The sequence below is a fragment of the Arthrobacter koreensis genome, from assembly GCF_035792275.1.
Taxonomy (GTDB): domain Bacteria; phylum Actinomycetota; class Actinomycetes; order Actinomycetales; family Micrococcaceae; genus Arthrobacter_B; species Arthrobacter_B koreensis_A.
The window spans coordinates 1-53,742 of record NZ_JAMWKK010000014.1 but is presented as its reverse complement, the minus strand read 5'-3'; the positions used below and the strand labels follow the sequence as shown (position 1 = coordinate 53,742).

62 protein-coding genes, 1 tRNA gene and 1 riboswitch (1 of these 64 only partly in view) are annotated in these 53,742 nt (G+C 66.2%); of the genes, 29 read left to right on the top strand and 34 right to left on the bottom strand.

Features of this window, described 5'->3' with window-relative positions; translation table 11 throughout:
• Nucleotides 1-238, top strand: the final stretch of a protein-coding gene (locus NGB94_RS13720) for an NADPH-dependent F420 reductase (protein ID WP_325791234.1). Its footprint begins 476 nt before the window's first position; the window shows 238 of its 714 coding nt (coding positions 477-714); the start codon falls outside the window, past its left edge; its stop codon occupies nucleotides 236-238.
• On the opposite strand, the gene NGB94_RS13715 is transcribed toward NGB94_RS13720, so the two are convergent.
• Nucleotides 235-453: a hypothetical protein gene (locus NGB94_RS13715; protein WP_325791300.1), complete on the bottom strand. Its 219-nt coding sequence runs from the start codon at nucleotides 451-453 to the stop codon at nucleotides 235-237. The genes NGB94_RS13720 and NGB94_RS13715 overlap by 4 nt on opposite strands.
• Nucleotides 454-482: 29 nt before the next feature.
• Here NGB94_RS13715 and NGB94_RS13710 point away from each other — a divergent pair, with 29 nt between their 5' ends.
• Complete coding sequence (locus NGB94_RS13710; RefSeq protein WP_325791233.1) at nucleotides 483-908, top strand: hypothetical protein; 426 nt, start codon at nucleotides 483-485, stop codon at nucleotides 906-908.
• 28 nt (nucleotides 909-936) lie between these two features.
• Nucleotides 937-2,013 (top strand): alkene reductase, encoded by a 1,077-nt coding sequence (locus tag NGB94_RS13705; protein WP_325791232.1) that lies wholly within the window; start codon nucleotides 937-939, stop codon nucleotides 2,011-2,013.
• A 78-nt stretch (nucleotides 2,014-2,091) separates the two neighbouring features.
• Here NGB94_RS13705 and NGB94_RS13700 read toward each other — a convergent pair whose 3' ends face one another.
• Complete coding sequence (locus NGB94_RS13700; RefSeq protein ID WP_325791231.1) at nucleotides 2,092-2,442, bottom strand: nuclear transport factor 2 family protein; 351 nt, start codon at nucleotides 2,440-2,442, stop codon at nucleotides 2,092-2,094.
• 58 nt (nucleotides 2,443-2,500) lie between these two features.
• On the bottom strand, nucleotides 2,501-3,790 hold the full coding sequence (locus tag NGB94_RS13695; protein WP_325791230.1) for an MFS transporter: 1,290 nt from the start codon (nucleotides 3,788-3,790) through the stop codon (nucleotides 2,501-2,503).
• Nucleotides 3,791-3,847: 57 nt separating this feature from the next.
• Between NGB94_RS13695 and soxR the strand changes: the two genes are divergently transcribed.
• On the top strand, nucleotides 3,848-4,399 hold the full coding sequence (soxR, locus tag NGB94_RS13690) for a redox-sensitive transcriptional activator SoxR (protein WP_325791229.1): 552 nt from the start codon (nucleotides 3,848-3,850) through the stop codon (nucleotides 4,397-4,399).
• Here the strand turns inward: soxR and NGB94_RS13685 are convergent.
• The 11 genes from NGB94_RS13685 to NGB94_RS13635 form a co-directional block, all read right to left on the bottom strand.
• A complete protein-coding gene (locus tag NGB94_RS13685) occupies nucleotides 4,306-4,863 on the bottom strand; it encodes a TOPRIM nucleotidyl transferase/hydrolase domain-containing protein (protein ID WP_325791228.1) in 558 nt (185 codons plus the stop codon). The genes soxR and NGB94_RS13685 overlap by 94 nt on opposite strands.
• A 21-nt stretch (nucleotides 4,864-4,884) precedes the next feature.
• A complete protein-coding gene (locus NGB94_RS13680) occupies nucleotides 4,885-5,274 on the bottom strand; it encodes a hypothetical protein (protein WP_325791227.1) in 390 nt (129 codons plus the stop codon).
• Between the two features lie 157 nt (nucleotides 5,275-5,431).
• Entirely contained in the window at nucleotides 5,432-8,341 is a 2,910-nt protein-coding gene (locus NGB94_RS13675) for an aminotransferase (RefSeq protein ID WP_325791226.1), read from the bottom strand.
• Nucleotides 8,342-8,422: 81 nt separating this feature from the next.
• Complete coding sequence (locus NGB94_RS13670) at nucleotides 8,423-8,863, bottom strand: hypothetical protein (protein WP_325791225.1); 441 nt, start codon at nucleotides 8,861-8,863, stop codon at nucleotides 8,423-8,425.
• A gap of 5 nt (nucleotides 8,864-8,868) precedes the next feature.
• Nucleotides 8,869-9,321, bottom strand: coding sequence for a universal stress protein (locus tag NGB94_RS13665; RefSeq protein ID WP_325791224.1), 453 nt, complete (start codon nucleotides 9,319-9,321; stop codon nucleotides 8,869-8,871).
• Between the two features lie 95 nt (nucleotides 9,322-9,416).
• Entirely contained in the window at nucleotides 9,417-11,381 is a 1,965-nt protein-coding gene (locus tag NGB94_RS13660) for a heavy metal translocating P-type ATPase (protein WP_325791223.1), read from the bottom strand.
• A 94-nt stretch (nucleotides 11,382-11,475) separates the two neighbouring features.
• A complete protein-coding gene (locus tag NGB94_RS13655) occupies nucleotides 11,476-12,189 on the bottom strand; it encodes an IclR family transcriptional regulator (RefSeq protein WP_325791222.1) in 714 nt (237 codons plus the stop codon).
• Between the two features lie 15 nt (nucleotides 12,190-12,204).
• Nucleotides 12,205-13,029, bottom strand: a complete 825-nt coding sequence (locus tag NGB94_RS13650) for a metal ABC transporter permease (protein ID WP_325791299.1) — start codon at nucleotides 13,027-13,029, stop codon at nucleotides 12,205-12,207.
• Between the two features lie 35 nt (nucleotides 13,030-13,064).
• Complete coding sequence (locus tag NGB94_RS13645; RefSeq protein WP_325791221.1) at nucleotides 13,065-13,838, bottom strand: metal ABC transporter ATP-binding protein; 774 nt, start codon at nucleotides 13,836-13,838, stop codon at nucleotides 13,065-13,067.
• The gene (locus NGB94_RS13640; RefSeq protein ID WP_325791220.1) at nucleotides 13,835-14,767 is read right to left on the bottom strand and encodes a metal ABC transporter substrate-binding protein; all 933 of its coding nucleotides are present in this window, start codon (nucleotides 14,765-14,767) and stop codon (nucleotides 13,835-13,837) included. The genes NGB94_RS13645 and NGB94_RS13640 overlap by 4 nt, the downstream gene beginning before the upstream one ends.
• Before the next feature lie 103 nt (nucleotides 14,768-14,870).
• Nucleotides 14,871-15,095: a hypothetical protein gene (locus tag NGB94_RS13635; RefSeq protein WP_325791219.1), complete on the bottom strand. Its 225-nt coding sequence runs from the start codon at nucleotides 15,093-15,095 to the stop codon at nucleotides 14,871-14,873.
• A gap of 168 nt (nucleotides 15,096-15,263) precedes the next feature.
• On the opposite strand from NGB94_RS13635, the gene NGB94_RS13630 reads away from it, so the two are divergent.
• The gene (locus NGB94_RS13630) at nucleotides 15,264-15,782 is read left to right on the top strand and encodes a mycothiol transferase (RefSeq protein ID WP_325791218.1); all 519 of its coding nucleotides are present in this window, start codon (nucleotides 15,264-15,266) and stop codon (nucleotides 15,780-15,782) included.
• A gap of 5 nt (nucleotides 15,783-15,787) precedes the next feature.
• Entirely contained in the window at nucleotides 15,788-16,084 is a 297-nt protein-coding gene (locus NGB94_RS13625) for a hypothetical protein (RefSeq protein WP_325791217.1), read from the top strand.
• A gap of 178 nt (nucleotides 16,085-16,262) precedes the next feature.
• Here the strand turns inward: NGB94_RS13625 and NGB94_RS13620 are convergent, their stop codons facing one another.
• The gene (locus NGB94_RS13620) at nucleotides 16,263-16,670 is read right to left on the bottom strand and encodes a four-helix bundle copper-binding protein (RefSeq protein ID WP_325791216.1); all 408 of its coding nucleotides are present in this window, start codon (nucleotides 16,668-16,670) and stop codon (nucleotides 16,263-16,265) included.
• A 142-nt stretch (nucleotides 16,671-16,812) separates the two neighbouring features.
• Between NGB94_RS13620 and NGB94_RS13615 the strand changes: the two genes are divergently transcribed.
• From NGB94_RS13615 to NGB94_RS13605, 3 genes are all read left to right on the top strand, one after another.
• Nucleotides 16,813-16,885 (top strand) — tRNA-Ala (locus tag NGB94_RS13615).
• 167 nt (nucleotides 16,886-17,052) lie between these two features.
• Entirely contained in the window at nucleotides 17,053-17,427 is a 375-nt protein-coding gene (locus NGB94_RS13610) for a nuclear transport factor 2 family protein (protein ID WP_325791215.1), read from the top strand.
• A gap of 31 nt (nucleotides 17,428-17,458) precedes the next feature.
• A complete protein-coding gene (locus tag NGB94_RS13605; RefSeq protein ID WP_325791214.1) occupies nucleotides 17,459-17,965 on the top strand; it encodes a GNAT family N-acetyltransferase in 507 nt (168 codons plus the stop codon).
• Here NGB94_RS13605 and NGB94_RS13600 read toward each other — a convergent pair.
• Nucleotides 17,962-18,546 carry a hypothetical protein gene (locus NGB94_RS13600; protein WP_325791213.1) on the bottom strand — a complete coding sequence of 195 codons (585 nt, stop codon included), beginning with the start codon at nucleotides 18,544-18,546 and terminating at the stop codon, nucleotides 17,962-17,964. The two genes, NGB94_RS13605 and NGB94_RS13600, sit on opposite strands and share 4 nt — an antisense overlap.
• Complete coding sequence (locus NGB94_RS13595; protein ID WP_325791212.1) at nucleotides 18,543-19,142, bottom strand: hypothetical protein; 600 nt, start codon at nucleotides 19,140-19,142, stop codon at nucleotides 18,543-18,545. Before NGB94_RS13595 ends, NGB94_RS13600 begins: the two co-directional genes overlap by 4 nt.
• Before the next feature lie 292 nt (nucleotides 19,143-19,434).
• Between NGB94_RS13595 and NGB94_RS13590 the strand changes: the two genes are divergently transcribed.
• From NGB94_RS13590 to NGB94_RS13565, 6 genes are all read left to right on the top strand, one after another.
• Nucleotides 19,435-21,792, top strand: a complete 2,358-nt coding sequence (locus NGB94_RS13590; protein ID WP_325791211.1) for a transglycosylase domain-containing protein — start codon at nucleotides 19,435-19,437, stop codon at nucleotides 21,790-21,792.
• A gap of 132 nt (nucleotides 21,793-21,924) precedes the next feature.
• The gene (locus NGB94_RS13585; protein ID WP_325791209.1) at nucleotides 21,925-22,881 is read left to right on the top strand and encodes an ABC transporter ATP-binding protein; all 957 of its coding nucleotides are present in this window, start codon (nucleotides 21,925-21,927) and stop codon (nucleotides 22,879-22,881) included.
• Nucleotides 22,878-23,759 carry an ABC transporter permease gene (locus NGB94_RS13580; protein ID WP_325791208.1) on the top strand — a complete coding sequence of 294 codons (882 nt, stop codon included), beginning with the start codon at nucleotides 22,878-22,880 and terminating at the stop codon, nucleotides 23,757-23,759. Before NGB94_RS13585 ends, NGB94_RS13580 begins: the two co-directional genes overlap by 4 nt.
• Before the next feature lie 77 nt (nucleotides 23,760-23,836).
• Entirely contained in the window at nucleotides 23,837-24,814 is a 978-nt protein-coding gene (trxB, locus tag NGB94_RS13575) for a thioredoxin-disulfide reductase (RefSeq protein WP_325791207.1), read from the top strand.
• A 173-nt stretch (nucleotides 24,815-24,987) separates the two neighbouring features.
• The gene (locus NGB94_RS13570; RefSeq protein WP_325791206.1) at nucleotides 24,988-25,584 is read left to right on the top strand and encodes a helix-turn-helix domain-containing protein; all 597 of its coding nucleotides are present in this window, start codon (nucleotides 24,988-24,990) and stop codon (nucleotides 25,582-25,584) included.
• On the top strand, nucleotides 25,581-25,811 hold the full coding sequence (locus NGB94_RS13565; protein WP_325791205.1) for a hypothetical protein: 231 nt from the start codon (nucleotides 25,581-25,583) through the stop codon (nucleotides 25,809-25,811). Before NGB94_RS13570 ends, NGB94_RS13565 begins: the two co-directional genes overlap by 4 nt.
• Nucleotides 25,812-25,824: 13 nt before the next feature.
• Here the strand turns inward: NGB94_RS13565 and NGB94_RS13560 are convergent, their stop codons facing one another.
• Nucleotides 25,825-27,093 carry an Nramp family divalent metal transporter gene (locus NGB94_RS13560; protein WP_325791204.1) on the bottom strand — a complete coding sequence of 423 codons (1,269 nt, stop codon included), beginning with the start codon at nucleotides 27,091-27,093 and terminating at the stop codon, nucleotides 25,825-25,827.
• Between the two features lie 100 nt (nucleotides 27,094-27,193).
• Nucleotides 27,194-27,439 (bottom strand): PLDc N-terminal domain-containing protein, encoded by a 246-nt coding sequence (locus NGB94_RS13555; RefSeq protein ID WP_325791203.1) that lies wholly within the window; start codon nucleotides 27,437-27,439, stop codon nucleotides 27,194-27,196.
• A gap of 204 nt (nucleotides 27,440-27,643) precedes the next feature.
• On the opposite strand from NGB94_RS13555, the gene NGB94_RS13550 reads away from it, so the two are divergent.
• Entirely contained in the window at nucleotides 27,644-28,138 is a 495-nt protein-coding gene (locus tag NGB94_RS13550) for a hypothetical protein (RefSeq protein ID WP_325791202.1), read from the top strand.
• On the opposite strand, the gene NGB94_RS13545 is transcribed toward NGB94_RS13550, so the two are convergent.
• The 3 genes from NGB94_RS13545 to NGB94_RS13535 form a co-directional block, all read right to left on the bottom strand.
• Complete coding sequence (locus NGB94_RS13545) at nucleotides 28,133-28,501, bottom strand: DUF1622 domain-containing protein (protein WP_325791201.1); 369 nt, start codon at nucleotides 28,499-28,501, stop codon at nucleotides 28,133-28,135. The two genes, NGB94_RS13550 and NGB94_RS13545, sit on opposite strands and share 6 nt — an antisense overlap.
• Before the next feature lie 80 nt (nucleotides 28,502-28,581).
• Complete coding sequence (locus tag NGB94_RS13540) at nucleotides 28,582-28,899, bottom strand: hypothetical protein (protein WP_325791200.1); 318 nt, start codon at nucleotides 28,897-28,899, stop codon at nucleotides 28,582-28,584.
• Nucleotides 28,900-28,971: 72 nt separating this feature from the next.
• Nucleotides 28,972-29,391 (bottom strand): hypothetical protein, encoded by a 420-nt coding sequence (locus NGB94_RS13535; protein WP_325791199.1) that lies wholly within the window; start codon nucleotides 29,389-29,391, stop codon nucleotides 28,972-28,974.
• A 127-nt stretch (nucleotides 29,392-29,518) separates the two neighbouring features.
• Here NGB94_RS13535 and NGB94_RS13530 point away from each other — a divergent pair, with 127 nt between their 5' ends.
• Nucleotides 29,519-30,754, top strand: a complete 1,236-nt coding sequence (locus tag NGB94_RS13530) for an MFS transporter (RefSeq protein WP_325791198.1) — start codon at nucleotides 29,519-29,521, stop codon at nucleotides 30,752-30,754.
• Here NGB94_RS13530 and NGB94_RS13525 read toward each other — a convergent pair.
• Both NGB94_RS13525 and NGB94_RS13520 read right to left on the bottom strand, forming a co-directional pair.
• Nucleotides 30,751-32,256 (bottom strand): amino acid permease, encoded by a 1,506-nt coding sequence (locus NGB94_RS13525; protein WP_325791196.1) that lies wholly within the window; start codon nucleotides 32,254-32,256, stop codon nucleotides 30,751-30,753. The two genes, NGB94_RS13530 and NGB94_RS13525, sit on opposite strands and share 4 nt — an antisense overlap.
• Before the next feature lie 175 nt (nucleotides 32,257-32,431).
• Nucleotides 32,432-33,463, bottom strand: a complete 1,032-nt coding sequence (locus tag NGB94_RS13520; RefSeq protein WP_325791195.1) for a M14 family zinc carboxypeptidase — start codon at nucleotides 33,461-33,463, stop codon at nucleotides 32,432-32,434.
• A 229-nt stretch (nucleotides 33,464-33,692) separates the two neighbouring features.
• Between NGB94_RS13520 and NGB94_RS13515 the strand changes: the two genes are divergently transcribed.
• The gene (locus tag NGB94_RS13515; RefSeq protein WP_325791194.1) at nucleotides 33,693-35,219 is read left to right on the top strand and encodes an acetyl-CoA hydrolase/transferase family protein; all 1,527 of its coding nucleotides are present in this window, start codon (nucleotides 33,693-33,695) and stop codon (nucleotides 35,217-35,219) included.
• Between the two features lie 447 nt (nucleotides 35,220-35,666).
• Nucleotides 35,667-35,951 carry a hypothetical protein gene (locus NGB94_RS13510; RefSeq protein WP_325791193.1) on the top strand — a complete coding sequence of 95 codons (285 nt, stop codon included), beginning with the start codon at nucleotides 35,667-35,669 and terminating at the stop codon, nucleotides 35,949-35,951.
• Here the strand turns inward: NGB94_RS13510 and NGB94_RS13505 are convergent.
• Nucleotides 35,937-36,311, bottom strand: a complete 375-nt coding sequence (locus NGB94_RS13505) for a multidrug efflux SMR transporter (RefSeq protein WP_325791191.1) — start codon at nucleotides 36,309-36,311, stop codon at nucleotides 35,937-35,939. The genes NGB94_RS13510 and NGB94_RS13505 overlap by 15 nt on opposite strands.
• 2 nt (nucleotides 36,312-36,313) lie before the next feature.
• Nucleotides 36,314-36,628 (bottom strand): multidrug efflux SMR transporter, encoded by a 315-nt coding sequence (locus NGB94_RS13500; protein ID WP_325791189.1) that lies wholly within the window; start codon nucleotides 36,626-36,628, stop codon nucleotides 36,314-36,316.
• A gap of 10 nt (nucleotides 36,629-36,638) precedes the next feature.
• Nucleotides 36,639-36,706: riboswitch (guanidine-III (ykkC-III) riboswitch) on the bottom strand.
• Nucleotides 36,707-37,066: 360 nt separating this feature from the next.
• On the opposite strand from NGB94_RS13500, the gene NGB94_RS13495 reads away from it, so the two are divergent.
• From NGB94_RS13495 to NGB94_RS13485, 3 genes are read left to right on the top strand one after another with little or no spacing between them, the layout of a single operon-like run.
• Nucleotides 37,067-38,014 carry a nucleoside hydrolase gene (locus NGB94_RS13495; protein ID WP_325791188.1) on the top strand — a complete coding sequence of 316 codons (948 nt, stop codon included), beginning with the start codon at nucleotides 37,067-37,069 and terminating at the stop codon, nucleotides 38,012-38,014.
• Between the two features lie 38 nt (nucleotides 38,015-38,052).
• Nucleotides 38,053-39,438 carry an MFS transporter gene (locus NGB94_RS13490; RefSeq protein WP_325791298.1) on the top strand — a complete coding sequence of 462 codons (1,386 nt, stop codon included), beginning with the start codon at nucleotides 38,053-38,055 and terminating at the stop codon, nucleotides 39,436-39,438.
• Nucleotides 39,439-39,465: 27 nt separating this feature from the next.
• Nucleotides 39,466-40,395, top strand: a complete 930-nt coding sequence (locus NGB94_RS13485; RefSeq protein WP_325791187.1) for a ribokinase — start codon at nucleotides 39,466-39,468, stop codon at nucleotides 40,393-40,395.
• Nucleotides 40,396-40,462: 67 nt separating this feature from the next.
• On the opposite strand, the gene NGB94_RS13480 is transcribed toward NGB94_RS13485, so the two are convergent.
• Nucleotides 40,463-42,244 carry a BCCT family transporter gene (locus NGB94_RS13480; RefSeq protein WP_325791186.1) on the bottom strand — a complete coding sequence of 594 codons (1,782 nt, stop codon included), beginning with the start codon at nucleotides 42,242-42,244 and terminating at the stop codon, nucleotides 40,463-40,465.
• Nucleotides 42,245-42,457: 213 nt separating this feature from the next.
• On the bottom strand, nucleotides 42,458-43,078 hold the full coding sequence (locus NGB94_RS13475) for a flavin reductase family protein (protein WP_325791185.1): 621 nt from the start codon (nucleotides 43,076-43,078) through the stop codon (nucleotides 42,458-42,460).
• Between the two features lie 54 nt (nucleotides 43,079-43,132).
• Here NGB94_RS13475 and NGB94_RS13470 point away from each other — a divergent pair, with 54 nt between their 5' ends.
• On the top strand, nucleotides 43,133-43,462 hold the full coding sequence (locus NGB94_RS13470) for an antibiotic biosynthesis monooxygenase family protein (RefSeq protein ID WP_325791183.1): 330 nt from the start codon (nucleotides 43,133-43,135) through the stop codon (nucleotides 43,460-43,462).
• A 100-nt stretch (nucleotides 43,463-43,562) separates the two neighbouring features.
• Nucleotides 43,563-43,790 carry a hexameric tyrosine-coordinated heme protein gene (locus tag NGB94_RS13465; RefSeq protein WP_152225634.1) on the top strand — a complete coding sequence of 76 codons (228 nt, stop codon included), beginning with the start codon at nucleotides 43,563-43,565 and terminating at the stop codon, nucleotides 43,788-43,790.
• Nucleotides 43,791-43,810: 20 nt separating this feature from the next.
• On the opposite strand, the gene NGB94_RS13460 is transcribed toward NGB94_RS13465, so the two are convergent.
• Together NGB94_RS13460 and NGB94_RS13455 are read right to left on the bottom strand one after the other, a co-directional pair.
• Nucleotides 43,811-45,244 (bottom strand): FAD-binding oxidoreductase, encoded by a 1,434-nt coding sequence (locus NGB94_RS13460; RefSeq protein ID WP_325791181.1) that lies wholly within the window; start codon nucleotides 45,242-45,244, stop codon nucleotides 43,811-43,813.
• Nucleotides 45,245-45,378: 134 nt separating this feature from the next.
• Nucleotides 45,379-47,163 (bottom strand): NAD(P)/FAD-dependent oxidoreductase, encoded by a 1,785-nt coding sequence (locus NGB94_RS13455; RefSeq protein WP_325791180.1) that lies wholly within the window; start codon nucleotides 47,161-47,163, stop codon nucleotides 45,379-45,381.
• Nucleotides 47,164-47,354: 191 nt separating this feature from the next.
• On the opposite strand from NGB94_RS13455, the gene NGB94_RS13450 reads away from it, so the two are divergent.
• Together NGB94_RS13450 and NGB94_RS13445 are read left to right on the top strand one after the other, a co-directional pair.
• Nucleotides 47,355-47,654 carry a hypothetical protein gene (locus NGB94_RS13450; protein WP_325791178.1) on the top strand — a complete coding sequence of 100 codons (300 nt, stop codon included), beginning with the start codon at nucleotides 47,355-47,357 and terminating at the stop codon, nucleotides 47,652-47,654.
• A gap of 161 nt (nucleotides 47,655-47,815) precedes the next feature.
• Nucleotides 47,816-48,292, top strand: a complete 477-nt coding sequence (locus NGB94_RS13445; RefSeq protein WP_325791176.1) for a hypothetical protein — start codon at nucleotides 47,816-47,818, stop codon at nucleotides 48,290-48,292.
• 9 nt (nucleotides 48,293-48,301) lie between these two features.
• Here the strand turns inward: NGB94_RS13445 and NGB94_RS13440 are convergent, their stop codons facing one another.
• Nucleotides 48,302-49,321, bottom strand: a complete 1,020-nt coding sequence (locus NGB94_RS13440; protein WP_325791174.1) for an LLM class flavin-dependent oxidoreductase — start codon at nucleotides 49,319-49,321, stop codon at nucleotides 48,302-48,304.
• 94 nt (nucleotides 49,322-49,415) lie between these two features.
• Here NGB94_RS13440 and NGB94_RS13435 point away from each other — a divergent pair, with 94 nt between their 5' ends.
• Complete coding sequence (locus NGB94_RS13435; RefSeq protein ID WP_325791173.1) at nucleotides 49,416-49,787, top strand: nuclear transport factor 2 family protein; 372 nt, start codon at nucleotides 49,416-49,418, stop codon at nucleotides 49,785-49,787.
• 108 nt (nucleotides 49,788-49,895) lie between these two features.
• A complete protein-coding gene (locus NGB94_RS13430) occupies nucleotides 49,896-50,456 on the top strand; it encodes an HNH endonuclease signature motif containing protein (RefSeq protein WP_325791172.1) in 561 nt (186 codons plus the stop codon).
• Here the strand turns inward: NGB94_RS13430 and NGB94_RS13425 are convergent.
• The 3 genes from NGB94_RS13425 to NGB94_RS13415 form a co-directional block, all read right to left on the bottom strand.
• Nucleotides 50,453-51,148, bottom strand: coding sequence for an HAD family phosphatase (locus NGB94_RS13425; RefSeq protein WP_325791170.1), 696 nt, complete (start codon nucleotides 51,146-51,148; stop codon nucleotides 50,453-50,455). The genes NGB94_RS13430 and NGB94_RS13425 overlap by 4 nt on opposite strands.
• A gap of 433 nt (nucleotides 51,149-51,581) precedes the next feature.
• Nucleotides 51,582-52,250, bottom strand: a complete 669-nt coding sequence (locus NGB94_RS13420; RefSeq protein WP_325791168.1) for an alpha/beta family hydrolase — start codon at nucleotides 52,248-52,250, stop codon at nucleotides 51,582-51,584.
• A gap of 37 nt (nucleotides 52,251-52,287) precedes the next feature.
• Complete coding sequence (locus tag NGB94_RS13415; protein WP_325791166.1) at nucleotides 52,288-52,737, bottom strand: Lrp/AsnC family transcriptional regulator; 450 nt, start codon at nucleotides 52,735-52,737, stop codon at nucleotides 52,288-52,290.
• Between the two features lie 80 nt (nucleotides 52,738-52,817).
• Between NGB94_RS13415 and NGB94_RS13410 the strand changes: the two genes are divergently transcribed.
• Nucleotides 52,818-53,546, top strand: a complete 729-nt coding sequence (locus NGB94_RS13410) for a LysE family translocator (protein ID WP_325791165.1) — start codon at nucleotides 52,818-52,820, stop codon at nucleotides 53,544-53,546.
• Nucleotides 53,547-53,742 lie beyond the last annotated feature (196 nt).

Below are 53,742 nucleotides of genomic sequence, written 5' to 3'. Positions count from 1 at the left end.
CCGCAAGGCCCTGAGCGTCTCCAGCGACTACCCCGAAGCCGTCGAGCTGGTGACCCGCCTCTACGACGACCTTGGTTTCGACACCGTGGACAACAGTCCCCTCCGCGAATCCTGGCGCACCGCTCCCGGGACCATGGCATGGAACCGCTCCGTGGACGGCCAAAGCCGCGATGAGCTGATCCGCAACCTGCAGCGGGCACTGGCACCGGGCAGCCGAGGCCGCGTGGTTCAGGGCTAAGCGCGGTTGGCCGCGAGCCGGCGCAGCGCGTCCTCCACCAGTTCCAGCTGCCCCGGCTCGAGTTCCTTGGCCCAGCGCTCCCGCAGGGCATCAAATGTCTGCCGCCCGATGGCTACCATTTCGTAACCGCGTTCGGTTACACGCAGGTGCTTGCGGCGGGCGTCGGCGGGATCGGATCCGGACTCCACGTAGCCAAGCTGCTCAAGGGCGGCGATGGTCTTGGCTGCGCCCTGACGGGGGAGCGGTGGGCAGCTATCCGGCCGACTCGACGGCGTTCGGCTGGCGGGACGCGAACTTCCTGGTCTCCCTGCTGGGTAGCCGGTCCGATGACGTGCAGCAGCGCTGGCACGAGATGATCCCCTTGATGGAAGGCATGTACCTCAGCTTCGAGACGGATACCGGGCCCGACGTTGTCGCCCGGGCTTTCCCGCCCGGTCACCTGCAGTGGCTGCGGACGCTGAAGGCGCTTTGGGATCCATCCGGGCTGTTCCGGGACAACTTCTTTATTGCTTCGGGTCCAATGAAGGCGGACCCGCGCACCGTGCCCGCGCGGGGGCCCCGGAGCAGGACCGGTCAGCGGCGGTGTGATCTTGGCGGGCCGCCGGAATATCCGCGGCCGGACTGCGGGTTGTCGCTGGGTGTACGAACGTCGGGACAACCCCTGCCCTGATGCGATCGAGAGAAAGCACCCCGTCCTAGTGAACCTGTTTACACCGCTGACCGTCGGCACCATGGAACTGCCCAACCGCCTTGTCATGGCCCCGCTGACCCGCATGCGCGCCCGCCTCGACGGCGTCCCCACCGACATCATGGTGGACTACTACCGCCAGCGCGCCTCCCTCGGACTCATCGTGAGTGAAGGCATCTACCCGTCCTTCACCGGCCAGGGCAACACCCGGATGCCCGGTCTGGTCACTGAGGAACACATCGCCGGCTGGAAGCGCGTCACCGACGCCGTGCACGAAGCCGGCGGACGCATCGTCGCTCAGCTGATGCACTCCGGCCGCGTCGGCCACGAAAACGTCAGCGGCCGCCAGCCGGTGGCCCCCAGCGCCATCGCGCTCTCCGGTGAGGCGCACACGTACGACGGCAAGAAGCCCTACCCGGTGCCGCACGCGCTGACCGAAGCCGAGCTTCCCGGCGTCACCGAGGAGTTCGTCTCAGCCGCGAAGGCCGCTATGAAGGCAGGGTTCGACGGCGTTGAGCTGCACGGTGCCAACGGTTACCTGCTGCAGGAATTCCTCTCGCCCGTCTCCAACACCCGTACTGACTCCTACGGCGGATCGCCGGAGAACCGTGCCCGCTTCGTCCTCGAGACGTTCAAGGCCGTGGCCGAAGCCATCGGCGCAGAGCACACCGGCATCCGCATTTCCCCGGAGCACAACATCCAGGACGTCCTGGAAACCGACCGCGACGACGTGCTCGCGACCTACACCGCCCTCGTGGACGGCATCGCGCCGCTGAAGCCGGCTTACCTCAGCATCCTGCACAAGGACGCGGCCGATGAGCTGGTCCAGGAACTGCGCCGCCGTTTCAACGGCCCGGTGCTCCTGAACACCGGCTTCGGCGTGGAGACCACCCGCGAGTCCGCCCTCTCCCTGCTTGATGAGGACCTCGCTGACGCCGTCGTCGTCGGCCGTCCCGCCCTCGCGAACCCGGACCTGGCCCGCCGCTGGCAGGAAGGCTCGGACCTCAACGCCCCCGATTACGCCACCTTCTACACCGACGGCGCTGCCGGCTACACGGACTACCCGGAGCTCGCTCCGGTTTCCTAGCCCTTCTTTGGTGCACGACGGCGGTCCCCATCGTTTGGGGGCCGCCGTCCGTTTGTTGTGCCCCGGGGCCGGCCCGGCTCAGGTGACCGGGACGACGTATGAATCCACCTGGCTGATCAGGCCGTCGCGGAATGTGATGACGTCGCAGTAGTTGAAGAAGATGGACCCGACGGTGCGGTGCTGGCCGTGGCCGCTGCCCGCGATGACCGTGGTGTCCCCCTCGGTCACCATCCGGTCCACGCACAGGTCCGGGCTGCCTTCGAAGCCCGGATCGCCGATCTCGTCATCGAATTCATTCTTGCCCCGCGCCGTGCACGCGCCATGGATGTGCCATACGACGTCGTCAGTCAGGCAGTCGAGGATCGCCGGGTGGTCGCTCCGGCGAAAGCCGTCCAGGTACTTCTCGACCATTTCCTGCTGGGTGCTCATGCCAGGCCCTTTCCGTGCAGGTGCACTGTTCCGCACCAAATACCGAATGCAGGAAACGCTAGCCAGTTTTGGTCTCCGCCGGAACACTCCGGCGGTTCCTGCGTCCCGGACGACCGCCGGTGTCCGGCCACAGCTCGTTCCGCAGGACGGCCAGCGCGGCGACGGCCAGGGCCAGGGAAACGGCGGCTGACAGGAGCAGCGACTGCCAGGCCTGGAACGCGGTGACAAGAGGGCCGGCGACGGCGAGGCCCAGGGGGAGGGCTGCCGTCAGGCCCGCAGTCCAGAGCGTGAAGACGGGCTGCTGTTCATGCTCTGCCAGCTGGCTCTGCAGAACCACGAACACCAGGGGATTGAACGGGGCGTACACGAATCCTGCGGCGGCAAAAGCGACGAAAGCCGCCGTTCCGGTGCCGGCCAGCCCAAGTGCTGCCACGCACAGGGCCCAGCCGGCAATGACGCCCACCAGCACCGGGGCCGGCGGGAACCGGCGAAGGTAGTTCACCGCGACCGCCCCCGCGAGCGCGCCGAAACCGTAGCAGGCCCAGATTGTTCCCAGCGCCGTCGACGGCTGGTCCAGGTCGTCGAGCATGAGCAGGGGCAGGGCAATCTCCACCGGGGCGTAGAAAAGGTCGTACAGGAAGAGGACGGCGAACAGCCGCAGGATCCTGGGCTTGCTCCGGAGGATGGACCAGCCAGAGACGGCAGCTGACTGGTCCGCCGGGCGGGACTGTGTCTCCGCCCCGGAACGCCGGACAGCCAGTAAGGCCGCGAGCAGCACAGCGTAGGTGCCTGCATTGGCAAGCAGTGCCGGCGCCGCCGGACCCCAGAGAAGGAGCAGGCCGCCGCAGGCAGGACCAAGGACGAACATTCCGGCGCCCAGGGAGAGGCCGATCATCCCGTTGACCGCGTAGGAGCCCTCCGGTCCGGCCAGCCCCAGGGCGAAGAGGCGCCGGGCACCTGATCCCAGCGAGCGAAGCACGGATCCGGCGCTGAGTAACGCCACCAGCCAGCCGAATGAGAGGGTGCCGGCCAGCGCCAGCGCGGCAGCCAGACCGTAGAAGCTGATCCGCAGGACGAAGTCGGCAGCGGTTGTGACTGCCGGATCGAATCGTCTCCTTCCCAGTCCAAAGAACAGACTGACCAGCAGCGGCGCGGCAAGCGGTACCGCGTACACCAGGGACAGCTTCAGCGCCGCCGGCAACTCGGACGGCAACCCAAGGACAATGACCGGCAGAGCCACAAGCGTCATGCCGTCACCGATCCGGGACACGAGGTCTCCTGCGAGAAAGGCAGCCAGCCGGGGCTTTCTGAGCGCCTGCAGGTAGGAGAGGGAATGTGTGCCGGTCATGACGGCGACGGTATGCGCTCAAGTTAACTTGAGCGCAACTCGCGTACCCTGCTTCCTATGACGCCGTCCGCTCCTGAGTCCCTGCTGCCCATTTCAGTCGTGGCGAAGCGGTCCGGACTTACCGTTTCAGCGGTGCGTTTCTATGAGGAGCGCGGGCTGATCGCGAGCCGGGAGCGTGTGGCCGGACGCCGCGTGTACCACCGCACGGTCCTTCGGCGCCTGGCCTATATCGCCGCTGCGCAGAAGATCGGTCTCACGATCGCCGAGATCCAGTCCACTATGGCGCAGCTGCCAACCGAACGGGCGCCGTCTCCCAGGGAATGGGCCCGGCTGAGTGAGCCGTGGAAAGACCGTATCGATCAACGCATCGCAGAACTGCAGAGCCTGCGGATGTCCCTGGAGGATTGCATCGGATGCGGCTGCCTCTCGATGTCCGCCTGCGGCATCCTCAATCCGCGGGACCAGGCGGCGGAGGAGGGTTCGGGCGCCCGCTGGTCGGCGAATCGCCCGCCGGGTCAGCCTTCGGGGTCCGAGAGCGAACCCACCAACCGTGACAGCGGTTCCGGAACGTCTCCCGCCGGGAGGGCATGGACCAGCAGCGGGGCGTAGCGGATCTTGTTGCCCGCACGGCCGGACAGGAACCGGTGCAGCTGCTCCTCGACGCCCAGCTCCCGCAGCGAGGGCTGGCGCTGCAGCAGCCGGAAGGACCCCAGTTCACCTTCGGCTGCGATGATTCCCAGCACGACGCCGGTGCCGAGTGCCCGGATCAGCTCGTCTTCCAGGTCGGCCCGGCATACCTGGAAACCACGGTCAGGCAGATCCCCGGCGCCGATTCCTGCTCGGTCCAGTGCCCGCCGGACGTACCAGGCCTCCGCCTCGTCGCACAGTCCGAGCAGCCGGTTACCGGCGCCGCCGGGCCCGTATCTGGCGAGGAACCGCGCGATGTTGGTGACCCCGCCCATCGGAACTACATCCACGTGCTCGGCGGGCAGGTCATGGCCGGCCCGCAGTGCAAGGGCAACCACCGCCAGCCGGTCGCTTTCGCCCTCGACCAGGACCGTCGTCGCGCGCATGCACCCAGTATGGCGCCGCGGCTAGGACATGGCGTCCGTGAACACCAGCTCAACCACCACGGGCTCATCTACCGGTTCAATAGTGGAGCTGAGCTTGGCTCCGGCGGTGAGTCCTTCGAAGACGGTGCGCGTGGGTTCTTCCCAGGTGCCGCAGATGACCGTGACGGGTTTCAAGTCGAGGACACCGATGCGCAGCTCGCCTTCGGACGCGCAGCTCAGATATGCGGCCACCACCTCCCCGTGTGCCCCAAAACCGGCCTCCGTGCCGGAGTTTACGGACCCGGAGAAGGAACCCAGATTCCTCTCGTTAGCTGGAGGGCGAGGCTCGGCCTTAGGTGCGGGTTCGGCCGGCGAACACCCGCTGAGCATCAGTCCCGCGATTCCTGCAGCGGCCAGAGCTTTCGTACGCATAACGCCTCCCCGGGAGATGTAGTCCAGCTGCTCGGCGTCCTGGGGGTGACAGCGGCTGGTCAACGTTGACCTTGTAAGTCGTTAGGGTACAACACGGCATTTCGCGGCCCGGCGGCCCTGGCTCGGGCCCGCGACCGGGGCCCACCCTAGCCTCCGCTTACCAGCCCTCGGTCAGCACCCGGTCCAGTGCAGCCAGGAAGAACCGGGCACTGTCCTCGGTGAAGCACAGCGGCGGTTTGATCTTGAGGATGTTCTGCCGGTCTCCGGTGGGCAGCACGATCACGCCAAGCTCGCGCATTCGGTCACAGATCCCCCGGGTCTCCTCGGTGGCCGGCTCGAGCGTCTCCCGGTCCCGGACGAACTCCACCCCCTGGTACAGCCCCATCCCATGCACGGCGCTGATCAGCGGATGCCGGACCATCAGCTCCCGGAACCCGTCGGACAGGACCTTCCCAACGGCGTCGGCATTTTCCTGCAGCTGCTCCTTCTCGAGCACGTCGAGCACCGTGACCCCGATCCGGCTGCTGAGCGTGCTGCCGCCGCCGGAGGAAAAGAACGATCCCTCGGATGCCAGCGCCGCGGCGATCTCCTTCCGGGTGATCACGGCCCCGAGCGGATGCCCGTTGCCCATCGCCTTGGCCATGGTGATGATGTCCGGCACCACACCGTGTTCCTCGAAGCCCCAGAAGTGCCTGCCCAACCGGCCGTAGCCCATCTGCACCTCATCGCAGATGGTCAGCCCGCCCTGCTCGCGTACCGCGGCGTATACCTGCTCCAGGTAACCGGGCGGCGTGCCGATCGCTCCGGCGTTGCCGTTGCGCGGCTCGGCGATGAACGTGCCCACCGGGGTGCCGGCGTCGTGCAGCTGCTGCAGCTGGCGTACGACGCCGGCGGCGTAGGCAGCACCCGCACCCTCGCCCCGGTGCCGGCCGCGGTACGCGTTCGGCGCGTCCGCCACATGTACCCAGTCCGGCCGGGTTTCCAGCGCCCGCGGGTTGTCCGAGACGGAGGTGGACACGGCGTCGGCGCCCAGGGACCAGCCGTGGTAGGACTCGTGCACACACAGCACGTCCTGGCGCCCGGTGAACGCCTTCGCCAGCCGCAGCGCCAGCTCCACGGCTTCAGAGCCGCTGTTGACCAGCAGCACGGTGTCGAAGGAATCCGGCACCTTGGCCAGCAGCCGCTCGGACAGCTCTGCCACGGACGCGTAGTGGAACCGGGAATTCGTGTTCAGCCGCCGCCACTGCCGGGCGGCGGTTTCTGCGACCACCGGATGGCCGTGTCCGAGTGCGGTGACGTTGTTGACCATGTCCAGGTAGTGCCGGCCGGAGACATCAATCAGGTGCTCTTTCCACCCGCGTTCGATCCGCGGCGGCGCGTCATAGTAGTGCGACTGCAGCGCGTCGTAGACACTGGTCCGCCGCTCCAGCAGGTCTTCGCCGGCGGTTTCCTCCGCCGTAATGCCGAAGAGCGGTGCGGGGTCCAGGAGCAATGCCGCGTAGCCGGGGAACTCGCTGGCCTTCACAAAGTGCGGCGGCAGCCCGGCCGCCGGATAGGCGCCGGGTACCTGGAGCCAGACCGTCAGCGCTTCCGGCCCGGTCTGCCCGATCCGCGAACCGGCGTCCACCGGTCCAGTTCCGGTTCCCAGCTCCAGGCCTGAGAGCACGACGGCGGCGTCCCCGCCTTCCAGCCGGATCGTCCCGTCCCCGCACGAGGACAGTGTCCCGGCGAACGGCGCGTGGACGGCCATAGGGCTGGCCGAGTGGACCTCGACGGCGAGGGACACATTCGCCGGCTCGTCGGTGCTCAGTGCAGCGGCGCGGGTCAGGCGGGCTTCGCCGAACCGGGTGAGCGCAGGCCCGGTGGCGGAGGCTTCGGCAAGGATCCGGTGCTCCTCCGCTTCTCCGTCCAGCCAGGAACCGTCGCGGAAGTGCTCGCTGTTCCAGCCGAAGTCCACACGGCCGGGTTCGGCCAGCTCCGGCAGCAGGGGCAGCCAGGCGGAGGTGTCCGGCCGCGCCGGAAGCGGCAGGCCCAGTGCCGTGCGGATCGCGGCTTCGGCGGCGTTCCAGTCGTAGCGGGCCGGAACTTCGAACATGGTCCACTCGCGGTCCAGGGCGTCGGACGCGTAGTCGTTGCCGGCGTCGACCGTCACCTGGTGCTCACCGCTGACAGCCAGCACCGCCCCGCGCAGGACGATCAGCGGCCACAGCGCCCGTACCTCGGCGTCGGACAATGGTGCCTGGGCGTGGAACGCCTGGATCATGGGCAGCACGGTGAGCGGGTTCGCCGGATCGTGGTGGAACAGGGCGGAGCAGCCGACAGCCAGCTCCGCCACCCGCCAGCTGTACATCGCGTCGCTGAAGTCGATGATCCCGGTGAGCTCGACGGCCCCGCCAACGCCGGGTTCGCAGACCACATTGTCGTCGGTCATGTCGCCGTGCACGGCCTGCACCGGCAGCAGGTCTTTCAAAGGTTCCAGCGCTGCGCTGACGCGTTCCAGCGTCTGCAGGAGCAGGGCCTGCTTCCAGTCCTCGCGGACGAACGGCAGCAGCGAGGCGACCACGTCTTCGCCGGACCGCAGGTCCCACTGCAGGGAGCGTTCCAGGCCCGGATGCTCGAGGCCGGCGAATGCTGTGCTGGTCCGCCCGAGCCAGTTCCCAAGCGCAGCGCGCAGGGGAGCGCCCAGGTGCGGGCGGTCTATGACCGGGGTGCCGTCCACGAAGGTCAGCAGCCGCAGGCAGTGCTCCCGGCCGTCCAGTTCCGGGGTCTCGACAAGGTTCCCGTTTACGGAGGGCAGCGGCAGCGGGGAGGCGAAGCCGGCTGTAGTGAGCCGCTCCATGGCGGCGTTCTGTGCATCGATCTCTGTGCGGGCAAAGGCCGGATTACTGATCTTCAGCAGCCGCCGGGTCCCGTCCGCGGCGGTGAGCAGGAAGTTCCGGTCCTGCTGGCTGCCCAGTTCCCGGACCCGGGATACTTCCAGGGCGTAGAACTCCCCGGCCAGCCGGACGGCGTCGGTCTCGGATACAGCGGGGCGGGGCAGGCCCTCGGGCGCGATCAGTGCAGACATGTTCCATCCCGGATCAACGGCGGTTCAAACAGTGCACCGATCGTATTAGCCGCCTGAACGGGCCTTCAATGAACTCCGGGATTATGACGCCGGCGAGCCCGCTGCCGCCAACTTATCTGCCGCAGGAACAGCCGCGGGGCGCCGGGGGAGGCAGGCGCGGCGAACCGCCTCGAATGCTGCCGCCAGCCCCACATTCACAACCCAGTACGGCCAGGCGATGCACGGGATGAGGCCCAGGACGAACAGCTGCGCCAGCCGCAGCGCCGTCTGGACACCCTTGCCGGTCAGCAGCATGAAGGCAATGACGGCCTGGAACGCCGCGGTTCCCAGGACCACGGCAGGGGCAGCGGGAACCAGCCGCTTCAAGACACTCCGGAACGGCGGCAGCCAGGCCCCGTCCCGCAGCCACTCCAGGAAACCTGTTGCGATCCGCAAGGTGCCAAAGGCGTTTCCTATTGCCGTCGCGGTGAAGAAGAGTCCTGCCACCCGTGCCGCCGCAGTGCCTGCCGCTTTCCTGTTCACGGCTTTCAATCCCCGCCGTCGGGTTCCGGGCGGTGAACTACCAGTACCGGACATGCAGAACGGGCGACGAGCGAGGAGCTGACGGAACCGAACAGCTGCCCGGCCAGGGCTCCATGGCCCCGCCGTCCCAGAATCAGCAGATCTGCGTGCCTGCTGGCGTCAGCCAGCTCGGACTTGGGATTGCCCTGTGCCAGGCGGGCCAACAGGTTCCGGGGAATCTCGCTGCCGAAGGCACGGGAAAGGGTGTCTTCCTGAACCTTTCCGGCGCTGTCCCGAAAGTCCTCGGCCTGCATGGTCACGTACCCGTCGTACAGCTGGGGGAACTCCCAGCAGGTAACCGCTTCGAGCTGGGCACCAAGCGGTTCGGCCAGCGTCTGGGCCTGCCGGAGTGCTTCCACGGATTCCTCGGAACCATCCACGCCCACAACAATTTTCTTGAACTCTCGTGACCCAGCCATGACCGCCTCCGGAGTTTTGTTTGCGGGCAAATGTACTCCCGCGGCAAGGGCGGCACCAGAGAGATTCGTCAACCCGCCTGCCGCAGAAGGCCCGCTTAAACCGATCCCGGTACCGGCGCTGAGGCCACTGCAGCGGGTTTGCCTGCGCGCCGGAACAGGGTCTTGCCGTGCAGGGTCCGCAGGGCATTGAGGATGGTGGCCAGGTCCACGAGCTCCTGGGTGAGCGCGCCTGCCACGGCCGGGATGTACCCGAAAGCGGCCACCAGCATTAGCACCACGCTCAGGATGATGCCCAGCCAGATGCTGCCCAGCGCCACGCGCATGGTCCGCTTGCTGATGTCCATGGCGGTGGCGACCTTGGAGATGTCGTCCGCGACGATCACCGCGTCAGCTGACTCGCTGGCCGCCGTCGAACCGCGGGCCCCCATGGCGATTCCGACGTCTGCTGCCGCAAGCACCGGGGCGTCGTTGACGCCGTCGCCCACCATGATCACCGGCCGCACCGGCAGCGCGGCCACGGCCTTCACCTTGTCCTCTGGCAGCAGCTCGGCGCGCACATCGGTGATGCCCACGGCGCGGGCCATGCTCTCGGCGGTGGCCGCACCGTCACCGGTGAGCATCACCGTCTCGCGGATGCCCAGTGCACGCAGGCGTTCCAGGGTGGCGGCGGCGTTTTCACGGGCCGTGTCGCTGAGGATCAGGGTGCCGGCGAACCGCCCGTCCACGCTGAGGTAGACCACCATCTGGCCCGGGGCCAGGTCCGCGGCCCGCGTTGCCGGGTCCACTTCCTCAATGAAGCGGCGCTTGCCCACGCGCACGGTCCGTCCGCCAATGTGGGCCTCGACGCCGTTGGTCGCCACTTCCTGGGCAGTCTCCGCCGGCTGCACCGGCAGGCCGCGTTCCTCGGCCGAAGCCAGCACCGACGCGGCCAGCACGTGGGAGGAGTACTGCTCCGCGGAGGCTGCCAGGCCCAGCAGCTCATCGGACGTGAAACCGTTGACCGGGTTCACCGAGACCAGCTCGGGACGGCCGTAGGTGAGGGTGCCGGTCTTGTCGAACGCGGCGCTGCGGGCTTCGGCGAGCTGTTCCAGGGTGGCCCCGCCCTTGACGATGATGCCGTGCCGGGCGGAGCGGCTCATGCCGCCCATAAACGCCACCGGAGCGGCGATCAGCAGCGGGCACGGGGTGGCCAGCACCAGCACTTCGGCGAACCGCACCGGGTCCCCGGACACCGCCCACGCAATGCCGGCGATCAGCAGGGAAACGATGGTGAAGGGAACGGCGAAGCGGTCCGCGAGCCGCACCACCGGAGCCTTGGACTCGCTGGCCTCCTGCACCAGGGCGACGATGCGCTGGTACTGGCTGTTCGCCGTCGTCGCCGTGGCCTGGATGCGCACCGCGTGCGTGCCGTTGACCGAACCGCTCATCACCGTGTCTCCGGCGGAGCGGGAGACCGGAATGGATTCACCGGTCAGTGAGGATTCGTCGAAGGCCGCGGCGGGGGAAAGCAGCACACCGTCCACGGGCACCACTTCGGAGGGCTTGATCAGCAGGATGTCGCCCACGGCCACCTCGGTGGCGGGAATGTCTTCGGCGAGTTCGGCCGCGGGTTTGCCCGACGCCGGGTTTCCGCCGGTGTCCGCGCCGGAGGGCAGCCGGTGCGCGATCTGCGGGGCACGGTCCAGGAGCGCATCGAGTTCGCCCTTGGCCCGGCCGGCCGCGTAGTCCTCAAGTGCCTCACCGCCGGAGAGCATCAGCACGATAATCAGCGACGCAATGTACTCGCCCACGGCAACGGTGGCGAGCATGGCAATGACCGCCAGGATGTCCAGGCCGTAGTGCCCGCGCCGAATGTCCTGCACCATGCCGTACCCGGTGATGCCTACGATTCCCAGTGTGTACAGGCTGGCGATCCACTGCGCGGGAGTGTCCGCGCCGGTTCCCCACAGGATCAGCACGACGGCGAGCACCACCACGGTGGCCGCGACTACCGGATAGTTCCGGACTGCCGATTTCAGGCGGGTGCCTGGCGTCTTCGCGGAGACTTCTTTAAGGGCCATGCTTACGTTTTAGGCCCCTTCCGACCCAGTTTCCAGCAAGAGAATGCTTGCCTAACTGCTTTCCGGCTGAACGGGCACGCGCTGGGAACCGCGCCTAATGCAGCTGCGCCTCGATCTGCTGGACGCTTTCGATGAGGCGCGCGCCGATGCCGGCGTCGTCCTTGCCGGTGCCGAAATACACCACGGACAGGGATGCCGGCAGCTGCCCGGGCACCTGCACCGGAACGGCAACGGAACCGACGCCGTCGATCACTTCGCTGTGGCTGGTTGCATAACCGCGGCGCCGGGCCAGCCGCGCTTCCTCGCGGTACGGCTGCCCGGGTGCCAGCCGGTCCCAGTGTTCCTCGGACACTGCTGACTGGATGGCGATGCCCGGAGCGCCGGCGGTAAAGGAGTGCCGGGTGCCCGGCCGCTGGATCAGGGCGGTGCGGCTGTGCCGGGGTTCAACGGTGACCAGGGTGACGCAGTCATGCTGGTCCCACACGGCGATGAACGCGGTCATGGACAGTTCGTTGGCCAGCACGGTCAGCTCCGGGAGCGCAGCCGACTGCAGGTCGCGGGAGACCCCGCGGGCCAGCGCGGCCAGTCCGGGCGCCGCCGAAACCCGGCCGGCGTCGTCGCGCATCACCAGCGAATGCGCTTCCAGGGTGCGCAGGATCCGGTAGGCGATGGACCGGTGGACGCCCAGGCCTGCGGAGAGCTCCGCGATCGTCAGGGGCGTCTCGGATTCGGCCAGAAGTTCCAGTGCCTGGATCCCGCGGGACAGGGTCTGGGACTGGGAGCCGGAACCGGTGGACGCAGAAGTCATGCGCCCATCATAGGCTCAGGCGGCCACCGCACGGCGCCGCCTCCGGGCACCCACGGCGCGGCCAATCACTCCCTGACGTGGGCTGAAAAGATACGCGAGGGCAAAAACGCTGCCCTGGGCCAGCACCACCATGGGTCCGGTGGCTGTGTCCAGGTAATAGCTGGCGTAGATGCCGGCGACCGCGCAGCCCGCCGCAAGTGCCGGTGCGATCAGCAGCATGCGGCTGAACCGGTCGGTCAGCAGGTAGGCAGTGGAACCGGGGATGATCAGCATCGCAACCACCAGGATCACCCCGACTGCCTGCAGGGCAACGACGGCGGTAAGGGCCAGCAGCCCCAGCAGCGCCGCGCCCAGCAGGCGCGGATTAAGCCCGACGGCGTGGGCCTGGGTGGGATCGAAGGCGTACAGCGTGAAGTCGCGGCGCTTGAACAGCAGCACGGCCAGGGTCAGTGCGGCCAGGACGGCAACCTGCGCCAGGTCCGCCGAGCTCACGCCCAGCAGGTTGCCGAAGATGATGTGGTTCAGGTCGGTCTGGCTCGGTGTCACGGAGATCAGCACCAGTCCGGCAGCGAAGAGCGTGGTGAAGACGATGCCGATCGCTGCGTCCTCCTTGATCCGGCTGGTATCGCGCACCAGCCCGATCAGGCCCACGGCGAGGAATCCGAAGACCACGGCACCCAGTGCGAACGGTGCACCCGCCACGTAGGCGAGCACGACGCCGGGCAGCACGGCATGGGACACGGCGTCGCCCATCAGTGACCAGCCGATCAGCACCAGCCAGCAGGACAGCACGCCGCACACCACGGACGCAATGACGGCGGTGGCCAGGGCGCGGACCATGAAGTCGTAGGCCAGGGGTTCGGTGAGCAGCTCGATCACTGGTTTCCTGCTTTCAGAGTCTCGGCAGAAACGGGGGTGCCGTCGTCCAGCACGTTGAGGCCGAAAGCGCGGGCCAGCTGCTCCGGACGCAGCACCTCCTGCGGGGCGCCGTGGGCCAGGACGCGGCGCATCAGCAGCACCGCTTCGTCGGCGAGCTGGGGAAGGGCATGCAGGTCATGGGTGGAGACGAGGATGGTCCGGCCGTCTGCGGCCAGTTCCCGCAGCAGTGCGGTAATGGTTGCCTCCGACCGCTTGTCGACGCCGGCGAACGGCTCATCGAGCAGCAGTACCGACGCGCCCTGGGCGATGCCGCGGGCCACGAAGGCGCGCTTTTTCTGGCCGCCGGAGAGCCTGCCGATCTGCCGGTCTGCCAGCTCGGTAAGCTCCACGCGTTCCAGGGCCTCGGCTACCGCGGCCCGGTCCGCAGTGCGCGGCCGGCGGGTGGGACCCATCTGGCCGTAGCGTCCCATCATCACCACGTCCTGCACGCTGAGCGGGAAGGTCCAGTCCACGTCCTCGCTCTGCGGAACGTAGGCAACCAGTCCGGACCTGCGGGCCTTCGCCGGAGCCAGGCCGCTGAGACGGACTGTTCCGGCAGCCGGCTTCACCAGGCCCATCAGGGACTTGAACAGGGTGGACTTGCCGGAACCGTTCATCCCCACCAGCCCGCAGACCCGTCCCGGCTGCACGGCGAGGCTGACGCTCTCAAGTGCCGTGACGTCGTCGTACTTCACCGTCACGGAGTCCAGTTCCAGTGCGGGAACGCTCATTGGGCGGCGGTTCCCGTCAGGGCGGCGATGATGGTTCCGGTGTCGTGGCGGATCAGATCGAGGTAGGTGGGCACCGGACCGCCCTCTTCGGAGAGGGAATCGACGTACAGGACACCGCCGAACTTCGCGCCGGTGGCCTCGACCACCTGCAGCATCGGGGCGTCGGAAACTGTCGACTCGCAGAAGACCGCGGGGACCCGGTTGTCCTTGACGAACTCGATGGCGGAAGCGATCTGCTGCGGGGTGGCCTGCTGCTCCGCGTTCACGGCCCAGATGTAGCGTTCCGTGAGTCCGGCGTCGCGGGCCAGGTAGGAGAACGCCCCTTCGCAGGTGACCAGGGCGCGCTGGTTCTCCGGCAGGGCTCCGAGCTCAGCGGCCAGCTCGTCCTGGACCTCCTGCAGTTCCTGTTTATAGGCCTCCGCATTGGACCGGAAGGCCTCCGCGTTTTCCGGATCGAGGCCTGCGAAGGCCTCCGCCATGTTGTCCACGTAGATCCGGGCGTTCAGCGGCGACATCCAGGCGTGCGGATTGGGCATCCCTTCATACGCGTCCTCGGCAATGCTGATCGGGTCGACGCCTTCGCTGACCGTTACCCGGGGGACATCGAGGTCTGCGGTGAACTGTTCGAACCAGGCTTCCAGGTTCATGCCGTTGTCCAGGATCAGGTCTGCCTGCGAGGCGCGGCGGACGTCGCCGGGGGTGGGCTCGTAGCCATGGATCTCGGCCCCGGTCTTGGTAATCGATTCGACCTGCAGATGTTCACCGGCGACGTTTTCGGCCATGTCCGCCAGGACGGTGAAGGTGGTCAGGACAACGGGTTTTTCGCTGTCGGGCGCGGAAGCGGCGGTCCCCGAACAAGCGGACAGGGCGAGCAGAAGGGCTGCGGCCGGCAGCGCTGCCAGGCGGCGGGAGCGGAGCTGGATGTTCATGCGGAACACCATAAGTTCGGCGTGCTGATTAAACAAGTTCGGTGCACCGAACTTTGTCACATCACGCAGATGGTGAGGGTTAGATCCGAAGGAATCGGGGATGTCAGGGAAGGCGTCGTCGGCTCAGCAGGCCGGATCCCAGCAGGAGCAGGCCACCGGCCAGCGGCCACCACAGGTACATGGAGACCGTCCCGCCTACGAAGGCAGTGACCATCACCGCGATCATTACGGTGCTGACCAGCAGGACACCCGCAACGATCCGGGCCCGGCCGCGGTGCGGGGGCGGGATGGGCGGCAGCCAAGTGGGACGTTCGTCGATCCACTCCATCCGGTCAGTCTAGAAGCGGCGGCAGCCGCTGCAACCCCGGTTTCCGGAAAACTTTCTCCTCACCGGCAAACCGGGCTCGCCGGCGTCGAACATCCCTTTTGCCTCCGGCGCGGAACTGGCACAGTGGCGTGGAGGACAGTTGCCACCCACCCGGCCAAGGAGGCCCCCATGGAATCAAGTGACCTGTTAGTTGATGCGTTCGGACGGCTTCCTTCCACCGTGCGGCGGGTGGTGCACGGGCTGAGCGCCGAGGAGCTGAACCACCGGCCGTATCCGGACGGCAACTCGATCTCCTGGCTGATCTGGCACCTGGCCCGGGTGGAGGATGCACAGGTGGCCGACGTCGCCGGCCACCAGCAGGTATGGACCGCCGAAGGCTGGGTGGACCGGGTGGGACTGCCGCTCGACGCCGAGGACACCGGCTACGGCCACACCTCGGAGCAGGTGGCCAAGGTGCAGGTGCAGTCCGGGGGCGTGCTGCAGGGCTACTACGACGCAGTGAGTGCACGGACGATCGCCTTCGTGTCCGGACTGTCCGCGGCGGACCTGGACCAGGTTGTGGACACGGCCTGGGATCCGCCCGTCACACTGGGGGTGCGGCTGGTCAGCTCCCTGGCCGACTGCCTGGAACACGCAGGCCAGGCAGCCTACGTACGCGGGATGCTGGCTGCCGGGGGTCCGTCGTGAACATCGTGACGAGCCTGTCGGAGTCCTTCAAGACGATGGCCGTGGCGCGGGTTTACGGCGAACCCGTGCAGGTCGGCTCCGAAACCCTCATGCCCGTGGCGCTGGTCCAGGCCGGTTTCGGCGGCGGGGGAGATGCCGACGGCGAAGGCGGAGGCGGGGGCGGCGGAATGGTGCTGCCGCTTGGCGTCTACGCCGCGAAGGACGGTGCCCCGGCGGTTTTCCGCCCGAATCCGGTGGCGCTGATCGCGGTCATGACGCCGCTGGCCTGGATCCTCATGCGGGGAATGCGCTCGCGGAGGTAGGGTTGCGGGCCGCGGAGCGCCTCCATGCTTTGGAAGCCGCTTCTCCTCCGGTTTGGGACGTCCCTGCCATTTCGGGACTTTCCTGCCGCGGCGCCGCGCGGGAACGTCCCGAACCGTACGGATTGTCCCTAACCGGAGGGAACCGCTGCGCAGGAAAGTCCCGAGGCCCCCGGTGAGCTCAGGAACCGATCGTCAGCAGCAGCGCATCACAGGCTGCGGCGCAGCGGTGGCAGGCCTCGGCGCAGATGCGGCAGTGGTCGTGAGCGGACGCGTGCTGCTCACATTCCTCCGCACAGCGGCGGCAGGCGGCAGCGCAGGCCCGAACCAGGTCGGCGGCCGTGGCGTAGTCCTTTCCTGCACGGGCCAGTACCTTTCCGGTAGCTGCGCAGATTTCCGCGCAGTCGAGATCGGTGCGGATGCAGCTGACCATGTCGCCGAGCATGTCCTCTCCAAGGCAGGCATCCGCACAGGCTGTACACGTCTGGACGCAGTCGAAGCAGGCCTCGATGGCCGCAGCCACTGCGTCCATGTCCACGGTTGAATTTCCCGCGGGGTGGGAGGTCAGCATGTCTTTGATCAGGCTCATGGCGTACTCCTTGGGTTGGCTTGCCGCGAGCCTAGCCAAGAGCACTCGGACCCCTCAAGCAGCCGGCGGCATTTTGCCCCCGGACTAGGCGGGTGCATAGAATCGGCGTAGCCTGACAAGGCCGGTTATCCGGAACAGGCACGGGGCTTTAGCTCAGTTGGTAGAGCGTTTCGTTCGCAATGAAAAGGTCAGGGGTTCGATTCCCCTAAGCTCCACGGATTCGAGGTCCCGTCTTCCCGCCCAGCGGTGAGGACGGGACCTTTTTGCTGTCCGAATGTGAAGTCCCGGTTACCGCGTATGAAATACGGGTTTTCGGGGCAGCCGGACCACCCCGATATATTTGCCGCACCCATGTAACGCACATCACACACGCAGGGGAAGTATGAACAACAAGGAACTGGTCCTCGATTTTTACGAGAAGTACAACAACCGCGACGTCGAGGGCGTCATGGCTTACCTGGGTGAGACCTACATCCAGCACAACCCCTGGGTGGCGGACGGTCCTGCCGCCTTCCGCCGGTTCGTGACCTACCTGCGGGAGAACTACCCGGACGGGCGCAACGAGGTGAAGCGCGTCATTGCCGACGGCGACCTGGTGGCGCTGCACGTGCACTCCCGCCGGGTGCCGGGTGAAGAAGGCCGCGCGATCGTGGACATCTTCCGGGTTGAGGACGGCAAGGTGGTGGAGCACTGGGACGTTATCCAGCCGATCCCCAAGGAGATTTATCCGCCGATCAATGACAACGGGTACTTCTAGCCGCCGGAACACCCGCCGATAAACTGGCCCAATGCTTCCCCAGGACACTGAACGGCTCCGCTTCCGCGAAATGACGCCGGCGGATCTTGATCCCATGGCCGAACTGCTCGGCGACCCGGAGGTCATGGCTTACTACCCGGCACCCAAAAACCGGGACGGCGCCGCGAAGTGGATCGCCTGGAACCAGGCGAACTACGCCCAGCACGGTTACGGTCTCTGGATCATCGAAACGCACGACGGCGCGTTCCTGGGGGACTGCGGCCTGACCTGGCAGAAGATCAACGAGGACAGCATCGAACTCGAAGTCGGCTATCACGTCCGGCCGGAGCTGCAGGGGCGCGGCTACGCGACGGAAGCCGCTGCTGCCTGCCGGGACTACGCGAGGGAAGTGCTTCAGGCGCCCAGGCTGGTGGCCCTCATCCACCCGGAGAACACGGCTTCACGCCGGGTGGCCGAGAAGATCGGAATGCAGCCCGTGGACGAAAACCATGGCGGGCCCATCCCCGTCCGCACGGTGATGGGCATGGACCTGCGCTAGGCCGATTCCCGCCCGTGCCGGTAGCCGCGGCGGACCTCGGCAATAGCGCGGGCAATGTTGGGATCCCGGCCCGACGCCGTCATGATCGTGTCAAAGTCGGCCAGTCCCACGTCGCCGTGGCGCCGGGTCACTTCGATCTCCGCGCGCTTGGCGTTGTGCGGACGGCACGGCTGGCCGGCTATGGCCGCGTTCCCGGCCAGCGCGGCCCGGCCCGTGCGGACCATGCGCATCTCGCCGCCGACGTCGTCCCGGAACCGGAAGGTTTTGCCCTTCCGTCCGGTCATCAGCTCCCGCCACTGCTCACGCTGCACCTTCGGGGCGCCCGGGAAGAACTGCGCGACGGCGTCGTTCAGTGCCGCGGTCTCCGCCTCTTCCCGCCGCGGGCGCAGGACGAGCCGCTCCCTGGCGATGAGCAGCGGGTAAACCACCAGCAGGATCGCAAGCGCCACCGCTATGACGTTGAACCCGCCGAAAATGATGAACGCGGCTGCCGTGAAGACCAGCCGGCTCACTGCCTTCTCCGAATACGAACGCGGCGGCGTATACGGAACTCCCACACGCACGCTGGATTCTTCACTCATGCCCATCCGCCTTTCAGCTCTGCCAGGGCTTCTGCTTCCCGCGCCAGCCGGGTGGCCTCGCGCAGCTCTGTATCGAACGGATTGCCGGGACCGGCGGGAGCGTCCGCGGGCAGTCCGCCCAGCCCGTCCAGCCGCATCCGGCTCTGTTCCACGGTGACGGCCAGCCGCAGCTCTGCCTGTGCCTTGACCAGGTCTGCCAGCAGCTGCTGGACCTTCTCCCGGCGTGAACGGATCTCCGTAAGGTGCGCTGCGGCCATCTCCTCGCGCTCCGTGGCCAGGGAGTGCATGCGCCGGGCGGTTCCGGCGAGGGTGAGGACGGCCGGCGACGGGCTGGCCGGTACAACAGTCTCAACGGCCTCACGCCGCAGCCTGTAGGCCTCGGCAACCGAAGCAAAATGGGCCGCCGTTTCTCCCGCTACCCGTTCCTGTTCGTCCAGGGTGCGTCCCGCGGCACGGGCAGAGGCCATGGCGCTCTCCAGCCGGGCATGGATTTCTTCGTGGTTGGCCCGCGGCGGCGGAAGTGTTCCCCGCCGGGCATCAATATTCGCCCGCAGGCTGCCGCCCAGGCGGCGCATTTCGTGGAGTAATCGGGCCATGATTCTCCTTGGCCGGGAATGGTTCCGGACTCCTGATACCCCGCAGGTCCCTGCCCGGCAGCTGCCGCGTATCAGAAGGAAGTGTGCAGGAGTCTAGCAGTGGCGGAGTGCCGCCGGGATGGGGTTGCACAGATTAGTTCCGCAGGCGGCCGGAGTTGTTCCGGGCGTGAGTCCTGCCACGTCGTGTCAGGGCGGATTATCCTGATCTGCCGCCCGGATGCAACGGTGCCGCCCGGTATCGGGCGCTCAACAGAACAAGAAATCACATGTTCCTGCGTTATGCTCCCATATCATGGCTGCGCGTAAATCTCCCGTGTTCACCACGGCAACCACATTCGGACGCCTACTCTCCTTCCTAGGGGTCAGTGTGCTCTGCGGAGTGCTCACTGCCGGGCTGTTCGTCCCCATGGCAGCCGGAGCCGGATCAGCGGCGTCGGCCTCCATCTCGTTCTTCGACGGCCTTCCGGCGGATCTGGAACGTGCCACCCTGGCCACGCCCACCCGGATCGTTGCTGCGGACGACTCGCTGATCGCCACCCTCTACGAGGAGAACCGCCAGCCGGTCACCTTCGACCAGATTTCCCCGCACATGGTGGATGCCCTGCTCTCGGTGGAGGACTACCGCTATTACGAGCACGGCGGCGTCGATGTCCAGGGCATCTTCGGTGCCATCGCCAGCAACGTCTCCAGCGGAACCAACCGCGGTGCCTCGACCATCACCCAGCAGTTCGTCACGAACGTGCTCATCAACTCGGCCAACGAACGCGGCGAAGAAGCAACCTACAGCGGCAGCAAGGGCGTTTCCGACAAGGTCCGGGAAATCCGGCTGGCCATCGCCGTTGAAAACGAGATGACCAAGGACGAGATCCTTGAGGGCTACTTCAACATCGTTCCCTTCACCGGCAACACCTACGGAGTGCAGGCGGCGTCGAAGTACTTCTTCAACGTCGATGTCAAGGACCTGAACATCCAGCAGAGCGCATTGCTGGCCGGCCTGGTCAACGGTCCCGGATACTACGATCCGCAGACCTACCCGGAGCGGGCGCTGGAGCGCCGCAACCTGGTGCTGGGCACCATGCTTGAACACGGCAAGATCGACCAGGCCCAGTACGACGCCGCTGTGGCCACCGGCCTGGACCTCACCATTACGCCCACCCGGCAGGGCTGCGTGGCTGCCGAGCAGGCACCGTACTTCTGCTCCTACGTGGAACGCCTGATCCTGAACAGCGAAGAATTCGGTGCTACCGAGGCCGAGCGCAGGTCGGTGCTCTACCGTTCCGGCCTCACCATCAAGACCACCCTGGACCCGGCCGTCCAGGCTGCTGCGCAGGACGCGGTCAACGAGACTGCCAACCCGGACACCACTGCCGGCCAGGTGGGCCACTCCATGATCAGCCTCCAGCCGGGTACGGGAAACATCCTGTCCATGGCGCAGAACACCCGCTACATTCCCGGGGATAATCCCGGCGATTCAGTGCTCAACTTCAACGTGGACCAGTACCAGGACGGCGATCCGGACAAGCGGCTGGACGGTGTGGGCGGATTCCAGCCCGGCTCCACGTTCAAGCCCTTCACCGTGGCCGCCTGGGTAGATGCAGGCAAGTCCCTGGGCACGCAGCTGGACGGCAGGAAGAAGACCTATCCCCAGGGTGACCGCTGGACAGCAAGCTGTCTTGATGGGGGCGCCTACGTTGAAGGGGCGGCCAACGGCTGGACTCCGCAGAACTACGGCGACACCAACTATGGCGATGCCACAGTGCTGCGCGGACTGGCCCAGTCCCTGAACACCATCACCTTCTCCACTGCCAAGCAGCTGGACCTGTGCCGCATCATGGAAATCGCCGAATCAATGGGTATCCATGACGGCAAGAGCTCCTCCGGCCAGGAAGAGCCGCTGATGATCAACCCTTCCGCCCTCATCGGTGGTGTGCAGGACGTCTCCCCGATGGCCATGGCGCAGGCCTTCGCCGGTTTCGCCGCTGAGGGCAACGTGTGCGAACCCCGCGCCCTGCTGGAGGTCACCGCGGCCAACGGCAAGACCTACGAGGTGCCGGAACCCGAATGTGAGCAGGTGATCTCGAAGGAGACCGCCCGCGGCGTGAATTACGCGACCCAGGAAGTCATGAAGTCCGGCTCCGGTTCGCTGCTGAACTACGGCGGCCAGCCCATGGCCGGCAAGACCGGTACCAATGACTCGCGGTCCCAGACCTGGTTCATCGGCTACAACTCCGGCATGGCAACCGCCAGCTGGATCGGCAACTGGAAGGCCGGCACGGAGTCCCTCTCCGGCCTGGAAATCGGCGGCCGTCTCTACCCGGAGATCGACGGCTCGCTGATCGCAGCCCCGTCCTGGGCAAAGTTCATGCAGCAGGCAGGCAGCCTGTACCCGGGTGAGCCCTTCGCCAACCCGCCCGCCAACCTGCTGGTGAACCCGAACCCGAGCCCCAGCCCCACGGAGTCGGAGGAGGCTGAAGAGGACGAGGAGAAGTCGACCCCCAAGGCATCGGCCACTCCCGTCCCGCGCCCGACGACGGCCCCTGCGCCGAAGCCCACGCCTACCGTGACGGAGACTCCGGAGCCGGAGCCAACGGATCCGCCGGCTGCGGAACCTGCTCCCAGCGAGACGAAGCAGCCCCAGGCCGGCGGCTAGGAATACTTCCACCGCACGTAAAAAACCGCAGGTCAAGGCGCAGAGCCCCCGGGTCGGATAGTGTTTCCGCTCGGGGGCTTTCTGCTGCCCCTGCCGCCGGCTGCACGGCGGGGAATTCATCTGGAGGATGAAGTGACTCAGAACCAGCCGGCCATATCGGTCCGCGGCCTGACCAAAAAGTACGGCGCCAAGACCGCCGTGGACAACCTGTCCTTCGACGTGAAAGCCGGAAGTGTCTTTGCGTTCCTCGGAACCAACGGCGCCGGAAAATCCACCACTATCAGCTGCCTCACCACGGCAATCCCCTTCGAGTCCGGCACAGCCGAAGTCAGCGGGTTTGACGTGCGGTCCGCGGGGGAGGGTGTCCGCGCCCGCATCGGCGTCGTCTTCCAGGAATCCATCCTTGACCCGCTGCTGACCGGCCGCGAGAACCTGCGTGTGCGTGCGCGCTTCTACTCCTCGGACCGCGCCGCCAACGAAGCACGCATCAGCGAGCTGTCGGACCTGATCGGGCTGGGCGACTTCATCGACCGTCGCTACGGAACGTACTCCGGCGGCCAGCGCCGGCGCGTGGACATTGCCCGGGCCCTGCTCCACGCTCCGCCGATCATCTTCCTCGACGAGCCGACCGCCGGCCTCGACCCGGCCAGCCGCGCGATCGTCTGGTCCACCATCCACGATCTCCGCGACCGCCACGGGCTGACGGTCTTCCTCACCACGCACTACATGGAGGAAACCGAGGAGGCAGACCGGGTCTGCATCATCGACAGCGGGCGGATCATTGCCGACGGCACCCCCTCGGAACTGCGCGCCGCCTACAGCTCCAGCATCCTCACCATCACGACGGCGGACCAGGCCGGGCTCACGGCCGCCGCCGCCGAACTGGGCGGGACCGTTGAAAGTGCGGAAGGCGCCGTCGTGCGCATTGGGGTGGAGACAGCCGAAACTGCCCGGCTGATCCTGGCCCGGCACGGCGCATCCGTGCAGGACTTCGAATTCCGGCACGGCACCATGGATGATGTATTCCTTGCCCTGACCGGCCACGAGACCCCGGCGTCGGCCGAGGCAGCTGAAGGAGCCAAGAAGTGAACGTGGTCCTGGACATCACCACCCGCAACCTGCGGCTCTTCTTCCGCGACCGGCTGGGAGTGTTCTTCTCCCTGGTCTCCGCACTGGTGGTGTTCCTGCTCTACACCCTGTTCCTGGGCAACCTGCAGACCGAAGGACTCGGCCAATCCTTCCCGCAGGCCACCGAGGATGAGATCCGCGGGTTTGTGGACAGCTGGATGTTCGCGGGAATCCTGGGCATTACCACCATTACGACGGCGCTGGGCGCCATGGTGGTGTTCGTGGAGGACTCCGGGTCCGGCCGCTTCCAGGACTTCCTGGTCTCCCCGATCCGGCGGGAGAAGCTGATCCTGGGCTACCTGCTCTCCGCCGTGCTCATCTCGATGGTGATGACTGCGCTGGTGCTGGTAGTGAGCCTGGCCTACCTGTTCGTGGTCAGCGGCGTGACCTTCGGCGCAGTGCCCCTGCTGAAGATCTGCGGCTACCTGGCACTGGCGTGCTTTGCCTTCTCCGCGCTGAGTGCGTTCGCGGTCTCCTTCATCCGGACTGCCGGCGCGTACTCGGCCCTCTCCACGATCGTGGGCACGGTGCTGGGCTTCATCGCCGGTTCCTACATCCCCGTGGGCAACTTCCCGGAGGGGGTCCGGGAATTCGTGAGTGCCCTGCCGTTCCTGCAGTCCTCCATGCTGGTCCGGCAGGAAATGACCGCAGAGACCCTGCCGGCCATGACGGGCGACCAGCCCGCGGCAATCGAGGAACTGCAGAGCGTCTTCGGCATTACCGCGCAGGTGGGGGACTGGCAGGTGGGAACCGGCTACGTGATCTTTGTGCTGGCCGCGATGACAGTGGTGTTCACCCTTGTTGCCGCCATCCGGATCCGCGGACGGGTGCGCGTCTAGCCGGACGGCTTTTCCGCGCCCTCTGGGCAGCAGGTGCCGGCGGTTCCACACTGGAGGAACCGCCGAAAGGAGCAGCCATGCCCACCGATTCCGTGATCATCATCGGCTCCGGTCCCGCCGGATACACCGCCGCCGTCTACGCTGCCCGCGCGGGTTTGTCTCCGCGGGTCATGGCCGGCTCCGTGACGGCCGGCGGAGCGCTCATGAATACCACCGAGGTGGAGAACTTCCCGGGCTTCCCGGACGGGATCCAGGGACCGGACCTGATGGAAGCGCTGAAACGCCAGGCGGAGAAGTTCGGTGCGGTGGTGGAGTTCGACGACGTCGCGTCCGTGGACCTGTCCGGCCACACGAAGCGGGTGGTTACCGCGGCCGGAACCACCCGGAAAGCGCGCACCGTCATCCTGGCCACCGGCTCGGCCTACAAGGAACTGGGGCTGCCGGAGGAGAAGACGCTGAACGGCCGGGGGATCTCCTGGTGCGCCACGTGCGACGGGTTCTTCTTCCGCAAGCAGCTCGTGGTGGTGGTCGGCGGCGGCGACTCGGCGATGGAGGAGGCACTGTTCCTGACCCGGTTCGCGGACTCCGTGACCGTGGTGGTGCGCCGGAACCAGCTGCGTGCGTCCCGGATCATGGCGCAGCGGGCCAAATGCCACGACAAGATCCAGTTCGCCTGGAACAGTGAGGTCACTGCAATCCACGGCACGGACAAGGTCACCGGACTCACGCTGACGGATACCGTGACGGGCCAGACCCGGGAGGTGGCGGCGTCGGGCATCTTCGTGGCAATCGGACACGTGCCGCGCACGGAACTGCTGCGCGGCCAGGTGGGCCTCGACGACGCCGGCTACATCCAGGTTGCCGCACCCACCACTCAGACGGACGTCGACGGCGTCTTCGCGTGCGGCGACGCCGTTGACCACCGCTACCGGCAGGCGATCACGGCCGCCGGCACGGGATGCTCTGCCGCTCTGGATGCCGAGCGGTACCTGGCCGCCGTGCAGGATGCCGATGCCATCGCCACGGCCCTGGTCGAGGGCGCCCTGGACGGCTGACCCCCCCAGCACCCCTCCCTACCCGCCGAGAGGCCAGTTACGGCTCTTTTGAGGGCTCAAAAGAGCCGTAGCTGGCCTCTCGATGCGGATAGACGAGACGACGGGAATCTTGCAAAGAAGCAGTTGCAAAGAAACCCTTGCAAAGGACTCTTTGCAAGCGTAGGCTGACGGGCATGGAAGAGCAGACATCCCCGCTGGACGCGCAGCTTTTGGACATCACCCGGCTGAAGGCGCTGGCGCATCCCATTCGGATTGCGCTGCTCGAAAGCCTTTCCCGCCACGGCGCGCAGACCGCCTGCGGCGTGGCTGATCGCCTGGGCGAGTCCAGCGGCTCCACGAGCTACCACCTGCGCCAGCTGGCCAAGCACGGCTTTGTCCGTGAGGTGGAAGGAAAGGGGACCGCCCGGGAACGCTGGTGGGAGAGGGTGCCCGAGGCGATCCAGACCTCGTCGCAAATGGCCAAATCACCGGCCACCCGGGATGCCACCCGGATCCTGGCCAAGAGTGTGAAGGACGGCCATTCCAAGGCCCTGATCGAGTTCATCAACAACAGTGACTCCCTGCCGGATGAATGGGCCGAAACCTCCATTCTCATGGGAGCCACCCTCCACCTGACCTTGGAGGAAGCCCAGGAAGTATCCCGCCAGGCGTCGGCACACCTGGACAAACTCCTTTCCCCGTACCGCGGACGCGCCGACGTCGACGGCACCCGCCCCGTGGAGCTGCACCTCAACTACTTCCCGCTTATCGACCCCGGAGCCCAGTCATGAATGCTGTGATGAGCTATGCCACCCTTGCCCCGCCTGCGCGGCCGGCCACCAGCCAGCCCGCCCGGCCCACCGGCGTCGGGCGCTTGTTCGTGAGAGCCGGAGAGCTGCTGATCAGCCTTGGCGAACGGACGGCCCGGCGGCCGCACCTGGATGCGGAGCTGCTGGCCGCCCACGCCGAGCGGCGGCGCGATCTCGAAGCCCGCGCCCATTCCGGGCTGTGGCCCTAACCAGCAGCCGGGACTATCCGGCACCCGTAAAGGTCAGGTAGAGCAGCGCCACGTTCAGCGCGATCAGCAGCCCCGCCACCACAATCCCCAGCGCGGTGGTCCACCAGCGGTTGAGGTGCTCACCCATGAGGTCCGGCCGCGTTGTCAGCCACAGCAGCGGAACCAGCGCGAACGGAATGCCGAAGGATAGCACCACCTGGCTCAGCACCAGCGCCCAGGTTGGGTCCACGCCCGCGGCCAGGATCACCAGTGCCGGAAGCAGCGTAATCAGGCGCCGCAGCAGCATGGGAATGCGCACCTTGAGCAGCCCCTGCATGATCTCCGCGCCGGCATAGGCGCCTACCGACGTCGAGGCCAGACCGGACGCCAGCAGGCCCAGAGCGAACAGGAGCGCGACGCCGCTGCCCAGCGCTCCGCCGATCGCGGCGTGGGCACCCTCCAGGGTGTCGGTACCCTCCACTCCCTGCAGTGACGTCGCAGCGAGCAGCAGGATGGCCAGGTTGACGCTGCCGGCTACCGCCAGGGCAATGGTCACGTCCCAGCGGGTGGCCCGGATCAGGGTTGAGGTGGTGAGCCCGGCGCTGCGCTGCGGGAACCGGTCACGGGTCAGCGCGGAGTGTGCGTAGATCGCGTGCGGCATCACGGTTGCACCCAGGATGGAGGCGGCCAGCAGCACCGAATCGGGCCCGTCGAACCGCGGCACCAGCCCTTCGCCGACGGCGGCCGGGTCCGGAGGAGCGACGAAGACGCCGGCGGTAAAGCCCACCGCGATGATCGCCATCATCGACACGATCACAAACTCAAAGCTGCGGTGCCGTCCGCTGCCCTGGACTGCCAGCACGGCCATGGAGACTCCGCCGGTGATGAGGCCGCCCAGCAGGAGCGGCAGGTCAAAGAGCAGCCAGAGCGCGACGGCGCCGCCAATCACCTCCGCGACGTCGGTGGCCATGGCCACCAGTTCCGCCTGCAGCCAGTACAGCCGTCTGCCGGTCGTTGAGCTGACCCGCGCACCGAGCAGCTCAGGAAGGCTGCGTCCGGTAGCCAGGCCCAGTTTCGCGGAGAGGTACTGCACCAGCCAGGCCATCACGTTTCCGGCGACCACCACCCACACCAGCAGGTATCCGAAGCGGGCTCCAGCGGTCATATTGCTGGCCACGTTGCCCGGATCCAGGTATGCCACCCCGGCTACCAGTGCCGGTCCAAGCAGCCAGGGCAGGCGGGTATTCGCCTTGGGCCGGGAGGCCCGGGGCGCAGGGTCCGTGGGAGCTGCCTTGCGGAGCATACGGCCAAGGTAACACCGGGAGTTCGGAGTGCCTAACAGTTACGGGCAGGTGTGCTCAACAACTCCCGGATCAGTTCCCCGGACCATACCGGCAGGTGGATCAGGCCACGGGATCGGCGCCGGGTTCGCCAGCCGCAGCAGCCCGGGTGCTGTGCTGGAGCACGGCCAGCCAGGCGACCGCCCCGGCGACAGGCAGGAGCAGCACAACCGCACACCAGAGCACGCGCCTGGCCCCCGTGACTTCACCGGTGCGAAACAGGCTGATCAGGGCGCCGGCGGTGAGGGTGAGGACGAGCAGCACCAGGAGCGCGGCGGCGGGAATCCACATGAGGTAATCCACGGACATGGTCTTGAGGCACTTTCAGGCAGGTCAAAAGGGGATAGAGCAGGAAGTGCGGGGGTGGTGCAGGCCGGAACAGCTGTTCGGCCAATGCGGAACCAGCCTATGGCCGGGCAGCGCGCCGGAACATCATCCCTGATGATGACTTTTGATCTGACGGCCTCATCCCGCGGTTCCGGAGGCAGCTTCGGCAGAGATTAAGGTTGAAGCATGCCTCTCCGTCCGCCTTCAGCCGTGTCCCGGGTCTTTACCGCCGTCCTGGCGGGCGCCAGCATTCCCATGGCCCTGCTGATACCGCTGTGGATCACGGCCGGAAGGATGCTTTTCGGCGCTGACGGCCGGCTAGTTCCCATCTTCGCGCTGACCGCGGGGCCGGTCCTGGCCGTGCTGATGCTGACAGCGGCGGTGAAGATCACCGTTGCCGCTGCCGCGCGCAGACCTTTTGGAGCGCCGCTGAAAACCTCCCTGCTGCTGCTCGCCAACTATGTGCTGGCCGGAGCATTCGGCTTTTTCGTGCCGGATTTCGGCACGCCGCAGGCTGGCTCGGTTTTCTCGGCACTGGCCGGACCGGAAGTGCTGGGCTATTCCGCTGCCCTGGCCAACCCGTTCGGTATTGCCACCCTGATGGTGACCGTGGCAGTGCTGGTATCCGCCGTTCGCACGCGCCGCGCAACCCCCGACCCGCAGCCCGCCGGTCAGCTATAACGGCGGGTCGGGCGCCTGCACCGGAGCGGGCTGCCGCTGCCACGGAAACCTGCCGGTGACCTCCAGCTGCAGCGAATAGCTCAGGAACGTCCGGATCAGCACGATTACTGCCAGCACCCCGAGCGATTCGAAGGTAGGGGTAACTGCAACCGTGCGGATGATATCTGCCGCCACAAGCAGTTCCAGGCCCAGCAGGATGGCCCTGCCCAGCTGCTGGCGGTAGAGCTCGTAAACCCTTGCGCGGCGGCCCAGCAGTCCCCGGACCGCCACCGCTGAAGCTACTACTGCCCCCGCGACGATCGCCGCGACGCCGGCCAGGTCCACGAAGGAGCCTGCGGTCTCAATAAGGTCGTGAAAGTCCATGCCGCTGACCGCTCCTGCCCACCTGGAAGCTGCCCTGCGCATCTTCCCTCATCCACTGAGCTCCGGAGGGCCGTGCGCTGTCAACGGACGGCGGTGCCGGCGGCCTGCCGGGACGGATAGTAGAACTCGAAATCGTCATACGGATCCCGCCAGGCCGAGTCATCGCGGGGAATGCGCACGACGGCGGATGCCGGCACCCAGCGGTTGTGGGCGCGGCCGTCGTCGTCGATCCAGTGCACCAGCACCTCGCTGCGTGTCCAGGCGACCGCTTTGCCGTCCACTGCCAGGGTCTCAAGGCTGCAGCGCACATACGGTTCCTGCCGGTAAGGCGCATGGGAAACGCGGGGCCGGGAGGTTTCAGGGCGGCGAACGGGTGCGGGGTACGCGGTGAGTGTCATGTGCCTACTGTTGCCGACGGCACTGACAACGGGCCTCCGGTTCCGCCGGGAACGGGGAGCGGCGCGGAGCGGCTAGGAAGCCAGGTCCCGCCATTTCGCGGCCGCGCGGGTGCCCAGCGAAGTGCTGCTGTCCTTGACCTTCCGCGGAATCATCCGGATCACGGGCGCCAGCTCCGTGCGCACCGAACGGTGCAGCTGCGCTCCGGCGGCAGGTGCCTTCGCCGGGTATGCCTTGCCGGGCCGGTTCATCAGCAGGTAAGCCAGGGCAACCGGAGCGATCAGCAGTGAGATCAGGGTGAGGGTGCCTAACGCATAGAGCGCCAGCATGGCGTAGAACGGGCGGTCGAACAGGGAAGCCACGAACGCGGCGCTGCCGAAGAGCAGCCACAGCCAGAAAACGGCGAGCAGGCCCAGGACGGTGCGGGCACGGCGGAAAAGCATAACGGAGCGACGGCGTGCCGAAGGCGCGCTTGCCTGAGACTCACTGCCCATTTTGGTTCTCCCCCAGCTACATGAGTCCAAGACCGGCGGACCCTAAAGCTGATATTAGTCGCTTTTGGTCCGTAACTCTGGCATACACAGGCAACAATGGTCTGTGTCGTTCCACGAGAGGAAAACCTTGCGTTCCACCCCCGGTCCCGGTCTGCTGTTCGTGCTGGTCTGCGCCATGGGTGCCGGGCCGGTCATGAACTACGGCATTTCGGCCACGAGCACGCTGATTATGGCTGATCTGGGCATCAGCGAATCCCAGTTCGGGCTGCTCGCGGCGACCTGCTTCGCCAGCGCTGCGCTGTCCTCCATGTCCCTGGGACGGCTGAGCGACCGGATCAGCTCCCGGTCCCAGATGCTGATCATTTTTGGGGGAACCGCCCTCGCCCTGATCCTCATGGCGGTTTCCGGCAACTACCTGTGGCTGCTCGCCGCCGTCCTCCTCTCGGGGCCCGCCCAGGCCATCTCCAACCCCACGACCAACCGGATCATCATCCACGCAGTCCAGCCGGGCAAACGGCCGGGGTGGATGGGGATCAAACAGTCCGGCGTCCAGGCCAGCCAGTTGTTCTCCAGTCTGTTCTTCCCGGCGGCGGCGCTTTTCGCCGGCTGGCGGGGCGCGGCTGTGGGAGCGGCGCTGGTCCTGGGCCTGCTCCTGGCTTACGCCTGGGCACGCCTGCCGGCTGAACCCCGCACCAAGTCTGCCCGAACGGATGACATCCGACCGCGCGCCGAACGCCGGTTCCCGGCAGCTGTCTGGCTGCTGGCCGCCTTCGCCCTCTTCTCCGGTGCGGGCATGCAGGCAACCAACGTTTACCTGCCGCTGTTTGCGCAGCGGGAACTGGGGTTCTCACTGCTGCTCGCGGGGGCAGCAGCCGCGGCCGCCGGTGTGGTAGGCGTAGCCTCCCGGGTGATGTGGGGGCGGCGCATGGCCGAAGGCGTCCGGGCCTCCACGCTCCTGCTCATCCTGGCCGCCGGCGCGATCTGCGGCGCGGTGCTGCTGCTCGCAGCCGGGGAAACCGGTATTCCCGCGCTGCTCTGGGCGGGCGTGGTGTTCCACGGCGCATCCGTGCTGGGCGTGAACGTCGTAGTGATGGCCGGAGTCCTGCGTGAGGTGCCGAAGGAACGCGTGGGAGCGGCGTCGGGCGCTGTTTCCCTGGGCATGTACGCAGGGTTTGCCTCCGGACCCCTGGTGATGGGTCTGCTCCTGGAATTCTCCGGCGGGTTCCTGGACGGCTGGATCTTTATTGGAACGTCCTATCTGGCGTGTGTGCTGGTTGGCCTGGCCTACCGGCGGCTTGGTGGCCGCCGGGCGGATGGATCCGGGCCTCAAAGCCATCGCGCAGCCGCTGGGCAGGAGGCTTAGCCCGCGGCGCCGGGTTCCGGGGACGGCGACGGCGGCGAACCGGTACCGCCGGTATCGCCCGTCTTCCGCTGGGCGTGCCGCGGGCTGTCCGGGTTCAGTAGCGAGTGCTTACGGCTGTAGAACCAGTACACGGCCATGCCGATGACCAGCCAGATCCCGAACCGCAGCCAGGTCTCCCAGTGCAGCTGGGAAATCAGGAACGCCGAGGCCAGCACGCCGAACGCCGGGATCCACGGCATCAGCGGCAGCCGGAACTCCCGCGGTGCGTCCGGCTGCGTCCGCCGGAGGACGATCACCGCGATGCAGACCACCACAAACGCCGCCAGGATGCCGATGTTGGTCAGGTCTGCGACGGCACGGATTGGGAAGAACCCGGCCAGCAGGGCCGAAACGCCGCCGGCAATCCAGGTCACCCGCTGCGGCGTGCCGTTTGAATCGGTGCCGGAGAACCAGCCCGGCAGCAGCCCGTCCCGGCTCATGGAGAACCACACCCGCGTGACACCGAGCAGGAAGGTGAGCATGACGGTCAGGATGGACAGCACTGCGAAGGCCGAAATCACCGTGGCGATGACCGGCAGCCCAACGTTCTGGAACGCGGAGGCGAATCCCGCCGTCGGGCTGATCTCGGTCCAGTTCTGCATGCCGGTGAGCACCAGCGTGGCGAGGATGTAGAGCACCATCGCCACACCGAGGGAGAGCAGGATTGCCTTGGGCATGTGCTTCTTGCCGTCCTTGGCTTCCTCTGCTGCGGTGCTCATGGCGTCATAGCCGAACACCGCGAAGAACACGGTGGCAGCACCGGTGAACACGGCGCCGAAGCCGTTGGGCAGGAACGGGGTGTAGTTGGACGTGTTGATGAAGAAGACGCCCAGGCCGATGATGAACAGGATCAGCAGGACCTTCAGGCCCACGGCCACCAGCTCAAAACGGCCGAACGTCTTGGTTCCGCGGCTGAGGATAAACGTGATGAACAGACAGACCACCAGCGCCGGCAGGTTCACCAGGCCGCCTTCCACCACGTCACCGGTGCCCTGCATCCACACCGGCACGTCCAGGCCGATTCCGCCCATGAACTCGGTGAAGTACCCGGAAATACCAATGGCGACGACGGCGACAATCGCCGTGTATTCAAGCAGCAGGTCCCAGCCGATGAACCAGCCAATGATCTCCCCGAGGGCCACGTAGCCGTAGGTGTACGCGGACCCGGCGCGGGGAACAATCCCGGCGAACTCGGCGTAGGAGAGCGCAGCCGCAGCGCTTGCCAGCCCGGCGATCAGGAAGGAGATCAGCACCGCCGGACCCACGCCCTCGGCGTCGGGCCCTCCGTTGGCCACCAGTCCGGCCAGCGTAAAGATGCCGATGCCGATGATGCCTCCGACGCCGATGGCGGTCAGCTGCCACAGGCCCAGGCTCTTGAACAGCTTGCTGCCGGTGGTTTCGTCTTCGGTTTCCTCGATTGGCTTGCGCCGGAAGACGGATGTTCCCTTTTCTGCCGCGGACATATTTGCTCCTTGGACATCATGGACGGTGGTGCTGCATGGAAGTATCTGCCCCGCACGTCCCTGCCGGAAGTCCCTGTGCTTTATTCATGCCCGCGGCCGGGTAAGCAACCCGTCATAGGAAAAGGCGCAGCCCGGGTGGGCTGCGCCTTTTCGAGTCCGGAGAACCCCGCGGCGGCTACTCGCCGGGACGGGTGGTCTGCTCGGCGAGGGTGTCCCAGAGGGAGGTGTCGGTGGTGTCGATCGAGCCATCCGCGATGGCCCGGGCGGTGGCGTCCAGGGTGGTTACCGTCTGCTTGATCAGGTAGCCGTTGCTCTTCTGGCCCAGGACGGCGGAAGGGTTGGAGTGGTCCGACATGCCGCGCATTTCGAACAGCAGCGTCGAGATTCCGTACTCCACAGCGATACCGTTGCGGCTGATGGTTTCAGCCGATCCGCCCACGTAGCGGCCCAAATGGCCCCAGCCGGTGGGATCGATTGCGTTGAACACCACGGCGCCGAGCTGCTTGGAGCCCTCCACAACCTCGGGTGAGGCGTTCGGCGTCGTCGGGTAGAGGATCGAGCCGGAGACCAGCTGGCCGTCGCGCTCGCTTTGGGTGCCCTGGTGGTGCAGGTCGATCATGTAGTCGATGTCGTAGGCGCGCATCACGTTGTTGTGCAGGGCCTGGGTTTCGGGTTGGATCTTCGCGACGTGGTCGCGGTTCAGGTCCGTTCCGGTGGCATTGGCGCGGGTCAGGTTGCGGCCGCTGGCGAGGTAGCCGTCGAGGGGGAAATCGACGTCGCCCATGGCGCCGTCCGGGTTCAGCATTGGCACGATCAGGATGTTGACGCCGTCGAGCACGCCCTTGGTCTTGCCGGTGCCCAGGTGCTTGACGAACTCCAGCGCACCCTCGGTGGTGAGCTGCTCGTTGCCGTGCTGCTGGGTCAGGTACAGGATGGTGGGGTTGGACGGGTCGCTGATGTACTTCGCCAGGTACAGGTCCCGCCCCTTGACCGACTGCCCGATCACTTCCAGCTCCATTGCCGGCTGCTTGGCTTCCTGCTTCTTCAGCACCGCCACCATCTCGTCATAGGTGTGCAGGATCGAGGTGTTGATGGTCTCGTTACCGTTGTAGTTCGGCCCCTCGCCGACGGCGAAGGCGGGAACGGACGTGCCGGCTGCGAGCAGGGCTGCAAGCGACAGTGCGGCAGCGGTTTTCGGGATCCTCATCGGGGTCTCTCCTCAGCTAGAGCGGGGTGCGGGTGAGAGCAGTGAATCCGGGCGGAACGGATGTGTCAATCGGAGGCCCTGAGGTCTGGTCTTTTCGGGGTGCCTCGTATATAAGCCCACGTCAGATGGCAAATTTGCCCCATGGGGGAGTGAGGGCGCCAGGGTGCGAATGTGAGCTGCGGCTCAGCGGCGGATAGGGTTGTTTGATTCGTTCTCTGAAAGGCCAGTTATGCGTGACCGTATTTCCCACCCCGGACTCTCCGAACTCGTCATGTCTGCGGAGCAGGCAGCAGCGATGATCAAACCGGGAATGACGGTCGCGATGAGCGGCTTCACGGGTGCCGGGTACCCCAAAGCCGTGCCTCAGGCGCTCGCCGCCCAAATGGAGGAAGCCCACTCGCGCGGGGAGCAGTTCCAGATCAAGGTACTCACCGGCGCCTCCACCGCCCCGGAACTCGACGGCGTGCTGGCCAAGGCCGGCGGCATGGAACTGCGCCTGCCGTACCAGTCCGACCCCACCCTGCGGAAGCGGATCAACGACGGCGAACTCGAGTACATCGACATCCACCTGGGGCACGTGGCCCAGTACACCTGGTTCGGGTTCTACGGACACATCGACCTGGCCGTCATCGAGGTTGTGGGAATCAACGAGGACGGCAGCCTGATCCCTTCCTCCTCGGTCGGCAACAACAAGACCTGGATCGAGCAGGCAGACAAGATCATCCTCGAGGTCAACCGGCAGCAGCCGGAGGCCATGGACGGCATGCACGACGTCTACTACGGCACCGCCCTGCCCCCGCACCGCAAGCCGATCATGCTGGTTAATCCTGATGACCGGATCGGTGAGCCCTACCTGCGCCTGGACCCGGCGAAGGTGATCGCCGTCGTCGAGACCGACGCGCCGGACCGCATGACGCCGTTCGCGGCGCCGGATGAAACGTCGCAGATGATTGCCGGGCACCTGCTGGACTTCTTCGAATCCGAGATCAGGGCCGGACGGCTCACGGACAAGCTGCTCCCGCTGCAGTCCGGAGTAGGCAACATTGCCAACGCCGTGCTGGCCGGCCTTTCCACCGCGGGCTACACCGGACTCACCGCGTACACCGAGGTGATCCAGGACGGGATGCTGGAACTGATCCGCGACGGCGTGATCCGGGTGGCGTCGGCTACCTCCTTCTCGCTGAGCCCGGCCGGAATCGAGGAGTTCAACTCCAATATCGAGTTCTACCGCAAGCGCATCATCCTGCGGACCCAGGAGATTTCAAACCATCCTGAACTGATCCGCCGGCTGGGCTGCATCGCCATGAACGGCATGATCGAAGCGGACATCTACGGCAACGTGAACTCCACCCATGTGGGCGGCACGGCCATGATGAACGGCATCGGCGGCTCCGGGGACTTTGCGCGCAACGGGTTCCTCTCTGCGTTTATGTCTCCGAGCACGGCCAAGGGCGGGAAGATCTCCGGGATTGTGCCGATGGCGTCCCACGTGGACCACACCGAGCACGACACGATGCTCATCATCACCGAACGCGGCCTGGCGGACCTGCGCGGCCTGTCGCCGAAACAGCGGGCACGGATGATCATCGACAAGTGCGCGCACCCGGACTTCCAGCCTCTGCTGCAGGACTACTTTGACCGGGCCAGCCGGGACTCGGTGGGCAAGCACACCCCGCACCTTCTTGATGAGTCCCTGTCCTTCCACCAGCGTTTCGTGGAGACCGGCACCAGCCTGCCCGAGGCCGTGCACAGCTAGCTGCGGTTTTCGGGCTCCGGCTCCGATCTGCCGTGCCCGTCGAACCGCGTTTCCCACGTTCTGTGAAGGTTGTTACCTGGTGTGGTCACACCTGTCACAGATGCAACGACGCGTGGGAATCCGTGCGTGCCGGAAGGTGTCGGCTTCCTCCACTTTGGGACATCCCCGCCACTTTGGGACATTCCTGCCGTGGCGCCGCGCAGGAATGTCCCGAACCGGAAGGGATGTCCCAGAGTGCAGGGGAATGGGCGGGTGTTGGTGTCCCAAACCGGAGGGATGTCCCAAAGAGCAGGGAAATGGGCGGGAGTTGGTGTCCCAAACCGGAGGGATGTCCCAGCTGCGGTGATAGCCCCAGCCCGGCCACCCCGCAACGACCAGATGCTTGCCCCGGACGCCGCCGCCTGTTTAGGTGAACCCCATCATCATGCAGCGACCCCAGGGGGAAACATGACAGCAACCACCGCCGCGGCGGGCACGTACCGGAAGACACTTCAGGCGGGCATCGTCGTCGGGATAGCCGGATTGGTTTTCGCGCTGTCCACGAATCTGTTCCTGCAGAACTTCGGGACGCTCAACTACAACGGCGAGAACGGGCTTTTCATGGCCGTAACCCAGCTCTACCTGCTGGCGCCCGAAGCCTGCCTGTCCTTTTCGGCAGCGCTGATCGCGGCAGCCCTGGTCATGCGGCACCTGGACATCACAAGGCGTGCACCTGAATCAGGCGTCGGCTGACTTTTCAGCAGGTTCGGAAACTGGTTCAACCGGTTCCGGATTGGGCTTGTCCACGAACTTCAGGCCGATAACGCAGCCGATGATTCCGGCCAGGAACAGCAGCTTCAGGACTCCGGGCTCCTCGGTGCCGGTGAACATCGCCCAGGCGACCGTCAGCACGGCACCCAGCCCGGTCCAGACGGCGTAGGCGGTGCTGATCGGAATGTGCTTCATGGCGTAGCCCAGGCCGGCCATGGACACGGCTGCCGCCACCGCAAAAATGATCGACGGCGCCAGGACGGTAAAGCCGTTCGAGGCCTCCAGGGCAGTGGCCCAGACGGCTTCAAGGACGGCACTGAGCAGGAGAATGATCCACGCCATGGCTATGCCACCAGCTTCAGGCCGATAACGCAGCCGACGATTCCCATCAGCAGCACCACCTTGATGACCGTGGCTTTTTCGCCGCCGAACACCATGGCATACCCGGCAGTCAGCACGGCACCAATACCGACCCACACCGCATAGGCGGTGCCCACGGGGATGCTGAGCATCGCCCAGGCGAGCCCTGCCATGCTGGCCGCGAGGGCCACGGCAAACACAATGGTGGGAAGGGGTTTCTTGAAGTTGTTCGACTTCCCCAGCGCTGTAGCCCAAACGGCTTCAAGCATTCCGGAGGCAATGAGGACAACCCATGACATGGCTAGCTCCTTTGGCCAGTCTTGTCGCGTGCCGGGTACTGAACCGTCGTCCGGGGGCCGGAGTATTCACGGCCCTGCCACCTAAGGTAGCAAATCCGGAAACTCCGTGCCGCAGGCGCTGCCACAACCGGCAGCGGGCAAAGGATAAGCACCTCCCGGCAGAGCACCAAATCAGCCTCCGGTGCGCGCTGTCCCGGATTTCGACGGCGGTAAAAGGGCCACCCGCGCGCCGATATCGTTAAATCCGGTGCCTGCCCAAAACGGGCCTTCGATGCTGCAGGATCCCCTTCTTTGAGCCGGTCCGGCAGCAGCAAGACACACTCCACACCCGGCTGACTGCGCCTTCGGCGACCGGCGGGCTGCGGGGTCCGGGGGCGGGACACTGCGGCGCCGGGACTTCGTGCCCGGGGCCTGGAACCTCAAAGAAGCGGAGATGCAATGCCCCACAAAATCATCCTGGACTGCGATCCCGGCCACGATGATGCGGTCGCCCTGCTGCTGGCACACGGCAGCCCGGAGATCGACCTTCTCGCGGTGACTACCGTCGTCGGAAACCAGACCCTGGAGAAGGTGACACGCAACGCGCTGGCGATTGCCCGTGTCGCAAATATCACAGGCGTCCCGTTCGCTGCAGGCTGCGACCGGCCCCTGGTCCGCACCATCGAAAACGCGCCGGACATCCACGGCGAGTCCGGCATGGACGGCCCCGAGCTGCCTGAACCGACCGTGGAACTGGACCCGCGGCATGCGGTGGACCTGATCATCGACACCGTGATGGCCCACGAGCCGGGCACCGTGACGCTGGTCCCCACCGGCGGACTGACCAACATCGCCCTGGCCGTGCGCAAGGAACCGCGCCTGGCTGAGCGGGTCAAGGAAGTCGTCCTGATGGGCGGCGGCTACCACGTTGGCAACTGGTCCGCCGTGGCTGAGTTCAACATCAAGATCGATCCTGAAGCTGCGCACATCGTGTTCAACGAAAAGTGGCCGCTGACGATGGTTGGCCTGGACCTGACCCACCAGGCGCTGGCAACGGACGAGGTAGCCGGGCGCATCGCCGCGGTTGGCACCAAGCCGGCCAAGTTCGTTGGTGAACTGCTTGAATTCTTCGGCCACACCTACAAGGACGCCCAGGGCTTCGACTTCCCGCCCGTGCACGATCCCTGCGCCGTCGCCTACGTGATCGACCCCTCGGTCATGACCACCCAGCGCGTGCCGCTGGATGTTGAGCTGACGGGAACGCTCACCCTGGGCATGACGGTCGCTGACTTCCGTGCCCCGGCGCCGGCCGACTGCAACACCTCCGTGGCCATGGAACTGGACCAGGAGAAGTTCTGGGGACTCGTCGTCGACGCCCTCGAGCGCATTGGCGAGGTGGACCTGTGAGCGCCACCGCCCAGCGCCGCGTCAATGTAGGCGCACTCATGGCAGCACTGCTGGCCGCCTGCGTGGCGTTCCAGCTCAACGCCTCCATGCTCTCCCCGGCACTGGTCACGATCGAAGAGGAACTGAACACCACCTCGGCCGCCGTTGGCCTGACCCAGACGGCATTCTTCACCGCTGCCGCGCTGTTCTCCCTGTTCCTTCCGCGCCTGGGCGACATCATCGGCCGCAAGAAGGTCCTGACCGGCATGCTGGTGGTGCTGACCATCGGTTCCGTGGTGGCAGCGCTGGCCCCGAGCATCGAGGTCCTCTTCATCGCCCGCCTGATCCAGGGTGTCTCCGGACCCGTTGTGCCGCTGACCCTAATCATGCTGCGCGTGGAGATCCGCGACGCGAAGCTCTACGGCACCCTGATGGGTGTCATCACCGCCGTCAACGGCGGCATTGCCGGCGTTGACGCCATTGCCGGAGGCTACCTGGCGCAGAACCACGGCTTCGCCTCCGTGTTCTGGGCCATGGCCGCCGTCGGCGCCGTCGCCACTCTCCTGCTGCTTTTCCTGGCCCCGGAATCCCGGGCCGAAAAGAAGGAAAAGATGGACTGGCTGGGAGTCATTCCGCTGGTCATCTCCGTTGGCACCCTGCTGACCGCCTTCAACGAGGCAGGGAAGCTGGCCGACGCCAACTGGCCGCTGGTGATCGGACTGATCGTCGTTGCCGCGGCTGCCTTCGCCGTGTTCTGGAAGGTCGAGAACCGCATCGAGCAGCCGCTGGTGGCCACGTACCACCTCAAGCAGCGCTCCACCTGGGCACTGCTGCTGACCACCCTGCTCACCATGACCGGCGTCTTCGCCGTCATGAACGGCATCCTGCCCGCACTGGCGCAGGACGGCGTAATCGGCTTCGGCATGGGCGCTGAGGAATCCGCCTGGTGGACCCTCACGCCGTATGCCATTGCGGGCCTGGTCATTGGCCCCATCGCCGGCCGGCTGGCCGCTACCTGGGGCTACGGCAAGGTGCTTCGCATTGGCATGATCGGTTCCGTGATCGGCCTGACGCTGGTGCTCCTGGTGGTCGGCAGTGATTCGAAGCTGGGTTTGCTGGGCGTGTCCGTGCTGATCGGCATCACCTATGCGGGCATCGGTAACATCATGCTCAACGGCCTGGGCATCGTGCTCTCTCCCAAGGAGAACCCCGGTTTCCTTCCCGGCCTGAACGCCGGTGCCTTCAACCTGGGTGCCGGCCTGAGCTTTGCCGTGATCTATGCGGTGAAGACGGCCACCACGCCGGCCGACGGCGGTGCCGGAGGCTACTACGGCGGTATTGTTGCCGGTCTGGTCATCCTGGTGCTGGCCCTGGCCGCTTCCTTCCTCATCCCCAAGCCCGTGAATGCCGAGGTGGCTTCCGAAGCCGCTCCGGCAGAACGCTGAGCCGACAGTTCTCAAGGAGATTCCCGCATGCCTGCCGGAAAAGTAGTAGTTGTAGGGTCGCTGAACGCTGACCTGACCGTGCGCACCGAGCGTTTCCCCTCACCGGGGGAAACGCTGAACGGATCCGAACTGGTGATTGTCCCGGGCGGCAAGAGTGCCAACCAGGCGGCCGCCGCGGCGATCCTCGGTGCGCACGTGCGCCTGTTCGGTGCCGTAGGCGCCGACGGGCACGGCGACCTGCTGCTGGAGGCGGCTGCCGCTGCCGGTGTGGACGCATCCCGCGTGCTGCGCCGCTCCGGCACCGCAACCGGAACAGCCATGATCGTGGTGGACGCGGCCGGGGAGAACACCATCATCGTGTCCCCGGGTGCCAACGGCACGGTGACCGGCGGTGAACTGCCGTCGGATCTGTTCGACGGCGCCGCCGTGCTCACGCTGAGCCTGGAGGTACCGCTGGAAGCCGTTACCGCTGCCGCACAGGCAGGGCACGACGCCGGTGCGCAGGTGCTGCTGAATCTCTCCCCGTACCGGGAGGTTCCGGCGGAGCTGCTTGAGCTGACAGACGTGCTGCTGCTGAACGCGCACGAAGCGGCCCTGGTAACCGGCCTGGCAGATCCGGCGGCGGACTGGGAAGCGGTCATCGCTGCTTTGGACGCACTGGGCGTGCGCCGGACCATCATCACCCTTGGTGGAGACGGCGCCGTCGTTCTGGACGGAACCGCCGCCGGCGACGGGCGTGTGGTTGCCGTTGCACCCACCAAGGTGAACGCTGTGGACACCACCGGCTGTGGGGATGCCTTCACGGCAGCCACCGCGGCGCGGCTGGCGGCGGGGAACTCCCTGGCCGAAGCGGCACGGTTCGCTGCCCGCGCCGGTGCCCTGGCGGCCACCCGCGAGGGTGCACAGTCCTCCTACCCGGTCCTGCGCGGGCTGCTGGAACAGGATGCCCTGAGCTAAGACTCCGTACAAAAGCAAAGAGGCCCCGCACCAGCCGGTGCGGGGCCTCTTCTGTTCAACCAGGAAATCAGGGCTTCGGCGCTTTGTGGGCGCCAGCGGTCCGCCGCCACTGTTTCTTCACAGCGGCGTTCACGTGGTCGGCCATCTGGTCCTCGTAGTGTTCCTGCATGGTGTCCTGGACGTGCTCCGTCACATGGGCGGTGATCTGGTCCCGGGCCAGCTTCCGCTGGGCACGCATGAGGGCCTCGTGTTCCTGATGGAAGGCCTTGGCTGTCGCCACGCACATCAGCAGGATGACCACGCTGAACGGTACTGCGGTCAGGATGGCCGCGGTCTGGATGGCCTCCAGGCCGTTGGCGAGCAGCAGGGCAATGGCCACAGCCGCCGCGGACAGGGCCCAGAAAATCCGAATCCAGTTCTTCGGTTCAACGTCGCCGCCGGTGGAGAGCATGCCGGTGACAAGGGCACCCGAGTCGGCGGAAGTGATGAAGAAAATGGCGATCAGCACAATCGCGCCAATGGTCAAGGCAACGCCGCCGGGCAGGCCGCCCAGCATGCCGAACAGCGAACCTTCCGTGTCCACCGTGCCGTCTGCCCCTACCAGGCCGCCCTCGCCGAACAGCTCACGGTAAATGGCCGTTCCGCCCAGGACCGAGAACCAGAGGAACCCAACGATGCTGGGAACCAGCAGCACGCCGGCAACGAACTGCCGGACGGTGCGTCCCTTGGACACACGGGCAATGAAGATGCCAACGAACGGTGCCCAGGAAATCCACCAGCCCCAGTAGAACGTGGTCCAGGCTGCCTGCCATGCCTCGCCTTCGGTTCCGGAGAACGCGAGCGTGTTGAAGGTCAGGCCAATGACGTTCTGCAGGTAGTTGCCGATCGACTGCACGAACTCGCGCAGCAGGAACAGGGTGGGGCCGGCGAACAGGACAAACAGCAGCAGCGCGCCGGCGAGCATCAGGTTGATGTTGGAGAGCCACTTCATGCCCTTGCCAACACCGGAGATCAGGGAAGCAATGGTGAGGGTGGTGATGCCGAGGATCAGGCCGACCTGCGTCATTTGCGTGGCCTTCATGATGTTGGCTTCTTCAAGGCCGGCTGAAATCTGCAGCACGCCAAGACCGAGCGAGGTTGCCACGCCGAAGAGCGTTCCGACCAGGGCGACGACGTCGATCAGGTTGCCCCAGCCGCCGGAGACCCGGCGCTTGCCCAGCAGCGGTTCCAGGGTCCAGCGGATCGAAATCGGCCGGCCCCGGCGGTGCACGGCGTAGGCGATGGAGACACCGACGACGACGTAGATCGCCCAGGCATGCAGTCCCCAGTGAAGGTACGTCTGGGTCAGCGCCTGCTGCGCCAGCTGGATGGGGCTGCCCTCAACGCCCGGGCGCGGAGAGGCAAAGTGGTTCAGGGGTTCGGCGACACCGAAGAACACCAGGCCGATGCCCATGCCTGCCGCGAAGAGCAGGGAGAACCAGGAGCGCATCGAGAACTCGGGCTCGTCGTCGTCCTTGCCCAGCTTAATGTCGCCGTAGCGGCTCAGGCCGATCCAGAGGGCAAACACCACGAAGATGGCGATGGCAGCAACGTAGTACCAGCCGAACCAGCGGATGACGTTGCTCTGCACGGAGTTGAACATCTCCGTAGCGGTGCCGGGGAAGATGATGGCGAAGGCCGCGAAGACCACAATGATGGCTGCAGAGGGCCAAAACACCCAGCGGGCGATTCCGTTGCCGGCTCGGACGGGGCCGGCGGGAGGCTCCCGGTCCACCTCATTCGGGGATTCGTTCCCCGTCTTTGTTGCCTTGGTGTCTTCCTCGGTACCAGCGCCTTGTGTGGCGGTCATTCCCAGTTTCTCCTCCTGCGCTTTTTGCCATGCGCTTCAGACGTTTTCTGGCGGATGCTCTTGCTGCGGCGACTTACACCTTCTATAAGCCTACTGAGTTACCAGGGGGTACAGAAACCGGGTGCGCTTTCTGACTAGGGAGCACGCATCCGGCGGGTGAGGAGAATCGCGGCTGCTGCCGGCTTGAGCGCTCTTTTGAAGACTGTGCGGCGGTTAGTTTCCGCGGTAGTGGCCGGGCCATTCGCCAGCCGGAATCCGGGTTATTTCCCGGACCTCGCCGATGGTTCCCCATTCGTTGAGTCCCAGCCGGGAGAGCGGGCGAAGCGCCTCGATGCGCGGGTGCGAGTCGCCGTCGAGCGTGTCCGGTCGGATGGCAGCACGGGTGATTTGGCCGTAGACCACAAAGCAGTCGCCCACCGGATGGATCTCATGCAGCCGGCATTCCAGGGCCACCGGTGAGCCGGCAACCCGCGGCGGACGCACGGTGCCGCTGGGCTCCGAAGCAATCCCGGCGGCGTCGAACTCGCTGACCTCAGCCGCGAAACCGGTACCGGTGGCGTTGACTGCCTCGAACATGTCTTCCGGGGTGAGGCTGATGACGAATTCTTCCGTGTCCCGGATGTTGCGCAGCGAATCCTTCTCACCCACGGAGGTGAAGGACACCACCGGCGGGTTAACCGAGGCGATGGTGAAGAAGGAGTGCGGGGCAAGGTTCTCCACTCCGTCCGCCGAGACGGTCGACACCCAGGCGATAGGGCGGGGGACCACTACGGAGGTGAGCAGGCGGTAGAAGGGGCGGCCGCCCATGTCGGCGGGATCGAAGTCCGTTCTCATGGTGCCCAAGCCTAGTCCGGTTTGCGTTCAGGACCGGCAGCCATAATGGGGTTCATGAGCATCATCAAAATCAACGCGATCACTGTTCCCGCGGACTCCGGCGACGAGCTTGCCCGCCGCTTTGCCGCACGTGCCGGCGCTGTGGACAACCAGGACGGGTTCGAAGGCTTTGAGCTCCTGGAACCAACGGACGGCCGGAACACCTGGCTGGTCCTCACCCGCTGGCGGGATGAGAAGTCCTTCCAGGACTGGGTGGCCTCCAAGAACTTCGGGCACGGGCATGGACACGGCGATGGAGCCGACGCCGAGCGCCGCAAGCCGGTGGGTGTCAGCGCTGAGCTGTGGAGCTACCGCACCGCCGGAGGCAGCACCCCCGAGGCGTAGGCACCGAGGCGAATCTCCGCGACGGCGTTCCCAAATGCCGGCCCGGCTGGAATCGTGGAAGAGGGGTTTGTTGACCGACCTACACGAAACCAGGTGCAGCATGGAACTCATTCCGGGAAACACCCTTCTGACCGCTTCTCCGGAGGAGGGCCGGAAACTGGCCCTGGAACTGGCGCTGCACAGCATTTACGCCATCCAGCCGGACGAGAAGGTCCTCAAGGCGGGCCGTGACGTGTACACGACGGATCCGGAGGAGCTGATCGCGTCCTCGCACGTGGTGGCTATCGAGTTCGCCACCATCGCAGCGGCCAACAACTACTGGCGCTGAGTTCATCGCAGGCGGCGCATTTACGCGGCACCCGGGGCAATGTTGTGATTGCGCCGGAACAGGTTGCCCGGATCGACTGCCCGTTTCAGCGCGGAGAGCCGGGCAAGCTTTTCGCCGGAGTACACGTCTGGTGCGGCTGAGGCAGGATTCTCGGCGCCCATAAAGTTCACGTACTGGCCTCCGCCGCTGAAGGGTTCCGCGTCCGCCGCCAGTCCGCGGACAAACGCGGTGTGGTGCGCGTCGTCGGCCGGGTCGGTCCAGAAGCCGTAGACGTTCAGCCAGTAACGCGCGTCGCGGACCGGGAAGGACGTCGCCTCCTCCGGGATCCGGCCGAACGCACCGCCCATGTGGTGCAGGTCGAACCCGGTGCCGCGCCACGACTGTTCCCTCCCACGCCGGGCCAGGACATCGATCAGCCCGGCGTCCAGTGCGTTGAAGGACGTGTTCTTCCAGTAGGCACGCGAACCGTCCGGAAACAGGTCATCCACGGCCGACTGCCAGTCCAGCCAGGGCACAGCCTGCACCAGCTCGGCATCCGGGGCGGCCAGATCCCGGAGCCGGTCTACGACGGCGGCAGCCGGCTCCTGGTCCTCTCCCGCCCAGGCGAAGCCCACGGCCATGATCGGCTCATCGCCCTGCTCCCAGTCCGGCGGCGGCACCAGGAAGGACACGATGGTGGTGAGCTCATCCGGTACGTCCGCGCTCCACGCCGAGAAGGCGTGCAGCGCGTTCTCGAAGTGGTCCGCCGTGTAGATGAGATTCCCGCTGTAGACCTCCTGCGGCAGCGGCCAGGCCTGGAACGTCAGAGAGGTGACGACGCCGAAGTTCCCGCCGCCGCCGCGCAGCCCCCAGAACAGTTCCGGTTCCTCCTCGGCCGAGGCGTGGACGGCGGTGCCGTCTGCAAGCACGACGTCGGCGCCCAGAATGTTGTCCACGCTCAGTCCGTGGGAGCGTGTCAGCCACCCCACGCCGCCGCCCAGGGCCAGGCCGGCAACGCCGGTCCGGGACACGACGCCCAGCGGAACGGCCAGCCCGAACGGCGCCGTCGCCAGGTCGATGTCGCCCAATGTCGCGCCGCCGCCGGCCGTCACGGTTTGCGCAACCGGATCAACTTCCACACTGCGCAGCCCGCCGACGTCGAGCACTATCCCGCCGTCCACCGTTCCGTTGCCTGCCACGTTGTGCCCGCCGCCGCGTACCGCCAGCGGCTGCCCGGTTCGGCGCGCAAACGCCAGGACGGGTGCGACGTCGTCGGGGCTGGCTGCCCGGTCGACGGCGGCCGGCTGCACGTCCACCATTCCGTTCCAGACCCGGCGTTCGGTGTCATACCCCGGGTCTCCGGGCAGCGTCACGGTGCCTGTGACGGCGCCCGCTAATCCGGGGTAGAGGCTGTTCCCTGGCTGGGGCCAGGGAACTGCAGGGGCCGCTGAAGCTGATGCCGGGTTGCTCGTCATGGTCCACCGCCTGGGGCAAGCCCGGCCGTCCGGGCCGGGACGGGAAAGCACTAAGGAGGGTCTGCTCCCATTCTTGGCCCGGCCCGGGCCCGGTTCAATGCCTTCCCTAAACCGCGGCCGGCGTCAACGCCGGCCTACCGCCGGTGGTGCACCTCCTGCAGCCCGTAGACCGGGGTGGGCAGGCCTTCCATCCGGGCCTTCAGCTGCTGGGCGAGGAAGATCGAGTAGTGCCGGCTCTGGTGCAGGTTCCCGCCGTGGATCCACAGGTTCTCCACGTTCGTGGGTTTCCACATGTTCCGCAGTTCGCCCTCCCACGGCCCTGGATCCTTGGTGGTTCCGGAGCCGTAGCCCCAGCATTTGCCCACCTGGTCGGCCACTTCGGGGGAGATCAGGTCCGCAAGCCAGTTGTTCATGGAGCCGTAGCCCGTGGCGTAGATGATGATGTCCGCCTCCAGCTCCATGCCGTCGTCGAGCACCGCCGCATTGCCGGTGAGCTTGGCAACCTGCCCCTGCTTCAGCTTCACCCGGCCGTCGATGATCAGCTGGGAAGCGCCGACGTCAATGTAGTAGCCGGAGCCGCGCCGCAGGTACTTCAGGAACAGGCCGGATCCGTCCTCGCCGAAGTCCAAGTTGAACCCTGCCTCCCGGAGCTGGTCGTAGAAACCGGCGTCGTGCTCCGCGATGGTCTCGTAGATGGGGATCTGGGCATCGGGCAGGATCCGGTAGGGGAGGGACGCGAAGAGCATGTCCGCCTTCTCGGTGGTGGTGCCGGCGGCCAGGGCGCGTTCGGAGTAGAGGTCGCCCAGCGCGTATTCCATTAGGGACTCGCTGCGGACAATGTGGGTGGAGGAGCGCTGGAGCATGGTTACGTCGGCGCCGTGTTCCCAGAGGTCCGCGGCGATGTCATGGGCGGAGTTGTTGGACCCGATGATCAGGGCCTTTCTGCCGGTCTGGTCGCCGCCGCCGGGGTACTTGGACGAGTGGTACTGCTCGCCGAGGAACGAGTTGGCCCCTTCAAATTCGGGAACGTTGGGGTAGCCGGAGACGCCCAGGGCGAAGACGAGCTGCTGCGGGTGCAGTGTCACGTCCTCCCCGCGGCGGCGGACCCGCAGTTCCCAGGTGCCGGCGTCGTCGTCGTATTCCGCGCCCAGGCACTCGGTTCCGGACCAGTAATCCAGCTCCATGATGGCGGTGTAGTGCTCAAGCCAGTCGCCGATCTTGTCCTTGGGCGCGAAAACCGGCCAGTCATCGGGAAACTTCAGGTACGGAAGATGGTCGTACCAGACCGGGTCATGCAGGGCGAGGGACTTGTACCGTTTGCGCCAGGAGTCGCCGGCGTTCTCATTCCGCTCGATCACGATGGTGGGAACGTTCAGCCGCCGCAGCCGAGCCGCCAGCCCGATGCCGCCCTGCCCGCCGCCGACGATCACGCAGTACGGCTGGTCCTCGTAGCCCAATCGGGCCTGGCGCTCCTGCTTCTGCTCGAGCCAGGTTTTCCGGCCGCGTTCCACCGTGTGCTCCACGCCCTTGGGACGGTTGGTGCCCTTCTGCTCCTCGAAGCCCTTCAGCTCCTGCATGGTGGTCAGCAGGGTCCACGCCTTGCCGTCCCGCAGCCGCAGGTGTCCCCATCCCCGGGCGGCAGCCGTCTCAAAGCTGACCCACGCTTCGGTCACGCCGTCCGCCTCGGTTGGCTGCTCGGTCAGCTCCCAGCCGGCGGGCTGCACGTGGTCCAGGACGGCGTCGAGCATGTCGGTGATTTCCCCGCGGCCCTCGAGCGTCTTGAGGTTCCACGTGAAGGAAACGAAGTCGCGCCAGAGGCCGTCTTCTTCGAACAGGTCCGCGGCGGCTGCAGTGTTCCGCGAGGTCAGCGCAGTGTTGAAGGCGTCGAGCCAGGTTTCGACGGCGGCAGACTCACCCATGTCCCACTCCTTTGTGGTTGCGTTTTGGAAGGTTCCAGTAAACGCCGCCGTGCCGCAGATAGGTAGGGGTCCGAACTGAACCTCACCCACCGAGAGGCCAGTTACGGCTCTTTAGGGCCCTCAAAAGAGCCGTAACTGGCCTCTCGATGGGCGGGGTTAGGCTGGAAGCAGTCCAACCCAAGGAGATAACCGTGGCATCCCTGCTGACCCCGCTCATCACGTCCGCCGGCCTGATCGGCGGCTTCAAGACCGCCCGCGACACCGGTAACCGCCAGCTCGGCGGCGCTGTGCTCGCCGCGGCCGGTGCAGCCGCGTTCGCCCTGTGGAAGCGCGACGCCGGCACGGGCACCGCCGTGGCCCTCACCTCCACCTACGTGGCGGCGTTCGGCCTGTCCCACCCGCTGGCCAAGAAGCTCGGTGCCTGGCCCTCGGTCTACACGGTCACTGCTGCTACGGCGCTCGCGTCCTTGATCTTCGGCCGCAGGAAGTAGCGGACGCCCTCCCCAAATCGAGATGGCAGAAACTGCCCGTTTGAGCGTTCAAACGAGCAGTTTCTGCCATTTGGATTTGGAGGACGACGGCGGTCCAAGCCGTGAAATGAGACGGCACCTGCCGTCCGGCGCCGTGAGCTTGACGGTGTTAGGCTCCCGTCATGCGCCGCCGATACCTGCTCGTTCTTCCTGCCACGCTCTCGATCGGCTTGGTGTCCTGCACCGCATCCCCGGAACCTGACTGGGAGGCAGCGCAGGCGCAGGCGGACGCCTTCACCACGGCCGCGTCGGCGGGCGCGGGTTACCTCGGCGGCGGCTGGCGCGCCGAACAGAACGAGGAGGTACACGGGGAACTGCACGAGGAACAAGGAGTAACTCTGGACTATGCGTCCGAGGTTCGCATCGACGGCATCAGCGTCGCCTGCTTCGGAGACGGTGAAGCAGGCTTTGGAGTCATGGTGCGCACAGAGTCCTTGTGGACCGGCCTCGACCCGATCACGCTGGCCTGCAACAGTGAACCGCATACGGTGCCGCTGGCCGCACCGCTCGAGCGCATCAATGGAATCCGCCTGAACGGATTCTTTGAGGGAGGCCCCGGCGCAGTGATCACGGCCGCCGTCACCGGAGCCTCCGAATAAGCCTGCCGGCTACCGCCAGCCGGCGTCGGGGGCCACCAGCTTGACGATGTTCTCCAGCAGCGCCGCGTTGTAGTCAACGCCGAGCTGGTTCGGCACGGTGACCAGCACGGTGTCCGCGAGCTGGACGGCGGCGTCGTCGGCCAGTTCCTTGGCAATCACATCCGGTTCGCCCACATAGCTGCGGCCAAACCGTGCCAGACCGCCTTCCAGCCGTCCCACCTGGTCCCGGCCTTCAACTTGGGCGCGGACACCGAAGTAGCGCCGGTCCTGCTCGCTGACCAGCGGAATGATGCTTCGGCTGACGCAGACCTTGCCCTGCCCGTGATGTCCGGCAGCGGCCCAAGCCTCTTTGTAAGCGTGGATCTGCTCAGCCTGCAGTTCATCGAAGGGGACGCCGGTGTCCTCGGTGAGCAGGGTGGAGCTCATCAGGTTCATGCCCTGTTCACCGGTCCACTTCGCCGTCGCGCGGGTGCCTGAACCCCACCAGATCCGGTCCCGGAGGCCGGGGGACTGAGGTTCAATTGGCAGCAGGCCGGTGTGCCCGGCCATCTGCGGGTTTGCCGGTGCCATACCCTGTCCGGTGATGGCTGCGCGGAAGATTTCGGTGTGGTGGCGGGCCATGTCGGCGTCGGTCTGTCCCTCACCGGGCACATAGCCAAACGATTCGGCGCCGCGCAGTGCGGGCTCGGGGGATCCCCGGCTGATGCCGAGCTGCAGCCGGCCGCCGCTGATCAGGTCCGTGGCCGCGGCTTCTTCGGCCATATAAAGAGGGTTTTCATACCTCATGTCGATCACGCCGGTGCCCAAGTCGATGCGCTTGGTCCGGGCGGCCATCGCGGCCAGCAGCGGGAACGGCGAGGCCTGCTGCGGCGCGAAGTGGTGCACGCGCACAAACGCACCGTCGGCGCCGACTTCTTCAGCCGCAACGGCCAGGTCGATGGCCTGGAGCAGCGCATCACCGGCCGTGGGCGTCAGGGAACCCGGGACGTCCTGGTAGTGGCCAAAGGAAAGGAATCCAATCTTCTTCACAAGAGGATCAGCGCCCGCGGTGCTTCGGATATTCCGGCCCCGAGTTTCCGGCTTCACTGTTCCACCCGCGGCGGCCCGTCTACACTCCCGGACCATGGAAAACGAACTCGTGGAACTTGAAACGGCCGGCTGGCACGCTCTGTCCACCGGGCCGGAAGAAGCAACGGCCTTCTACTCCGAGGTGCTGGCCAGCCAGCCCGTGGTCCTGCTAACCAACGGCCTGCGGATCACCGACCGGCAGCAGATCGTCGAGTCGATGGGCGGCCCGCCCTGGACGGCGTTCGAGATCATCGAGCCCCGGGAGGATTATCTGGGGGACGACGCCGGTGTCCTCACCTACCAGGTGCGGGCCGACCGCAACGGAACCCCCTACTCGGCCCTGCTCAGCAGCGTTTACGCCAAGGAAAACGGTGCGTGGAAGCTGAAGGTCCACCAGCACACGCCGTTCGAAGAGCAGGGGCTATAAGGGGTAAGCGCCCAATGCATCAACCCGTCTAAGCGTTTTGCACATATCTGCAGCAATGAGTGCGCAATGATGTCTGTAATTGTCGGACTAGGACCTTAGGGCTAGGGGATGCTCAGAAGAGCCGAAAATGTTGCTTTCAGCCATCGCAGAAGCTTCTGGACCGGTAACGGTCCCGCTGTCATCACGGTTGGTAAGAAGTCTTATGAACTGAGGAAAATCAGTGAGCGTGAATTTCTGGATCATTATGAAAGGCAGAGACAATATCCCAAGCTAGTGGCACGCATAGGTGCTCGTCGTTACTGGCACTATCGGGACAGGTTTTACTGGGAATCCGAGGGGTTCAACGCAGATCAGGTGTACGCGTTGATCACTGCCAAGGAACAGCGCCAACGGCAGCAGATGGACCGGGCTCAGGCGATCGTCGCAATGGGTTCGGCACCAAGGCATAACACGAAACGCGAGCGCATCCCGGACGATTTGAAGCAGCTCGTGTGGCTGAGGGATGGAGGGCGCTGTCAAGAGTGTGATTCGTCGTCAGAACTGCAATTTGACCACATCATCCCAGTTGCCATGGGTGGCAACAGCACCGAGGGCAATCTTCAGATTCTCTGCGGGCCATGTAACCGCTCGAAATCCGCTGGGCTCACGGTGAGGCGTCGTAACAGCTAGGCCGAAGCCGAAACCCGCTCGGCCACCAGCGCCTGCAGATCCGCAGCGGTGCGGCCGGAAAGGGTTTCCCAGCGGGTGATCCCGGGCTGCTCGGGGACATCGACGGCGTTGGGCACCGCAATGGTGACGGCGCCGGACGCCTTGGCCGAGGCAACACCCGGCAGCGAATCCTCCACGGCAACGACCCGGTCCAGGTCCAGGGATGTGCCCAGCTCTTCGCCCATCAGTTTGGCTGCCAGCAGGTAGGGCTCCGGATCGGGTTTGCCGTTGACCACCAGTTCTCCAGTGACCAGGAACCGGAAGGTCCCTTCGGGCAGCTGGTCGGCAATGACCTGGGCCAGGAGCGACTCGCTCATGGTCACCATGGCGCACGGAATTTCGGCGGCATAAAGTTCGGCCAGCAGTTCGCGGGCGCCGGGACGCCAGGGGATTTCCTCCTGCACGGACCGGACAACACTGGCTAGAAGCGTATCGAGGATTTCCCGGGTACCCAGGTCTGCACCGGCGTCCTGAAGTGCGCGGGCGGAATCGGGCAGAGCGTTGCCCACCAGTTCCATGGCCTGCTCATCGCTCCAGCTGACGCCGAACCGGCCCATCAGTTCCTTCTCGGCAGCGAACCAGTACGGTTCGGTGTCCACCAGGGTGCCGTCCATGTCCCAGAACACGGCTTGCAGGGCGGAAAGGTGCGGCAAAGGGTCCTCCTGGAAAGTCACCGCGGCCCGCGGTGAAGGCAGTAAACAACGACGGCGGCACCTCGCGGCTGCCGTCTGATCTGTTCTGATCGTGGCAGTGCCGGGCAGCGGGGTCAAAACGGAACGGCACTGTTCATGCCCGGTTCACCCGCGGTTCGCTGCATGACGCGGGCCGTCCGGGAAGTCCGGCCTCTGAAGGAAAGACAAGGTAGTTGGCTGGGCAGGGCTCAGCTGACGTGTTGCCGGGGCGAAAACCGCCGACAGCAAACCGACAGCAAACCATCGGGCAGTTGACGTCGTATAGAGCCCTGCACGGACAACCTTCGGTCAGTAGACGCTCCTCTGGGAGCTTCAAAACGGCGTTATCTGCGCGAGGGTTTGGGCCGGCGGCCGCTGAGCGGCGTTATCTGCACGAAGGTTGCGGCCCCTGAGGCTAACCGGAGTGCCGCTTGATAAACTCCAGCACGGGTGCTGCCAGTTCCGCGCCGATCACATCCTGCGGACGCTTGTTCCCCTTCACCTCGAACATGTGGTTACCGCCTTCAACGCGTTCAACGACGGCGTTCGGCCCGATCCTTTCAGCCACCGGTTCCAGCTCGCCCGGCAGCGCGAACGGATCCCGGGTGCCCTGCAGGAAGAGCATCGGCAGGGTACGCCCGTAGAGGTGCTCGTCGCGGAGCTTCTCCGGCTTGCCCGGCGGGTGCAGCGGATAGCCCAGGTACACGAGCCCGGCGGCCTGCATCCCGTCAGCCACGGCCATGGACGCCATCCGGCCGCCGAAGGACTTGCCGCAGGCCCATACGGGCACGCCGTCGGCGTTGTCCTCGGCAGCGAACATGACTGCCCGCCACGCCGCAATGGCTGCCGGGGCGCGGTCCGGGAACTTCTTCCCGGCCTCCCGATACGGGAAGTTGAACCGCCACGTGGCCACACCGCCGTCGTTCATTGCGTCGGTGAAACCGGTCAGGAAGGGATGTTCCATGCCCGACCCGGCGCCGTGTGCCACCACCATGGACGCCCACGCGTCGGCGGGCTGCGCGAAAACGGCGCTGACTGTGCCCTCGCCGACCGAGACTGTGAGGTGCTCCTGCTGCACTGGCATGGGTTCCAATTTACGGGACGGTCACCGGCCGGTCATCTCACAGCGGCAGACCGGCTTCTTCCTTGACGGTTTTCATCACGATGGTGCTGGTGAGCTTCTCCACCCCGGGCAGGTTCACCAGTACATCGTCGTAGAACTGCTGGTAGCCGGGAAGGTCCGCCGCCATCACTTTGAGCAGGAAATCCGGGTCCCCGAAGAGGCGGTCCGCCTTCACGATCTGCTCGTGCCGGCCCAGTTCCTTTTCGAACGCCAGCATCTGCGCCCTGTCACGCAGGGTCACGAACACCAGGGTCTGGAAGCCCAGCCCGACGGGGGCGGGAGCCACCACGGCGCGGTACCCCGTGAGCACGCCGGCGCGTTCAAGCTCCTTGATGCGGCGGTGGCAGGGCGCTACGGTCAGCCCCACCTCGGCGGCCACCGCCGTCGCACTCATTCGTCCGTCTTTTTGAAGTATGCGCAAAATTTCCCGGTCTATGGCATCAATCACGCAAAAATCGTACCGGAAACAGGCTTGGCAGGGGGCAATTAGGTCAGCACTTCGCGCGGGGTTTTTCCTAGGGTTGAGGAATGGATTTTTCGCAGCTCGCGGGTTTCGCGGCCGTTTCGATCACCCTGGCCATGACCCCGGGCGCTGACTGGGCGTACTGCATCTCCTCCGGCCTGCGCTCACGGCGCGTGACCCCCTCGGTAGCCGGACTGTGCACCGGCTACCTCTTCCACACCGCGCTGATCGTTGCTGGTCTCGCCGCACTCATCGCGGCCTCGCCCGGCCTCCTCACCGGCCTGACGCTGGCCGGCGCCGCCTACCTGCTGTGGCTGGGCATCTCCACCATGCGGTCATGGCGCGGTACCGGGTTCACTGACGGAATCACGACGCCGGTGCCCGCGGCCGAAGGGCAGCCGGAACCGTCTGCGGAGACCGGTTCCGGTTCCGGCGGATCTGTGGCGCTGGCAGTGCGCGCGCCGGTACGCTCCCGCCGCGCCGTCGAGCGCCGGGAATTCCTGAAAGGGCTGGGAACTTCCGGCACCAATCCAAAAGCCCTGCTCCTCTATCTCGCACTGATCCCGCAGTTTGTGGACCCGGCCGCCGCGCTTGCACTGCCGCTGCAGTCGCTGGTGCTGGGGCTGTCCCACTTCGGGGTGTCCGTGCTGGTCTACACGCTGGTGGCACTCGGCGCCCGGCGGCTGCTGCGCTCCCGGCCCGCCGCTGCCCGGGCGGTCACCTTGGGCAGCGGAATCCTGATGGTGTGCGTGGCGCTCGTCCTGCTCGGCGAGCGGTTGCTGCTCCTCCTCTGACCCGCGCTGCCCCGGACCCCCGGAACCCCCGGAACCAAAATCGAGAGGCCAGTTACGGCTCTTTTGAGGGGGTGAAGTCATATGGTCGTTGCAACGTTCTGATTGATGGAGCGTTTGATGGTCAAGGTCTTTGCCTCACATGTCCGAACGGATTTTGTGGACTTGGTGTGTTCGGGTGTCCCTGTTGGCGAAGCGG

Coding starts and splice junctions, on each gene's coding strand:
- NGB94_RS13455 (WP_325791180.1), bottom strand. CDS start 47,163: ATGGGTGAGTCTGCCGCCGTCGAAACCTGGCTCGACGCCTTCAACACT.
- NGB94_RS13520 (WP_325791195.1), bottom strand. CDS start 33,463: ATGAGGATCCCGAAAACCGCTGCCGCACTGTCGCTTGCAGCCCTGCTC.
- NGB94_RS13475 (WP_325791185.1), bottom strand. CDS start 43,078: ATGAGAACGGACTTCGATCCCGCCGACATGGGCGGCCGCCCCTTCTAC.
- NGB94_RS13535 (WP_325791199.1), bottom strand. CDS start 29,391: ATGGGCAGTGAGTCTCAGGCAAGCGCGCCTTCGGCACGCCGTCGCTCC.
- NGB94_RS13695 (WP_325791230.1), bottom strand. CDS start 3,790: ATGACCGGCACACATTCCCTCTCCTACCTGCAGGCGCTCAGAAAGCCC.
- NGB94_RS13655 (WP_325791222.1), bottom strand. CDS start 12,189: ATGACTTCTGCGTCCACCGGTTCCGGCTCCCAGTCCCAGACCCTGTCC.
- NGB94_RS13540 (WP_325791200.1), bottom strand. CDS start 28,899: ATGACACTCACCGCGTACCCCGCACCCGTTCGCCGCCCTGAAACCTCC.
- trxB (WP_325791207.1), top strand. CDS start 23,837: ATGCCCACCGATTCCGTGATCATCATCGGCTCCGGTCCCGCCGGATAC.
- NGB94_RS13505 (WP_325791191.1), bottom strand. CDS start 36,311: ATGGCGTGGATCATTCTCCTGCTCAGTGCCGTCCTTGAAGCCGTCTGG.
- NGB94_RS13680 (WP_325791227.1), bottom strand. CDS start 5,274: ATGCGTACGAAAGCTCTGGCCGCTGCAGGAATCGCGGGACTGATGCTC.
- NGB94_RS13665 (WP_325791224.1), bottom strand. CDS start 9,321: ATGGCTGGGTCACGAGAGTTCAAGAAAATTGTTGTGGGCGTGGATGGT.
- NGB94_RS13590 (WP_325791211.1), top strand. CDS start 19,435: ATGGCTGCGCGTAAATCTCCCGTGTTCACCACGGCAACCACATTCGGA.
- NGB94_RS13545 (WP_325791201.1), bottom strand. CDS start 28,501: ATGGACTTTCACGACCTTATTGAGACCGCAGGCTCCTTCGTGGACCTG.
- NGB94_RS13490 (WP_325791298.1), top strand. CDS start 38,053: ATGGCAGCACTGCTGGCCGCCTGCGTGGCGTTCCAGCTCAACGCCTCC.
- NGB94_RS13635 (WP_325791219.1), bottom strand. CDS start 15,095: ATGGAGTGGATCGACGAACGTCCCACTTGGCTGCCGCCCATCCCGCCC.
- NGB94_RS13480 (WP_325791186.1), bottom strand. CDS start 42,244: ATGACCGCCACACAAGGCGCTGGTACCGAGGAAGACACCAAGGCAACA.
- NGB94_RS13610 (WP_325791215.1), top strand. CDS start 17,053: ATGAACAACAAGGAACTGGTCCTCGATTTTTACGAGAAGTACAACAAC.
- NGB94_RS13410 (WP_325791165.1), top strand. CDS start 52,818: ATGGATTTTTCGCAGCTCGCGGGTTTCGCGGCCGTTTCGATCACCCTG.
- NGB94_RS13445 (WP_325791176.1), top strand. CDS start 47,816: ATGCGCCGCCGATACCTGCTCGTTCTTCCTGCCACGCTCTCGATCGGC.
- NGB94_RS13465 (WP_152225634.1), top strand. CDS start 43,563: ATGGAACTCATTCCGGGAAACACCCTTCTGACCGCTTCTCCGGAGGAG.
- NGB94_RS13630 (WP_325791218.1), top strand. CDS start 15,264: ATGGAATCAAGTGACCTGTTAGTTGATGCGTTCGGACGGCTTCCTTCC.
- NGB94_RS13460 (WP_325791181.1), bottom strand. CDS start 45,244: ATGACGAGCAACCCGGCATCAGCTTCAGCGGCCCCTGCAGTTCCCTGG.
- NGB94_RS13700 (WP_325791231.1), bottom strand. CDS start 2,442: ATGAGCACCCAGCAGGAAATGGTCGAGAAGTACCTGGACGGCTTTCGC.
- NGB94_RS13430 (WP_325791172.1), top strand. CDS start 49,896: ATGCTCAGAAGAGCCGAAAATGTTGCTTTCAGCCATCGCAGAAGCTTC.
- NGB94_RS13605 (WP_325791214.1), top strand. CDS start 17,459: ATGCTTCCCCAGGACACTGAACGGCTCCGCTTCCGCGAAATGACGCCG.
- NGB94_RS13495 (WP_325791188.1), top strand. CDS start 37,067: ATGCCCCACAAAATCATCCTGGACTGCGATCCCGGCCACGATGATGCG.
- soxR (WP_325791229.1), top strand. CDS start 3,848: ATGACGCCGTCCGCTCCTGAGTCCCTGCTGCCCATTTCAGTCGTGGCG.
- NGB94_RS13550 (WP_325791202.1), top strand. CDS start 27,644: ATGCCTCTCCGTCCGCCTTCAGCCGTGTCCCGGGTCTTTACCGCCGTC.
- NGB94_RS13685 (WP_325791228.1), bottom strand. CDS start 4,863: ATGCGCGCGACGACGGTCCTGGTCGAGGGCGAAAGCGACCGGCTGGCG.
- NGB94_RS13565 (WP_325791205.1), top strand. CDS start 25,581: ATGAATGCTGTGATGAGCTATGCCACCCTTGCCCCGCCTGCGCGGCCG.
- NGB94_RS13560 (WP_325791204.1), bottom strand. CDS start 27,093: ATGCTCCGCAAGGCAGCTCCCACGGACCCTGCGCCCCGGGCCTCCCGG.
- NGB94_RS13420 (WP_325791168.1), bottom strand. CDS start 52,250: ATGCCAGTGCAGCAGGAGCACCTCACAGTCTCGGTCGGCGAGGGCACA.
- NGB94_RS13470 (WP_325791183.1), top strand. CDS start 43,133: ATGAGCATCATCAAAATCAACGCGATCACTGTTCCCGCGGACTCCGGC.
- NGB94_RS13515 (WP_325791194.1), top strand. CDS start 33,693: ATGCGTGACCGTATTTCCCACCCCGGACTCTCCGAACTCGTCATGTCT.
- NGB94_RS13650 (WP_325791299.1), bottom strand. CDS start 13,029: ATGGTCCGCGCCCTGGCCACCGCCGTCATTGCGTCCGTGGTGTGCGGC.
- NGB94_RS13525 (WP_325791196.1), bottom strand. CDS start 32,256: ATGTCCGCGGCAGAAAAGGGAACATCCGTCTTCCGGCGCAAGCCAATC.
- NGB94_RS13675 (WP_325791226.1), bottom strand. CDS start 8,341: ATGTCTGCACTGATCGCGCCCGAGGGCCTGCCCCGCCCCGCTGTATCC.
- NGB94_RS13555 (WP_325791203.1), bottom strand. CDS start 27,439: ATGTCCGTGGATTACCTCATGTGGATTCCCGCCGCCGCGCTCCTGGTG.
- NGB94_RS13435 (WP_325791173.1), top strand. CDS start 49,416: ATGGAAAACGAACTCGTGGAACTTGAAACGGCCGGCTGGCACGCTCTG.
- NGB94_RS13600 (WP_325791213.1), bottom strand. CDS start 18,546: ATGAGTGAAGAATCCAGCGTGCGTGTGGGAGTTCCGTATACGCCGCCG.
- NGB94_RS13500 (WP_325791189.1), bottom strand. CDS start 36,628: ATGTCATGGGTTGTCCTCATTGCCTCCGGAATGCTTGAAGCCGTTTGG.
- NGB94_RS13640 (WP_325791220.1), bottom strand. CDS start 14,767: ATGAACATCCAGCTCCGCTCCCGCCGCCTGGCAGCGCTGCCGGCCGCA.
- NGB94_RS13485 (WP_325791187.1), top strand. CDS start 39,466: ATGCCTGCCGGAAAAGTAGTAGTTGTAGGGTCGCTGAACGCTGACCTG.
- NGB94_RS13660 (WP_325791223.1), bottom strand. CDS start 11,381: ATGGCCCTTAAAGAAGTCTCCGCGAAGACGCCAGGCACCCGCCTGAAA.
- NGB94_RS13570 (WP_325791206.1), top strand. CDS start 24,988: ATGGAAGAGCAGACATCCCCGCTGGACGCGCAGCTTTTGGACATCACC.
- NGB94_RS13595 (WP_325791212.1), bottom strand. CDS start 19,142: ATGGCCCGATTACTCCACGAAATGCGCCGCCTGGGCGGCAGCCTGCGG.
- NGB94_RS13510 (WP_325791193.1), top strand. CDS start 35,667: ATGACAGCAACCACCGCCGCGGCGGGCACGTACCGGAAGACACTTCAG.
- NGB94_RS13620 (WP_325791216.1), bottom strand. CDS start 16,670: ATGAGCCTGATCAAAGACATGCTGACCTCCCACCCCGCGGGAAATTCA.
- NGB94_RS13645 (WP_325791221.1), bottom strand. CDS start 13,838: ATGAGCGTTCCCGCACTGGAACTGGACTCCGTGACGGTGAAGTACGAC.